This window comes from Marinilactibacillus psychrotolerans, from assembly GCF_900101525.1.
Lineage (GTDB): Bacteria > Bacillota > Bacilli > Lactobacillales > Carnobacteriaceae_A > Marinilactibacillus > Marinilactibacillus psychrotolerans.
Genome location: NZ_FMZD01000006.1, coordinates 1 through 57,671, shown reverse-complemented (window position 1 = coordinate 57,671; position 57,671 = coordinate 1). Strand labels below are relative to the sequence as shown.

Sequence of the window (57,671 nt, the reverse complement as noted above, 5' to 3'; positions counted from 1 at the left end):
CGTAAATCCTAAATTAATTTCAAAGGTAACCTCTGATGATTCGATTTATGGTTCCCCATGTTCTATTGAAAAGTATAATATGTTCTCCATAGAGCAGATTGTTAGTTTAAACAATAAGATGATTGATAATGACTATGTCCCAGATAAAGATGTTGATGTGTATATCTCTCAGCAAGAGAGAACTTTAAGGAATATTAGTTTATCGACTGCTAACAGATCGGAATTGATCCATTACTATATTAACCCGAAAATCAAAAAATTAATAACTACATTTACTAGTCGACATAAGATCGGTTTGAAACATCCTTATCGTTTAGTTCAAATCAATCTCTAAAAACAGCAAATTAAATCTGCCAGAACATATCGTGTGTGATATGTTCTGGCTTTTTTTATTTTTTTTATAAGCATTGTTATTTATATTTAAGATTATTTTCTTTTATTTTGGATGACTGTTTAATGTGGGTAAGTATTCCGTACCGTCTTTCCATACAAAGTGTCTCACATTAGCTAATGCTTGTATGTTATTAGTTTTTATATACTCAAGTTGAAGTTGAAGCTGATAACTTCATTCATTCTTTCAGGAGGCCTACTGGAGGAAATAAATTAATCGGAGGAGTAATGCATTATGTACGAATATGACGACGACTACCCAATGTACAAAAATATACAGTTTGAAGGAAGAATCATTGCGTTAATAGATGAAGATGCGTGCTTAACGGCAGTCATAAAAGTTTTAGATATCGAAGATAATACTGGCATAAAAAAGGGAGATATTCGATTGCTGAAGTTCAACACGTGGCTCTACGATAACGACGACTCTGCTCTGCCGCTATACGATGTACACTTCCTTTTTCAAATGACAGAGGAATATGGCTTTCAATGCCGTTACGACACCTTAATCGGCAAACGTTTTAAGTTCTATTATACGGGTAAGCACGTAGAACTGAAGCCTGGACTTTATCAGTATCGCTTCAAAAGCGCAATTCCTATTGATGACATTAGTTCTGAAAACACGGATCTAAATAATAATACGACTAATGATGACAGTAGCCATTCTAATACATTTCGGGATAATAAGGATCATGGAACTGCTGATGCAGACTCATCTCATAGTATTCATGTCGATCAGAATATGAAGTCATTGATTAATGCATTAGGTGTAAACAGCTTCGGTGATATTGATGGATAAAACAGTATTGCAAGCTGACAATTTCACGTTTGATATGGATGATGGCATCACTTATTTGACCGAAGACGGAGAGCAATACTGCTCTCTGTACGCACGCATCAAGCAGGTCTTTATCGACAGTAACACTCAGGTCCAATCCTTTGGACTCGAGTATATCAATAAAATCACTCACAAAATAGAAACACAGCATATTCCGTACAGTAAGATTCTACCGAACGGAATAATGTCACTGATGGAATACGGCTTAGATGTAACGAACAAAAATCGTGCCGATCTAAGCAATGCTTTAATAGCCAGCTTGAGATTAGCTGAAACGATCTATATCAACAGTAGTTACGGCTTTGATCAATTTAACGGCCAGCGGATATTTGTCAGCAATCGTATCCACAGTGCCCGACCTGTCAGCGAAACCATTAAAGTCTCGCATGATAGATACGATTTAAAACCTTCGGGAACTGTCGATGAATGGATCGACATGTTTGAGTCATGCGTCCGGGGAAATCCTGAATTAGAATTGGCCGTAATATTTAGTCTCAGTTCTCCCATTCTTGCATACCTAAAACAGGTAAATACAGATATCAATTCTCTCTTGATCCATCTGTCCGGAGACAGTACAACGGGGAAAACGACTGCATTGAGTTTGGCGATCTCCGTTGCTGGGAATCCAAATACTGGCGAAAAGTCACTTCTGCGATACTGGAATGGTACCTTGAACTCCGTTATGGCTAGCCTGGAAGGTATTCATGGTATTCCCATCGCATTTGATGAGCTTTCCACTAATGCTTACTCTAACTTAACCAGCTTAGTTTATTCTCTTACAGATGGGGTAGGTAGATCCAGAGCCAACATGGATGGCAGTCTTCGCGAAGTCGGTAATTGGTCCACAGTGATGCTCAGTTCGGGGGAACTGAGCATCTATAACCGATTAAGTCACAATATAGGCTTGAGGGTTCGCGTCTTTGATTTTGAAAATACGCAATGGACTACTTCAGCAGAACAAGCTGAAAAAATAAAAAATGTTACATCTAAAAACAACGGGCACATACTTCCTGCTTTCGTCGATTATTTATTCTCGATAGAATCCGATGACATCACGTCTCAGTACGAATCGCAAGTGAATAGACTGATTGGTCGGATGCCTGAGTCCAATACAAGACAACGTGTTGCAAGAAAGCTAGCAATTATATTGACGGCTGCCGAACTGGTTAATGAATCCGGGATACTACAAGTCGATACAGAAGCAATAACTGACATATTAGTCGCTTATGAGGTTGATCATATTGGTGATCGCAATTTAGGTGCACTTGCTCTCGACAAGTTAATGCAGTATTTATTAGTCAACAAGCGCTCCTTAACCCGTTACGGTCATAATACTATCGGTTACCTGGAAAACAATACTGTTTGTATCTATCGCGATCAGCTGAGTAACATTCTTAAAAAGATCGGTTTTGAAGACTCCCAGATAATTGTAAACAGATGGATTCAATCGAATGACATCATTACGACTGAACAGGATCGCAACACCACACGGAAAGTGATTGACGGCAGAAGATATATTAGCTACAAAAATAAAAATTCCCGAGCCTTATGTGAAAGAAGGCTTAAAGGAATTCGACGATAATAAGCCAATCAACTCCGATATCATTAATCAAAAACTGGCAGACTGTATTGATTAAACTGATGATCATTAGTAGTTATCACGAAAGGAAGAATACACCCATGGACGAGATCAACCAACAAATCGAAGCTTTTATCGATACACTCATTGAACTACTCTTAATTATTGAAAGGGAAGAAAAAGAACATGACGAATAAGGCCGTTCTCTATGCTAGACAATCAACAGATATACAGCAATCCATTTCAGCGCAGATTTCTGCGCTGGTGGATTGGAATAATCAGAACTTAGGTGCAATAGTTGTTGCTGATTTCAAGGATCAGTTCAGTGGAAAAAATACACACCGTCCAGGTTTTCAATCAATGAAAACATTTATTAAGGAAAGAGACATCGATGTACTGCTCGTGTGGCGTTATGATCGACTAGCAAGAAAGTTAAGCGATTTAGTTCAGTTCCTAGAGTATTGTTCCAACTTGAATGTAAAAGTTATAAGTATCACTGAAGCCTTATCAGGAGAGAAAAATTCTTTTGCAATGGACCAGTTTCAGATTTCCATGCTTGGTGCGTGGGCAGAATATCAAAGGAAAGTGATTAAAGAAAACCAACAACTAGGGTTCCAGCAAAAATATAATGAAGGACGCATCGTCTCTTCTCAAGTGCCCTATGGATATCGTTGGATAGAAGGTGAATTGCTTATTGATGAAGCTGAGGCTGAGATAGTAAGAAAAATATACCGTCTATATTATCAAGGCACGGGCTATTCTAAAATAGCCGAGCAGCTAAACAAAAAGGGGCTATTGAATCGTCACAATAAGAAATGGGTTGTCGCACGTATCCAAGCTATTCTTAAAAATGACTTCTATATCGGACAAGTCACCAGTAAGTATGGAAATAAAAATAGGCATGATGTCCCTATCATACCCATGAACCTGTTTTATGAAGTTCAGTCCTTAAGAAAATCCAAGCATATCCATAAAAAGTGGGTTGTCAGACGGTTCATTTTACGTAAAAAACTGATTTGTCCTTATTGTGGAAGTGTCTGTACACCCCAGCATACACTTAATAATGATAAAACTTACTACTATTATCGTTGCGCCAGAACGTCTTCTGATGGGACTAGTCACTGCAAAGGCGTAAATTTGAACGCTTTTGACATCGAAACACAAGTAATTCAATTGGTAAATGATTATATTCACTCCGACGTAACAGTAAAAAAGATAAAACAGCAAATTGAAAATAAAAACCTCTCTATAAAGGGTAAAAATCAGCAGAAAGAAAAACAAATACAAAAGCGTCAAATTAAAGTTCTATCTCGTTACGAAAAGGGTGAAATCACTGATAAACAACTTTCTGAATCTTTAAAAAATATCCAGAAAAGGAAACAAAAACTGAAGTTTGATCCTCTTATTCCCGAAACCATCGTATCCCTCCTAGGCACTCATTTAGACGTGGACAATAATCCCACGGTGGCACACTTTGTCCTCTATCAAGAAATAATAGAAAAAGTTCTGCTGAATGAAAAGAAAGAAATAACGGCCATTTATTTGGTTGGTATTCCATATAATATATTGAAGAAGGTGGATGAAAAAAATGTTTAAAAATAATAAATCACGAGCAGTTGGATATACTCGTGTTTCTACTAAAGAACAGGCTGTAGACGGGTATTCCTTAAATGCACAGAGAGAAAAAATAAAGCAGTATTGTGAAATGCAGAACCTGGAGTTAGTGAACGTCTATACTGATGAAGGGTTAAGTGGTAAGGATCTCGACAGTAGAGATGGTATACAGGATTTGATGAATGACGCAAAAGAAAACCATTTCGATGTCGTTGTCATCTGGAAGCTCTCACGTATCAGCCGGAGATTGATCGATACACTATCAATCATCGAAGATCTGAACAAGCAGAACGTCTCTCTACAGTCAATATCAGAAAAATTAGACTTAAGTACCAGCACCGGGACGTTTATGTTCCAGCTAATGGTATCAATCAATGAATTAGAACGCAATACTATACGGGAAAACGTTGTTTTAGGACATAAAGCTAAAGCGAATGATGGTGAGTGGAACGGAGGAAAAGTCATTGGTTATGATAATGTAAAAGGAAAGAATGGAAAAAGTAGGCTGGTAATCAATGAAAAAGAAGCTGCAGTCATACACTATATCTATGAAACATATTTAAATGGTCATGGATACCGATATATAGCCAATAGCCTAAACCACGCAGGTCACAAAACTAAACGTGGAAATCCGTTTAGTACAATAGCAGTTAAAGATATTCTTTTGAATCCTTTATACAAAGGTGAGATTCGTTACGGTAAGAAGGCTGCTAGTATCAGACACTTAAAAGAATCTCCCGTAGTAACAAAAGGCATTCACGAGCCTATAATTGATCCAAAGATCTGGGATAAGGTACACGAGCGATGGGCTATGCGTTCAAAACAACCTTCACATAACCGACTAGGATCCAATGTATTAACTGGATTAATTAGGTGCGAAGAATGCAAAAGTCATATGGTGGTCTCAAATTCTTCCTATCGCTTGGTTGACGGTACTAAAGTTAAAAAGAATTATTATGTATGTGGCGCCTTCAAAAACAAAGGGGCGACTGCTTGTCATGCCCATGGAATAGAGGTAAATAAAGCAGAGCAAAAAGTGGCCGATCGATTCAAAGAACTAATTGACTCAGATAAACTGTTAGAACACTTAGTCGCCCAAATGCAGTCTCGTACAGTTGAAGATAAAACCCAGCTTGAGGATCACAAAAAGTTTTTAACAGATAAAATAGTGAGATGCGCTGACCGTATTCATGATTATAGGGAAAAAATAAATGATGAGCCGAACTTAGCTGATGTTTGGGAGCTAGCTATAGCACGTTTAGAAACTGAAAAAGAAGATTATACTTCAGAGTTATTAGTAACACAGGGGAGAATTAAAACAGAAAGCAGTTCCATAGACACAGAGCTCGTTTCCAAACTTATCAATAAATTAATCGGAAAAATGAGATCCACTAAAACAAATCGCGAATTAAAAGAACTTTACCTCGCTTTCATACAGGAAATAAAAATGAATAAGGACAAAATGGCTCTCGATATCCAGTTGCTTTTCAATGAAACAAACATTTCAGAGTATCTGATCGATAGGCCAGATCCCGATAACTCACTGGGCTTACCCCTATTAGAAAATAAAGACGCAACATCAAAGAACCTTCCAAGCGGAAGGTTCTTTTTACGTCATCCGATTGTGATCTGGGTTTAGTTTATTCCCCGATTCCCCGTCATATTAAGGCAATGAACAGCATGCTTAAAAATAAGTATGCCGTTCAATTTTTTAATAAAACAAAGTTTGTTAAGAACTTTCTACCGTTACCGTATCGATTATTTTTTTCGTTTTTACAGTACCAATCTGGCTATAACCTTTGTTAGTGCTTGGGGAGTCATAGGAATTCCTTCTTCACGTAACACACTTTTTATTTTCTCTTTAGTCGTAGGATCTTTAGTATATTGTAAATATTGATGGCCCGCTGTTGTTAGATGCTCGATTGTATAAAGAGTTCCCTCCTTGGTTCTCACAATCTTTCCTTTTATAAGATTCTCTTCAATTAAATTCTCTAAAGTTTCAAAAGTAAACTGCACTAAAAGGTCCGAGCCTACTCCTTCATTTAACGCTTCTAAAATGACATTTTTTTGGTTCATTTCCTTAATTAATGATTGTCCGTCTCGCGGTCTTTCTTCCCGTATAACTATCAATACTTGCTTATATAAATCAAAATAATCCACCAATATCAACCTCCTCTAAAGTTTAAAATGCCACAGTTATAATAGCTTTCCCCGATTCCCCGACATATTAAGACAACGAACAGCATACTTAAGTAATATAAGTATGCTGTTCCTTTAATTTATAAAATCTATGAATCTGATTTTCATTTGCTCAGTACCTTTGTATCTAGTAACTTCTAATTTCACCTTACCAGAAGATTTGCTTTTAAGTTTTTCTGAAGGAATTTCAAACCTTTCGTTCAGAATGTAAGTATATTCTTCATCCTCTACTCCACATACAGTAGGATTTGTAGCTGTATCGCCTTCTCCGTTAATAAATTCTTTTTCTTCGAAAGAAACAACCGTCTCATAATTGTCTGTCACATCATCACTTGTTCGAGTACTAAAAAAGTCTGCCATTAGTTTATCGTCCTCTCATTATTTTATACAATGTATCAAATAAAACAATGAAAGTCGACGTATATCGTACTAGAAAAGACAAATAAACGGATCTCCCTAGGAGAACACCGGCTTTCAGCTCTCACCGAATTCTAATATTTATACTATAAAAATACAGTTTCATCTATTCCATAAAAAAATTAAACGTTGTGCTTCAATTTAATGATAAGTGGTTATTGCCATTTACACTTAATAACCTTTAGATAAACACAAAAAGTAATAATACACATGGACCGAACCATACACACTGCAAATTCTTATCATCATTTATGATACGGTTCTCCACGCATAATCCGAAAGGCACGATAAATTTGTTCCGTAAGGATCAACCTCATTAGCTGGTGTGGATAAGTCATTTTACCGAAGGAGATGGTTCCATCACTTCGATTCAGCACTTCTTCGCTCAATCCAAGTGATCCTCCAATGACAAAGATAATACTGCTGTTTCCATGGATCATCAATTGCTGTATTTCATTAGCAAAGCTTTCCGATGTACGTTCTTTAGACTTGATTGCTAGTGAGTAAACATATGCCTGATCTGGAATTTTAGCTAAGATTCGTTGTCCTTCTTTCTCTTTAATCTGTATCATTTCAGCTTCACTCAGGTTTTCCGGTGCTTTTTCATCTGCTACCTCAACGATTTTAAACTTCGTATAGGCTCCTAGTCTTTTGGCATACTCTTGAATTCCACTAATTAAGTATTTCTCTTTCAATTTCCCTACTGAAACAATTGTTATATCCATTTTCTTCCACCTTATTTGTCAAAATTATCCATCATCTTAGCTAATATTTTTTTCAATTGTAAGAATTCTTCTTCCTCAAGGTTTAGATGCTTAATAAAATTAACTGGAATACTTTCTGCTTTGTCCTCTGCCTGTATTCCTTTTTTCGTTAAGCTGATTTCCACCACACGTTCATCACTTGTAGATCTTACTCTAGTAATCAATCCATTTTCTTCCATTCGTTTAAGCATAGGGGTTAATGTGCCTGAATCAAGAAATAATCTTTCCCCTAAAGATTTCACTGAAATTGTTTGTACCTCCCAAAGTACAAGCAAAGTTAAATATTGGGGATAAGTTATATTCAGTTCTTTTAATAATGGACGATATATTTTAGTCATTTGTCTTGTTGATGCATATAATGAAAAGCACAATTGATTTTCTAGTTTTAATAGTTCATTTGCCATCTTCATCTCTCCTCTATAACAGTATAACAATTTGAAAAGAAGTTTTATATAGTTTGACTTATACAATTAAGTTGTGTACAATTTAATTGTAGCAAATATAAAATATAAGGATAGGTGATTCAAGTGTCTAACGCATTATACACAGCAACCTCTACAGCAACTGGTGGACGTCAAGGACATGTTAAATCTTCAGATGGTATTTTAGATTTAGAATTAACAGTGCCCAAAGGTCTAGGCGGACTCGAGGAAGCAGGAAAAACAAATCCTGAACAATTATTTTCAGCTGGATACTCAGCATGTTTTGATAGCGCACTCCAATTAGTTGCTGGACAATCTAAGAAAAAAATTAATTCAACTGTAACTGCTGATGTTAGCATTGCAAAAGCTGGCGAAGGTTTTGGATTAGCCGTAGAATTAAAAGTAGAGATTGAAGGTGTAACACAAGAAGAAGCGGAAGATCTAGTTGAAAAAGCTCACCAAGTTTGCCCTTATTCACGAGCAATCGAAGGAAACGTAGAAGTTAAGAAAACGGCAATTGCAAAATAAAATTTCCTCTATATACTGAAGACACCACTTTTTCAAAAAAGTGGTGTCTTCTTTTCCACTATTGTGCACAGTTATCCCCAACACTTATACACATATCCACAGCTTTGTTCCCCTGATTTTCGTATTTTTTTCTATCATACTTCTATCTGTTCGCCTAATATTTCTTAAAAAACTTCAAGTTATCCCCATGCTTATTTATTTTTCTTCCGATTTCAAAATGACTTTAAAACCTTATAAATCAACCTATTATTGTATAAAAATAATTAAATATCAATCTTATACACAATGCATATAATTTTTGTGGATAACTTTATTTCAAAAATATATTGTCTTTCCAGTCTTTTTTTAAAATTTATCCACAATTCAAAATTGAAGTACACACACTTATACACAGAACATAAAAAAGTGTCCCTCCTTTAAAAAGAGGAACACTTTTTTTATTTGCTTACAGTGCCTGATCAGATGCTCTCATATTGATTGTGGTTTTCTCTAGAGACCCATTACGATAGTATTCAATTTCTACGTTATCTCCTACTTTAGTATCGTAAATTTGTTGTCTTAATTCTACTCCATTTGTAACATCTACTCCATTGAATTTAACTATAATATCATTTTTTGCTAATCCTGCTTCTTCTGATGCACTTCCACCAGTTACTTCAGCAATCACAACTCCGCCTTTAAGATCTTCTGGCACCTTAAGTACGTTTTGTTGTTGTTGTTGCGAAATCATTGCTAAATCAACCATTCCAATTCCTAAAACAGGTCTAGTAATTTTTCCGGATTTTTCTAATTGATTAATGATATCCACTGCATCGTTACTTGGTATTGCAAAGCCCATTCCTTCAACTGTTGAAGTTGAAATCTTCATTGAGTTTATCCCAATAACTTGTCCAGCTATGTTGACTAATGGTCCTCCAGAATTACCAGGATTAATGGCTGCATCTGTTTGAATCGCGGTCATTTCCCAATCATATTCTCCATCTCCATCTGTATCTACTGGTACAGCACGTCCAATAGCTGATACAATTCCAGAGGTTACAGAGGAAGCAAAATCTGTACCCAGAGGAGATCCTATTGCAATAGCCGGCTCTCCTACCGTAAGATTTTCAGAATCACCAAATTCTGCTACTGTATTTATGTCTTTAGCGTCTACAGTTAATACGGCCAAGTCAGTCCATACATCCGCTCCTACTACCTTTGCCTGTACTCTTGTTCCATCTTTTAGTAATACGTCTACTGCATCTGAACCTTCTATAACATGGTTATTTGTAAAAATATACGCTGTATCTCCATCTACTTTATATACAGCTCCACTTCCTGTTCCTACCTGCTGCAGACTGTCTTTCTCATCTGCATCTCCTTGTCCTTGCGTATTTCCTCCATACCAGCCATATGGATTTTCCGCTGCTTGTTGCATATTGATTACTGAAACAACGGCATCATCAATGGTACTTACTGCATCGGTAACACCTGATGAAGCATCCACTTTTACTTCTGAGACAGCTACATCTCCTTCTTTATTCACATTCCCTGTTTTACTTTCACTATTTTCTTGATTTTGGTCAATCGCTTCACAACCAGCCAATAAACTAGCTGTCATTCCTACGATCATTAATTTTTTAAAATTTATATTAGGCATAATTATAAGTCCCTTCTCAATATATTATCTTGCTTCCGATATGATTGTACAATTTTATTTTGAATTTTTATTGAATGAATATTGAATAAATCGCTCTACGTCAAACGTATTTTAACATAATCTATGAAGAATCTATATTTTTTTGATTTTATTCTTCTAAAAAGCTTCTTTTCTATAAAAAAAGACTATAATCCTCACTTGATTAAGCAGAATCATAGTCTATTTAGAATATTCTTTATTTCATTTATACTAGACCTTGTGATAGCATTGCTTGAATCACTCGATCAAAGCCAGCAATATTTGCTCCTACCATAAGGTTGTCTTTTTCGACATACTTAGTTGCTGTCTCACTACATACTGTATAGATATTTTTCATAATAGTCTTCAACTCACTATCCACTTGTTCAAATGTCCATGGTAAACGAGCAGAATTTTGGGCCATTTCTAGGGCAGACACTGCTACTCCACCAGCATTAGCTGCTTTCCCTGGACAATATAATAGACCATGTTGATTATAGCAATCAATCGCTTCTTTACTAGAAGGCATATTAGCACCTTCAGCAACTATTTTAGTTCCTGCATTTACAATAGCATGCGCTAATTCTAAATCAATTTCATTCTGCGTAGCACATGGCAAAGCAATATCATATGGTTTTTTCAAGGCCCAGACAGGTTGTCCTTCTACATAAGTCGCATTCGTATGAGTATCTAAATAGTCTTTGATGCGTCCACGATGTACTTCTTTTATTTCTTTTACAAGATCTAAGTCAATACCCTCAGCATCATAAATGTATCCAGAGGAGTCTGAGCAAGTCAGTACAGTAGCACCTAATTCTTGTGCTTTTTCAATTGCATAGATTGAAACATTTCCACTACCTGATACGACAACTTTCTTATCTTTTAGTGAATCTTGTCTATCTGCTAGAGCATTCTGAACAAAGTAGACTAATCCATAGCCTGTAGCTTCTGTTCGTGCTAAACTTCCCCATGAATTGAGTGGTTTCCCAGTTAAAACACCCGCTGCATATCCATTCAATCGTTTATATTGTCCAAATAAGAATCCGATTTCTCTTCCTCCAACACCAATATCTCCAGCTGGTACATCAATATCAGGGCCGATATGTTTCTGGAATTCCGTCATAAAACTTTGACAGAAACGCATGACTTCAGCATCCGATTTTCCTTTGGGATCAAAGTCACTTCCTCCTTTTCCTCCACCAATCGGTAGTCCTGTTAAACTATTTTTGAAGATCTGTTCAAATCCTAGAAATCTTACAATACTTTCATTAGTTGTCGGGTGGAATCTAAGCCCCCCTTTATATGGTCCAATAGCTGAATTATATTGAACACGATAAGCACGGTTAACTTGCCATTTTCCTTCATCATCCTGCCAAGGTACCCTGAATTGAATTAAGCGTTCAGGTTCAACAATCAGAGATAATAGATTTTTTTCTATTACTTCTGTATGCTCATCAAGATAAGGTTCTAACGTAGGTAGAAATTCTTCTACTGCTTGAATAAATTCTTCTTTCTCAGGATGCTTTTCTTTTAGTTTGCTTAGAACTTGATTAATATATGATATAGAGGTCAATCGATTTACAGCTCCTTCTTAAATAATTGCTTCTAACCATTTTATCATAAATATTTATTTTTAAGAAGTTTTTCATTATGCAATTATAATTATCTGAAAAAAAGAGAATTAAAAAAGAAGCAAGCCCTAAGCGAGCTTACTTCAAATAAAATAGCTGTTTTAATTATAACCTGAATAATGGTGCCGCTGTTTCAGGATCCGTATCAAATAACGTATAATCATGACCTATACCGGTACCTTTTTGTTTCAAAATATCTTCTACCGTAGAATGTGCGATTTCTTTAAGGTTGTTTTCCTTACTTAAATGACCTAAATATACTCTCTTCGTTCTATCTCCTACGATTTCAGCTAGCGCTAACGCCCCATCTTCATTAGATAGATGACCTTTGTCGCCAATAATACGCTGTTTAAGAGACCATGGATATCTTCCCATTCGCAGCATACTTAAATCATGATTACTTTCAAATAAATAGGCATCTGCATTTTTTACATAATCACGCATGTTATCACTAACGTATCCAGTATCTGTCAACATAACAAATCTCTTATTGTTTTTTTGAAAAGTATAAAATTGTGGATCAACTGCATCGTGAGATACACCAAAACTTGATACATCAATATCACCGATGGTCATAGTCTTATTCATATCAAAGTGATGTTTTTGTTCCAGATTCAGTTTCCCTAATTTAGGTTCCATTGCCTTCCATGTATTTTGATTTGCATAGATGTCTAAATTATATTTACGTGCCAAAATCCCAACGCCTTTGATATGGTCACTATGTTCATGGGTAACCAAGATAGCATTTAAGTCTTCTGGACGGCGATCAATCTGTTTTAGTAATTCAATGGCTTTCTTACCACTGAACCCACAATCTACTAATATCTTTATCTGATCTGATTCAATATAAGTAATATTCCCAGTACTTCCGCTGGCTAAAATACTTATTTTTAATCCAGATTGTTCTACTTCTAGCATTTAGAATTTCCTCTCTGGTCAATTGTCACTGTTTATCTTACAATAAACCGATCTAATAAATCAAGAAGCCGTTTAATTGAATGCTAAACGGCTTCTTGGTTTATTTAAATTTCCAAATTATTTAAAGAAAAATCATTCTTCCGCTTCCGTTGGCTCTTGCATGTCTGATGTATCTTCTAATTCATCAATTTCTTCCAGATCAGGTTTATTTGTTGGATCAGACAGTATTCTTCCATTTGTATCTATTGCATCCACCCTAAACACTTCACTGTCATTACTATTTGTAACGGGTATTAACCATATCGGTCCATACATACTCAAATTCTCTAAATTTAATGTTCTCTGATAAGCCAGAATAGGCGTTTCAACTTTTGATCCTGATTCTAATTCATTATTCTGAAATAATATTTCTATGGCCCTTTCAGCCGTAATCAGTTCATCAGAAGAGCCTTGTTCTTTCATCGGCCCTGCATAGGTCTGCTGATAAGAAATAATATCTCCATCACTACCATAAATAAAGGAAATCTCAGAAGTTCCATCTCCAACAGGGATACCATTTACCATTTGACTGTAGATAAAACGAGACCCCTCTCTATCATATCTGAGGTACTTATACTGATCTCCAAACAAGACGGATGAACTATTGACAAATTCATCTAACAACGTTCGATCTGCTTCTGTAAAACCATCTTCAGGATTACCTTCCAATTCAATCGGATCAGTTAAAATACTAGTATAGAGCGTTCCTTCTGAATCAACAGATCCTGCTTGGTTCTTTAATGATTCTGCATTTTCTTCTAAAAGTATATTGGCATCTGCTTGCATGTAATAAACTTCCGATTCAACTTCTGGCAATGTTTGTGGATATTCAATTCCTCTATCACGCATGTCAGAAGTAAAATCTTGTGTAGGATTCGTTGTAGCATATTGAAGATCTGTACGACTAATGAAACTCACTAAAAGATAGATATTCAATAGTACAAAAGCTAACAGAAAAATATTTTCAATTTTCTTAAAGTCCATTGAGCGATTCCCCCTGTAACTCAATCAATTGATCGACTGTATACCAGTTACTGTCATTTTTTACATTAACATACCAGTCAGGCTCAAAGTGAATCACTCGTTCATCTTCTTCACTTTCTTCCCATGTTAATCCAACTTTTAACCCCGTAACGGTAGAGAGGTCTACTCCCGCAGCTTCTAATTTATCAGCGATTTCCTGACCACCGGGCAGCTCTTTTTTATCATATCCATCCAATGAGATCGGTGTCTGAGCAATCCTCAATGGTAAGCGCAAATTTTTCATTCCGCTTCCATCTATTCTCAACGCTACTTCTGAATCAAGCTGTTGCGCGCTAAATACGGGCATCCCATTAAGATAGCGCTGAAAAACTACTTCCCCCGTAGAAGAATTATATGCTTTATACCTTGACCTGTCTTTCCAGTTTTCTACTTTTGCTAATTCCTGAAAACTATTAGCCAGACGTTCAGTCAAAGAAAGTTCTTCCCGATTTGTTCTCTGATGTAAATAAGAAAGAGTGTAATTTTCATCATTGATAACTACTTCTGTAGTCAAGCTAGTATATTGTTGACCGTTTGATGTGGATCTTACATTCACTTTCGAAGTTTCTTCAAAAAACTGACCGATAAACAGTCTATCTGGCAAACGTTCAACGATATAATTCTCATAGCTTAAATTCATTTTAGAACTAGGGACATAGGTAACATGATTTAACTCAAGGCCCGTTGCTTCTGTATAGCGAATAGATTCAGTATCTCGGAAACGCGCTAATAAATCTTCAGGAATTCTAACTTCTTCAAATTCATAGGTCTGCTCTTCCTGATCATTATAAAACAATACTCTACTTTGATTGTTTAAATTAAATAAAACTCGATTAAATGTACGGTTTTCATAGTCTGAGGGAATATCTTCAAACCCTTCACTAAACAATCCAAAAGGAATTTTTTCGTCAAAAATAAATTCTACCCAAGAATCTTCATGAACCATTTGCTGATATTCTGAACGAGTCAGTGTCTTGGGTGGTTGAACATCTTTGAATCTCATTCTTTTATAGCTTTGTTTAACTAAATCTTGTGTATCCGATAATGAAGCAATCTGATGATTATCATACGCTTCGTGCAAAATGATTTGACTAGGAGAGAATACTTCAGACATTGAACGATCGACTAAAGCGGGTGTCGTTGATCCCCCACTTGAAGAAGTTTGTTCATTAGACTGACTCCCCGTAGTCAAAAGACTGAAACTTAAGAATAAACTTAACACAATGAGTGCGCCGAGTAATATATGTTTTATATGTGTCCATGTCACGACCACTCATCCTCCTCAAATGGGACATATGGAAGAGAAAGATTGAATGTTGTTCCTTTTCCTTCCACACTTTCTGCCCATATACGTCCCCCGTGTTGTTCAACAACTTCTTTGGAGATAGCTAATCCTAGTCCACTTCCACCCATAGCTCGTGAACGCGCTCTATCTACACGGTAGAATCTGGAAAAGATTTTCACTAAATCATTTTTAGGAATCCCCATTCCTTCATCCTTGATACTGATAATAACTGCTTTTTCCGTCTGACGCATTCGACCCGTTATTGTTCCACCATCGGGCGAATACTTCAATGCGTTGTTCATGATATTATCCAAAACCTGGATCATACGATCAGTATCTATCTCTACAAAAGCAGGTCTATCTAGTAAGTGTCTTTCTATATTATACTTTTTATCTTCATATTCAGTAGAATGAATCAGCATATCAAATCGATTGAGTACATGATCTAACAACTCAGTAATATCAACTAATTCTACGTCTAATTCACTCTTACCAGCATCGATTCTTGATAAATGCAATAGATCCTGGATCATGCGAATCATTCGATCGGTTTCATTTTGGGTAACTTCCAAAAAGCGAGGCGCTAATTCAGGATCTTCCCACGCTCCATCTGCTAATGCTTCAATATAGCTTCTCATACTCGTTAAAGGTGTTCTTAATTCATGAGAAACATTAGAAACAAATTGTTTCCGCTCTTCTTCTATTTTTTCTTGCTCTGTGACATCATGTAACACACAAACAATTCCGCTGATAAATCCTGTCTCTCTTTGAATTAGTGAAAAAGAAGCTCTTAAAATCGTTGGTACACCCATAGTTGATCCATTGATTAAAATATCTTCTTGTTCTTCTAAGATTTGTCTAAGTGTGAGTTCTTCTTCTATATCCAATACTTTTAATAAACTTCTTCCATTGGCTTCTTTGCCTGTCACATCTAACATTGTTTCAGCCATACTATTAACGATGACAATTTTCCCTCGTCGATCAGTTGCAATAACTCCATCTGTCATATGTGTTAGCACACTATCTAATCTACGTCTTTCAGAATCAATCGATTCTTGTGCTTCAGCAACTTCATCAGAAAGTTCATTGATCAGAAAGGCTAATTGTCCTAATTCATCTTCCCCATATACTTTTAGAGTACCTGAATAATCTCCTTCTGCAATTGCACGCGTCTGTGTCTGCATTTCTTTAATTGGTTTAGTCAATGCCCGAGAAACCATATTTGCCAGAATCAAAGAAAGGACAATAGCTACCGCTGAAGACTGCAGAAAGATCTGGGTAATTTGTGCGATTTGATTATAAACATCTTCAATATCACTTTCCATCAAGACAACGCCTAAGAATTCAGGTTCTTCAGCATCTGAAAAAATGGGTTCTACAATCTTCCATCTTCTACCAGAAGCGGCATCTTCGACTTGTCTAGTAACCGTATCTCCATTTAAATGGGCACTTCTCACGTCAGCATCTGTGGAAATCTGACCGAGCATGCCTTGTTGTGTACTGTCACTGATTCCCAGAACAACCATATTCGTATCAATAACTTGCAGTTCTGTAATGCCACTCCCCGAAAATTCCATAAGAAGATCATTAATTTGTTCTCTTGGATCTGTTTCAGCATCTTCATCACTTTCATAAGCTTCGAGTAAAGGGAGAATCGCACTTTCCAAAAAGGTTATCTGAGTTTGACGATCCCCTTCGAAGTTGTTAACTAATTGTCGTTCAATTTGGGTAATAAAATTCGCCCCAATGATCTGTAGGGCGAATACAAGTAATATAACAATAATAAATACAATTTTTGTATTAATAGATTGGTAAAAACGAATCTTTTTTTTCATATACGATTATTTCTCCTGTTGTTCAGGATTCCTTAAATAATACCCTACACCACGTCTAGTTACTAAAAAATTAGGATGGCTCGGATTATCTTCGATTTTCTCTCTCAATCGACGAACCGTTACATCAACAGTACGTACGTCTCCAAAGTAATCGTAACCCCAAACGGTCTCTAATAAATGTTCCCGCGTCATAACTTGTCCAATATGTCTTGCTAAATAATGTAACAATTCAAATTCTCTATGCGTTAATTCAATCGTACTGCCTCTTTTAGATATGATATAAGCATCTGGATGAACCGTTAAGTCTCCTACTTCTATATCGTTAGTTTCCGGTTTTTCGGGTTCTGCAGTTGGTACAGAGGATTGGCGTCTCAAATTAGCTTTGACTCGTGCAATTAATTCACGATTAGAAAAAGGTTTTGTTACATAATCGTCTGCTCCTAACTCTAGTCCCAGCACTTTATCAATTTCCTGGTCTTTAGCTGTTACCATAATAATGGGAATATCATGCTTTCTACGGACTTCTCGACAAACTTCCAATCCATCCATTTTAGGCAGCATTAAATCTAACACGATTAAATCCGGGGTGCTCTCTTCAACTTTTTCTACCGCCTCTTCCCCATCATAAGCAGTAACTACTTCGAATCCTTCTTTTTCAAGATTAAATTTTACTATATCTGAAATTGGCTTTTCATCATCTACCACTAATATTTTTTTCAAGTGATGCTCCTCCTCAGAAACATGTTTTTAATCATCAATTCATCTATCAACTAACTTACAATCAATTATACAGCACCTATGAACTCGGTTCAATTTTTCATCTCAATTGAATATTAGAACTCGATCCATTCAAAAAATATTAGTTTCTGTAATCTACTAAAAATTAATTTCCATTGCAATTGTTTCTCCCGCAATAACCCCTTTTGCAGGAAATACTTCTTGATTCATCTGCACATCCTCGTTATCTAAAACGATAACTGAAATAATGGGATTATATCCTTTTTTAATAATTAATTCTTCGTCAAAATCAACCAGTGTTTTTCCTTTTTCTACTTTATCGCCTTTTTCCAGTTTCGTAGAAAAACCTTCGCCATTCAATAACAAGGTATTGATTCCCACATGGATCAAAATTTTTACTCCTTCTTCTGTTTCGATATAGTAGGCATGTTTAGCATCTGCGACTTCAATCAGTTTTCCACTGACGGGAGCCACTACAGATTGAGAGGTAGGTTTTACCGCGAAACCGTCTCCAATCATTCTTTGAGCAAAGACTTTGTCTGGGACATTTTCAATGGATAAAACTTCTCCATTTGAGACTGCACACAGTTCTATCTTGTGCTGAGAATTCTTCATTTCCCCTATTTCAATTTCAGAATCCTTCATTTTCTCATCGCTCATTATTTTCTCCTTTTTATCACTACTTATATGATAGTTATCTAAGTACTTTATGTTGCTACTATTCTAACAATTAAAGCCGTTTCAAGCAATATCTTTTAACCCATAGCTTCTATTTGTTGCTACGATACTATTCGTGGTATTCTATCTATATAGATAGCAAAATTCATAATAGTATTGAAGTAAAGGAGGGACTACTATGTCATTAGGATACATCATTGCTTTAATTATTTTAGGAATAGCTTTAATTGCTCTTATAGCAATCGGGATTATTACCTTTAAAAAAGTTAAACCAACACTCAAAAACTTTAAAGAGACTCAAAATATAGTACAAGACCATATTGAACATTTTACTGGGGAAGCCGATGCTGTACAAACCAAAGTAAATAAAATTATGGAAAGAGTCGAAGATTTACAGAAAGTGTCAAACATCAAAATGCAACGGTTCAACGAATTATCTACCCATGCTTCTAGTTTAAATAATTCCTTAACTTATTTAAAAGAACACAGTGGAGACTATTCAAAAGGCATAGCACAAAATGCTGTAGATGAACTGAAAACAGAGGGTCCAATAATCGCTAAAACATTTAATTTAGCGTTCAAGCGCACGATCGAAAAACAAAAAGCTCGTTATAAAACTAATTAACCAAGTATTGAGAGGAGATTTACACTATGCCAAGAGTAAGCTTAACTAAGGCCATTTTAATGAGTGCTGCATCTGCATTTACAGCTCTATTATTTGCTCCAAAAACAGGCAATCAATTCCGTAAAGAATTAAAATCAGAAGCTACCAAATTAAAAGACTCAAGTGGTGATAAAGCACAAAAACTAATTGAAGATTTTAGAGAGTCTTATACTGAAGCAGACCAAGAGCTACAAGCTGAGCAAGCGGAAATGGATGCTAAACAAGCACAGCTAAATAAAACAATTGAAGAAATTGAAAGAGATCTAGCACAAAAAAGAACCGCTCAAAAGGACTCAGTTATTGATCCCGCTACTGCCTCTCACGCAATGTATGATGATGAGACATTAGGAGATGTTAACGGAACACCTCTTGAACCTAATCAAGATCAAGCCATTCCAAAAGATAAAGTCGATGAAGCTTTACATGATAACTATTTATCAAAAGATAAGGATTTTAAATTAAATAAAGAAAATTTATCTGATGAAAAAGAAGCTTCATTGAAAATTAACCCTAATGACTAATTAAAGAAAAAACTTTCATTTTTAAAAAAACCGATCAAGATTTGGAGTAAATATTCTCCTATAAATCTTGATCGGTTTTATTTTTCTATTTTTTAGGGATCCACACGGAAATCGATTCTGCATTAACTGGAAACACCGCTGTACCTTCTTTATTAATTTCAATTTCTTCTTCTCTGTTCCCGAGTTTATCTATATAGTGTTCACCGGCATGCAGGTCTCCCACATTCATTTCTTTATATCCTTCTTCTCCACTAGACAATACAACTGCACACCCTTCAGGATGCTCATCATCACCTGTACGTGTAAAGCCTAAGCATGTAGCATGATCAAGGTAATTATACTGTTCACCATAGGCATACTCTGTTCTAATATGCATTAATCTTTCAATGACATCAGGGCAACCGTCATAATCAACCTCACCGCTATACCCGTAGTAATCACTATAAAATAGGCAAGGATAGCCATAAGTACTCAATAGAACAATCCCATAAGCTAACGGTTTGAACCATGGCTCCACGTAAGACTCTAAAGACTGTCCCGGCTGAGAATCATGATTTTCTACAAATGTCACAGCTTGTTCCGCATTCTTTTTGTAGAGTGTTCCATCAAAGAGTCTTCTTAAATCAAAATTGGTTTTCTGCTGGGAAGCTTCATGCAAAGCATAATGAAATCTTACATCCATCATTGAAATATTGAAATCCTGGTCTTCTAAATACTCTTCTAAATATTTATATTTCTGATGCCAGTATTCTGCTACAAAGAAAAAGTCTTCACCATATTCTGCACGAACTTCTTCAATCAGTTCTTTCATAAACATGCGGTCAATATGCTTAACGGCATCTAAACGGATCCCATCGATACCTGTTTCTTCTATAAACCATTTGATCCATTTTTTTGTTTCTTCAATAACTTCTGGATGACTATAATCAATATCAGCAAACATTAGATAATCAAAATTACCAAATTCAGTCGATACATTTTCGTCTGGAGCCCAGCCCTTGCCTTCTCCTTCGATACGATAAATTCCCTGTTCTCCAGTAATTTCATCATCAGATACACCTGAAAAATGATACCAGTGCCATTCAAATTCAGAATATTTTCCCTGTCTTCCTGGGAAATTAAAATAAGTCCAAGATTCAATTTCTTTTGCTTCTTCAATTTCTTCATGTCTATCATTTTCATTAACTGCAACTGCCCAGAATTTTTCTGTTCCATCTGCTCCAGCTTTATGATTTAATACCACATCTGCATAAACTTGAATTCCTTCTTTATGCAATGTATCAATAGCATCTAATAATTCCTCTTTTGTCCCATACTTAGTTCGTCTCGTTCCTTTTTGATCAAATTCACCAAGATCATACAAATCGTATATACCGTAGCCTACATCTTTTTGATCCAATGATTTAAAGCAGGGTGGAATCCATACAGCTGTTACTCCTATTTCTCTCAAATGAGCGGCTTCACTTTTCAACTTTTTCCAGTGAGTGCCATCATTAGCTAAATCCCATTCAAAATACTGCATCATTGTTCCGTTATAAGCCATGTTCGTCTCCTCCTACAATCAGCGTTCAATATTAGACACTGTATCAGTACTATTTTATCGGTCAAAACAGAAAGAAACAACTATAACGGCTTACGACTCTATGCCTTTAAAACTCAAATTTAGAGCTAACTCAGAAACTGTCACTTTACAAGCAAGAATTGTCACGCCTTTTTCATCGTATATGCTTGTATTTTAGGTATTCAAGAGATACAATCTAGTTATTGATTTTTTATAGTATCAGAAAGGAAAAATTTTGTATGAGACGCTTGTTAGACCGCTTTTCATTTTTACCCATTCCATTTAAAATCGTTTTAAGTTTTGCTTTCGTTATTTTGATTGGTTCTTTCTTACTTGCTCTTCCGATAAGTCAACAAGCCAGTTCACAAGCTACCTACTTTGACCATCTGTTTACAGCTGTGTCTATGGTTTGTGTGACGGGGCTTTTTACTGAACCTCTAGCTTATACCTATACTATTTTCGGACAAATCATAGGGCTAATTCTAATCAAATTAGGTGGACTAGGATTGATTACGCTTGTAGCAACCATCGTCATGCAACTAGGACGACGTGTAAGTATGAAAGATGAAGTTACTTTACAGCAGGCTTTAAACAGGGGAGATATGATTGGCTTTCGTGAATTTCTGATTTCTGTTGTTAAATATACTTTTTTGATAGAAGGAACTGGGGCAGTTTTTCTGAGTTTTCACATGGTCCCTTTATTCGGATGGACTAAAGGAACATTTACCTCGATTTTCTTGTCTATCTCTGCATTTAATAATGCCGGTTTTGACAATTTAGGCACCACGAGTCTACAAGGCTTTGTAGACTCTCATATTGTTAATATTGTTATTCCTCTTCTGATTATTATTGGAGGAATTGGATTCTCAGTCTGGTTTGACGTTGCTCAAAATTTCAAAGCTTTTATTGCAGTTAGAAGCTGGATAGATTTTAAAGGAAGATACAGAAGGTTGAAATTACACACTCGCTTAGTTCTAAACTGGACGATCTTCCTTATTTTTGCAGCTATGGTTTTATTCATGCTATCTGAATGGAATAACAATGAAACTATTGGAGGATTAAATTTCATTGGTAAAATGCAGGCAACTTTCTTTCAAGCTGTAACACTGCGGACTGCTGGATTTGGTACTGTGGATTATACACATCTTCACTTGTTTACAATCATCTTTATGACTGTGTTCATGTTTATTGGAGGTTCTCCTGGTGGTACTGCCGGTGGTGCGAAAACTTCAACCGTTGCTTTAGTTGTAAAATTATTATGGGCCGAGATTACCGGTCAGCAACATGTACATTACCAAAAAAGAACATTAGATGATGAAATTGTTCAGAGAGCTTTGGTAATTGTTGTGATGTTTGTCATTTTAAATTTTCTTGGTCTATCTCTAATGTCTATATTTGATGAAACCGTCCCTATGCAGTATCTCTTTTTTGAAGCTGTTTCTGCACTTGGTACCGTGGGCTTATCAGCTGATCTTACTTCTGAGTTATCTCGCGGCAGTCAGACAGTCATTATGTTCTTAATGTTCATAGGTAGACTGGGTCCTATCACGATCTTTACAGCATTGGGACTTTTTGATAGAAAACAAAAACCGAAAGTTTATGCATCAGGAAATATCTTAATTGGATAGGAGAGAAAATATTGAATAAAGTTGTTGGGGTATTAGGTCTTGGAGTATTCGGATCAACCATTGCAAAAGAATTAGGTGAACATTATTTTGATGTCATCGCCATAGATAAAGACTTAGTTGATGTAAATCGTGTGGAAGAATATGTAGTACAAGGTGTCCAAGGGGATATTACAGATCTAGATTTATTGAAAAGTATCGGTTTTGAAAAATGTGATACCGTCGTAGTTGGTACAGGTTCAAACCTGGAATCTAGTGTTTTAGCCGTCTTAAATTGCAAAAAGCTAGGCATTAAACATATTATTGCTAAAGCAAAAAACAAAGTTCATAAAGAAATTCTATTAGAAGTTGGCGCGCACGAAATCATTCGCCCAGAAAAAGAAATGGGTGACAGAGTAGCACGCAATATCATGAGAAACAAAATTTTGGATGTTATTGAACTTGATGAAGATAATGCGATTATTGAATTCCTTACACCTAAAGAATGGGTGGGAAAATCATTAATTCAATTAGACTTACGAAACAAATATAAAATTAATGTTATTGGCATGAAAAATTCCGAAGGAGAAAAACTACAAGTTAATCTTTCTCCAGATGAAAAAATTTCTCCTAACAGTATGTTGGTCGCAATAGGAGAACCACATACATTTGAACATCTGGATTATACCAACCAACTAAAATAATCTTATAAAAAAGGCATCCTTTCTTTTACTTTCGTAATAAGAATTGAGGATGCCTTTTATATTTAATTCAGTTTTAGCAATCAAAAATATTAATACACTGGAGCCCAGACATTTTCTAGTACATTTGTCTGATCACGATCTGGTCCTACTGAGAATGTAGAAATATGAACGCCAGTCAATTCAGAAACGCGACGGATGTAATTACGTGCATTTTCCGGTAGTTCTTCTAGTGTTCTACATTTTGTAACATCTTCACTCCAACCTGGAAGTTCTTCATAGATTGGTTTACATTCAGCTAACTCTTTGAGACTAGCCGGATAATGTAAGATTTCTTCTCCATTACGCTCATACGCAGTACAGATTTTGACTATTTCTAATCCAGATAAAACATCAATAGAGTTTAAAGAAAGATTGGTAATGCCTGACACCCTTTTAGCATGGCGCATGACAACACTATCAAACCAGCCTATACGACGTGGACGTCCGGTTGTTGTTCCATATTCATTCCCAGCATCACGAATGAACTGACCTGTATCATTATTCAATTCAGTTGGGAAAGGGCCGTCTCCTACTCTTGATGTATAAGCTTTACATACTCCAACTACTTTATCGATTTTAGAAGGACCAACACCACTCCCAATCGTTACACCGCCAGCAACCGGGTTCGAAGAAGTGACAAAAGGATAGGTCCCTTGATCTATATCCAGCATGACACCTTGGGCACCCTCAAATAATACTCGTTTGCCAGCATCTAATGCATCATTCAATACCACAGATGTATCGCAAACATATTGTTTAAACTGTTGTCCAAATTCATAATACGGCTCAAAAATATCCTCAAATTTTAGCGGTTCTGAGTCATAAATTTGAGTGAAATATCGGTTTTTTTCTTCTAATACAGTTCTTAATCGTTCTTCAAAGATCTCTTTATCCAATAAATCAGCAATTCTGATACCAATACGAGAAGCTTTATCCATATAGGCAGGACCGATTCCTCGAATAGTAGTACCGATTTTCTTGTCACCTTTTGAATCTTCTTGAAGTTGATCCATTTTAATATGATACGGTAAGATCACATGAGCACGATCTGAGATCCGCAAATTATCTGTAGCAATGTTTCTTTCATGTAGATAAGCCAATTCATTTACTAAAGATTTAGGATTAATGACTACTCCATTACCAATCACACTAATCTTATCACTAGCAAAGATACCTGAAGGAATTAAATGCAATTTATAGGTTACACCATCAAATTTAATTGTATGCCCTGCATTGTCTCCTCCTTGATAACGAGCAATCACTTCTGCATTTTCACTTAAAAAATCAGTGATTTTCCCTTTACCTTCATCTCCCCATTGTGTTCCAACAACTACAACCGATGACATTTGTCCACCTCATCTAAAAATTTTTAACCATGTAAATATAAAAAGGAGCACAATCTCCATTCTTAAAACAAAAGTTTATTGATATAAAGGCAGAATATTTATTATTCTGCTGCTCTAAACAATTTGTTTTTAAATGGAGGCGCCCTCCTAATCTATTTTTTACATCAATTAGTTTAATTCTTTAACAACGTTTATTTTACCATAGATTTTTTTTAATTAAATCCCTAATTTTGTATTTATTCTACTTTTAAGAGATTTTGCTAATCTATTGATGATCAAATTGTAATATCGAAATCTAGATCGTTTTCATTTTGTGCCTTTTCATCTTCCTCTGTTCTTGGTTTCCTGACCAGTACTTGTAACCCTACTGAACAAGCCACTCCGATAGTAATAGCTAAAATAAAAATAAATAGGTTACTAGCCATTGGTAAGCCAAATACTCCCGATACGCCTGCTGTAGAAACACCAAAAGCCATCATTATTGCTCCTCCAATCGCAGCACCTAACATATTAGGTCCAATTACACGAAGAGGATCTTGAAATGCATATGGAAGTGCAGCTTCAGTGATGCCAACTAGTCCAGATAAGATAGAACCAGGAGCCATCTTCACCTCTGCTTCACTAAATTTAGACTTAGCAATCAGCGATGCAATTCCAACAGACAAAGCGGGTACCATAATTCCTGGAAATACGGCTGCATTAACTCTAAATCCTATGCCGCTTGGTTCGTTCCATAGCGCAAATACAAATGTGATTGCGATTTTATTCAAAGGTCCTCCCATATCAAATGCACACATCGCACTCAAAATAGCTCCTAATAAAAAAGCATATTGCGGAGCTTCTGAAAGACTAATCAAACTTGCAATAATAAAATCATTTAATGCACCAATAGAAATTGCTACAGGATATGCCATAATAAAATATAAGAACCATCCTGTTAACACAGGAATAAATAGGGTTTTCTTAATTGATTCCATAAATTCTGGAACAGGAATTTTTCTAAAGTAAAGAACAGCATATCCTGCAAGAAATCCAGCAAGTATTGCTCCTAAAAATCCACTTGAAGAAGTATTCTCAATTGTAGGATGAGCGGCAATATATCCGCCTATAAATCCAGGCGCAATAGCTGCTTTATCTCCAATTGCATAAGCTACATATGCTGCAAAAATGGCAGGAATCATATCTATCATAACCCAAGCGAAACCATTTAATGTAGTCATACTGACTGTATCTGCTTGTATGTATTGACTATACATTTCAGTCACTGCAATAGTCATCCCAGCAAATACTATAAATGGCAGCATATATGAAACACCCGTCATCAGAGCTTGTTGAACCTTTCTCATTTTCTTTTCCTTCTTTCTTTACGTCTGTAATTTTTCTTTTATTTTTTCAAGTAATCCATCTGCATTTCTGATAGCCGTACTAATGGGTATTTCGACTTTTTTAACTTTTTCGAAACGCTCCCTTTTTGCTATTCCTACTTCAACTGCTAGAATCACGATATCAGCCTGATCAACTTCACTTTGTGTTAATTCATTTTCTATACCTGTAGCGCCCTGAGTTTCTACTTTAATCTGATACCCTTGTTTTGCTGCAGCATTTTCTAAAGCACGTTTAGCCATGAATGTATGGGCTACTCCTGTCGCACAAGCTGTAACAGCTACTATATTCATAATACTACCTCCCTATCTGCCTTTTTTAAAAATCATCTCTATAAATCTCTTCATCGCTTCATTCTCTGTAATTTCATTTATTTTTCTTTGAACCTCTTCATCCATTAAATGATATGAAAGAGTAGATAACAGTGTTAAATGTGTATCTTGTGCTTCGTCTACAGGCACTAAAATTACAAATAGTTGGGTAATCGCTTCGTCATCTAGCGAATCCCACTCTACTTCATTTTCAAGTTTAAATATAGCTAAGATTGGTGACTCAAGTCCTGCTACTTTTCCATGAGGAATTGCAAAGCCATTTCCAAATCCAGTCGTACTTAAAACTTCTCTTTCTTTTATACCCTTTGCAATAGCCTGTGCATCACTTTCATTATCTAACCAGTTTGAAATAACTCCAGCAATTTCTTCTATCAGTTTCATCTTATCAGTATTAGAATTCGAAAAAGATACTTCTACGTATTTTCTTAATGCTTTTGTCTCATCCTTTTCCACGCTACTTTTCCTCTCTTTTTCCTTATCCGTTTTTTTACGTTGCTTGTCTTTCAGTATACCAGTATAAGAAAAATTATTGAAAAGGTTTGCTCTAACAAAAAAGAATCAAGCAACCAAATTATTAGGCATCATTCCTAACAATCATATGGCTCTTGATTCTCTTGTTTTTTAAGCTCTTGGAATTTGATCTTCCGGGTAATAGGTCAGTGAAGAAAACTTGTTATACTCTTTAATAAAGAGCAATTTGGCAGTACCTCTAGCTCCTGATCGGTTTTTTTCTAGAATAACTTCAACAACGTTATCCTCTACCGGTTCTGGTTCATCTTCATCCCCATCACTACGGTAATAATCATCACGATATAAAAAAGCTACAATATCAGCATCTTGCTCAATTGATCCAGATTCTCTTAAATCACTTAAAATTGGACGCTTATCTTGTCTTTGTTCGACTCCACGAGACAATTGAGACAGAGCTACTACTGGAACAGATAGCTCTTTAGCTAATTTTTTTAACTGACGAGAGATCTCTGAAACTTCTTGCTGTCGACTTTCTCTACCTGTTCCTTCGATTAATTGTAAGTAGTCAATAACCACTAGACCTAAACTACCTCGTTCTTGTTTCAATCTCCGACATTTTGCTCGAATCTCTGCTGTACGTATACCAGGCGTATCATCTATATATATGTTGGCTTTCGATAAACTGCCCATTGCTACAAATAGTTTTGTGAATTCTTCTTCTGTTAATTTACCGGTTCTTAGATTCGAAGCATTGATCGTACCTTCTGCACAAAGCATACGATTCACTAATTGCTCAGCACCCATCTCTAAACTGAAAATAGCCACAGTCTCGTCAGTTTTCGTTCCGATATTCTGAGCTACATTCAAGGCGAATGCGGTCTTTCCTACTCCGGGTCTAGCTGCTAATATAATCAGCTCATCTTCATGCAGTCCTGCAGTCATTTGATCTAACGCCTTATATCCAGTTGATATTCCTGTAATTTCTTCATCGTTCTGGAATAATTCATCAATATTATTAATCGTTTCTCTCAGCACAGTTTCGATATTAACAAAACCGCTACGACTCCTCTTTTCAGATACTTCAAGGATCTTTCTTTCTGCTTCGTCTAAAAGATTTGGCAGGTTACTTGCTTCTTCATATCCTCTTGAAGCAATTTCAGTAGCTGTCTGAATCAGACGACGGAGTATAGAGCGTTCTTCCACGATTTTGGAATAATACTCCACATTTGCAGCAGTAGGGACTGTAGTGGCTATATCAGCCAAATATGGGGTTCCACCAATATCTTCTAGCTGATTTTTAGATTCTAGCTTGTCTGCTATTGTAATAACGTCTATTGCTTCATTTCTTTCACTTAAATCAACCATTGTCTGAAAAATCAGTTGATGAGCACGACGATAAAAATCATCTGCTTCAATATATTCCATTGCTGAAATAAGTGCTTCTGGATTAAGCAAAATAGATCCAAGTACAGACTGCTCAGCTTCAATATTTTGTGGAGGTAAACGATCTCCTAATGGTTCCATTGCCAATATGTTCTCTTCCTTTCACACCCTAAGGTTGTAAATTCATTACTAATTGTACAGGATAAGTACTCAAAAGTATACAAGGGAACTAACGTTTTTTTGTTTCACGTGGAACATTTCTATTAAAATAAAAAGAGAAGCTTCTGACAGCTTCTCTTTAAAGATTATTTAGCTAATTCTAGAACGCGAACAGTTAATTCTGCAGTTACTTCTTTATGCAACTTGACTTCTACTTTTTGTGCACCCAATGCTCGCATTGGGATTTCTTGATTTATTTTTCGTTTATCAACTTTTATCCCTAATTGTTTTTCTATTTCCTTGGCAATTTGCTTAGTAGTAACAGATCCAAATAATCTACCATCTTCAGCAGCTTTCTCATAAATCTCAATTGGATTCTCTTCAATTTTTTTCTTGTCTTGCTTAGCAGATTCTAATATTTCACTTTCTTCACGCTTCACAGCTTTTTTCTTAGCATTTAGCTCTTTCCTTGCCGATTCAGTTGCTTCTTTTGCTAGGCCTTTTTTTAAAAGAAAATTATTTGCGTATCCATCTGACACATTTTTAATTTCCCCTTTTTTTCCTGTACCTTTAACATCTTTTAATAAAATAACTTCCATATTAAAAATTCTCCTTATCTTAGTATTAGTCAAGTGCTTCATTAATTTTTTCAATTAACTCTTCTCTTACTTCTTGAATTGTCTTATCATCTATCTGAGTCGCAGCATTAGATAAGTGACCGCCTCCACCCATCTTTTCCATTATAATTTGAACATTGATTTTTCCTAAGCTACGCGCACTTATTCCAATCATGTCATCCGAGCGTTTGGTAATAACGAAAGCTGCCTCAATGCCAGACATACTAAGCATTGTATCAGCTGTCTGAGCTGCAGTAACTGGAGGGTAAATTACGTTATCTTTTCCATAAGCGATTGCTACCCCCTCATGAACAAATTGAATTGTTTCAATCAGTTTGCTTCTCTTCAAATAAACTTCAGGATCTTCTTTTAGAAGTCTTTGAATCATTGTGGAATTAGCTCCGACAGATTGTAAGTAGCTCGCTGCGTCAAAGGTTCTTGATCCTGTACGTAAACTAAAGTTATTTGTATCTACTATGATTCCACCTAGCATAGCAGTTGCTTCAATCCGATTGATTGGTTCGCCATCTGAAGATACATATTCGAATAGTTCGGTAATCAATTCTGCAGTTGAAGAGGCGTATGGTTCTATATAGACGAGTAATGGATTCTCAGTAAATTCTTCCCCACGTCTATGATGATCGATCACTATATTTCTCTTAGTTTTCTTAAGCAATTCTGGTGCCATAGATAATAAAGGCTTATGATGATCTACCAAGATAACTAAGTCATTCTCGGTTATTTTACTTTCTGCTTCTCTAGGAGATATGATATTTTGATTAACTTGATTATGATTTTCTATTTCTTTCATAAGTTTTTCTACATCACTACTCAAATCATCTTGATCAATAACCACCCAACATTTCTTTTTAAGCATCATAGAAATACGGGCAATGCCTAATGAAGAACCTATCGCATCCATATCAGGATTCTTATGCCCAGTAACGAACACTTGATCGCTTCCTTTGATTAGTTCTTGCATAGCTTGGCTAATCATTCTAGAGCGAACTCTTGTACGTTTTTCCATTGGGTTTGTTTTACCACCATAATATCTCGGCTCTTGATCTACTTCTTTTACGATAGCCTGATCTCCACCACGGCCTAGTGCTAAGTCCAAATTACTTTGAGCAACCTCAGCTAATCTATCAAAGTCATCATCTCCGTAAGCAATCCCTATACTAATAGTCAATGGGAGATTACGTTTAGAAGTTCGATCACGTATACTATCAATAATATTGAACTTCTCATTTTCAATTCTTTTTAGTTCACTTCTATTTAATAATAAAAAGTATTTATCATCAGATGTTTTTTTATAGAAAATACTATGTTGTTTCCCCCAATTAGAAAGATACGTTGTAATCAAACTATTAAATCCAGACACACCACGATCATCAAGGCCTTGAACTACCTCATCATAGTTATCTAAGAATAACCAACCTACTACAGGCCTTGCTTCTTCGTATTTTTCTTTCACTTCTGCGTATTCTGTAATATCCATAAGATAGATCGCATGAATATCTTCTTGAAGAATAATTTGAAATATTTTGTTATTCCAGTTTAATAAATTCGAATCAGTATTATTAAATTCTTGAATCAGTTTATAAAGGTCTTCGTTTACCTCACTAACATGTTTCCCTAATACACTTTCTTCATTTGAGAGTTGAGTTTGCATATACGGATTAATCCAATCAATTTCTTCATTTTGATTGATTAGAATAATACCTATAGGCATTTTAATCAAAGCTTCCTGTTCTCCGCGCTTAATTCTATAGGAAAGATTCAATATATATGAATTCAGCTCTTCCACATATTCTTTACCAAATCTCCAGGCAACGACTATTGTAGTAACAATCAAGAGTAACATGAGCAGCCCTATCCATATATTTGCAATAAAACTTAGTATGGTAAGAACTACTAAAGCTGCTATAGTAAATATAATCATCATTCGCATTAAAGGTTGCTCTAAAAACTTCGGAATAGATTCTTCCTCATTGACTCTTTTCATAATGTCTCCTTTGTTTCAATATTTACACTACTATATTTTAACACTTTTTAATGTTTTATTCTAGACTGTTAAGAAAGGTCAAGACCTTTAATGTTTCACGTGAAACATTAAAAATAAAAAATCGCAACAGATATAGAAATCTGCTACGATTTTGTAAAGTTATAATTAATCTTCTGTTACGAAGGGAAGTAATCCCATAATACGAGCGCGTTTAATTGCTTTAGTTAATTTACGTTGGTTTTTTGCATAAGTTCCCGTTACTCGGCGTGGTAAAATTTTACCACGTTCAGAAATGAAACGTTTTAACAAATCGATATCTTTATAATCGATATATTCAATATGATTTGCTGCAAAGAAGTCAACTTTACGGCGCTTTTTGCCGCCTCTGCGTCCTGCCATTTTATAAATCCTCCTTCTTTAGTTATGAATCAAAACGGTAAATCGTCATCTGAAATATCGATTGGATCATCATTTTTTTCAAATGGATCTTCATCGAAATTCGCATAATTATTTGCATTTTGATTGCTTCCAGGAGCCTGGTTATTTCGTTGTGTATTATTACTGTTGTTTTGATTTGAGTAATTTGAATTATTAGAATATCCAGATCCAGAAGATTCATTGTCATTTTGACCACGTTTTTCTGTAACAGATTTTGGTTCTAACATTTGGAAATTTTCACAAACTACTTCAGTAATGTACACTTTACGACCTTCATTGTTCGTATAGTTACGTGTTTGAATTCGTCCAGTTACACCGACTAGAGAACCTTTCCGCGTGAAATTAGAAATAATTTCCGCAGTTTTTCTCCAGGCTACACAGTTAATAAAGTCTGTTTCTCTTTCTCCTTGAGCGTTTGTAAATGTTCGTTCAACCGCTATAGAAAAAGAAGCAACAGCAGTACCACTACCTGTATAACGTAATTCAGCATCACGGGTCATTCTTCCCACCAATACTACATTATTAATCAATGGTTGTGCTCCTTTCTACATAATCATTTTGCAATTCATCTATGTTTCACGTGAAACATATTAGTCTTCCAAACGTACGATCATGTGACGAAGAATATCTTCGTTAATACGTGCTAGACGTTCGAATTCGTTGATTGCTGCTGCATCATTAGAAACAATGTTTACCAAGCGGTATGTGCCTTCTCGGTATCCTTTGATTTCATAAGCAAAACGACGTTTCGCCCAGTCTTTTGATTCAGTAACTTCAGCTCCGTTATCTTTTAGGATACCTTCGAAACGCTCAACTAGCGCTTTTTTTGTATCTTCCTCGATATTTGGACGGATTATATATAAAATTTCATATTTAGCTGCTTGACTCATCTTTGACTGTCACCTCCTTATGGACTTTGGCCCTTTCATTTGAAAGAGCAAGGAAAGTATTCTTAAAAGAGTACTCACTTCGAACAAGTATAACATAATATAGGTTAAATGGCAACCATTACTATGACAAATAATTGATAAAAGATAGGCACTTTTTAATCTATTCTATCCTAAAAGAGCCTGTTAACTCGATAGATATTTCTTCGAGTTAACAGGCTCTTTTTTATTCATTATTCTTCTGTGTTATTTTCTGAATCTTCTTGTATTATTTCTTCAGCTTCTATTGGTGTCTCTATTGAATGATCTACTACTTCTGAGTCAGCAGTTTCACCTTCTATTTCTTCTTGAGGTTCTACTTTGGCAAGTGTAGAAACTTTTCCGCCTTCTTCTAGACGCATTAATCTAACACCTTGCGTTGCACGACCAGTTTGGGAAATATTTTTAGAATGGAATCGGATGATTACGCCACTGTTAGTAATTAACATAATATCTTCATGTCCATCTACTGTTTTCAGACCAATAAGTGGTCCGTTCTTTTCGGTAACATTAGCGGTTTTGACCCCTTTACCACCACGACCACGAATTGCATACTCTTTTGCTGGAGTTCGTTTACCATAGCCATTCTCAGTAATCATCAAGACTTCTGAGTCTTCTTCTAGTAAGTCCATACCAACTACATTGTCCCCATCTCTAAGATTGATTCCTCGTACGCCTGCTGCTGCTCTACCCATACTTCTTACTTTACTTTCATGGAAACTGACAGCATATCCATCTCGTGTACCAATAATGATATTTTGATCACCATTTGTTAAAGAGACATCAATCAGTTCGTCTTCATCTCTTAAGACAATTGCTCTTAACCCACTAGTACGAATATTAGTGAATTCACTTAAGGAAGTGCGCTTAACGGTACCTTTACGTGTTGTAAAGAAAAGGTGCTCATTTTCCGCTGCTTCTCCTCGCCTATTGATAATCGCTTGTATTTTTTCAGTATTTTCGATACCTAAAAAGTTTATTGCTGGGATTCCTTTAGCGGTACGCCCATATTCCGGAATCTCATAGCCTTTAGCCTTGTAAACTTTCCCAGTATTCGTAAAGAAAAGCAGTAAATCATGCGTAGAACAAGTCAACAATGTTTCTACAAAGTCATCTGTGTTCGTACCCATTCCTTTAACGCCTCTACCACCACGATTTTGTGCTTTAAATTCAGAAATTGGCATACGTTTCATGTAGCCATTATGAGATAATGTGATGGTAATTTCTTCTTCTTCAATCAAATCCTCATCTTCTAAGCTTAATGATTCTCCAACCAATAGTTCCGTGCGACGGTCATCACCATGTTTATCAGAGATTTCTTCTAGTTCACTTTCAATAATTTCGTTGATTCGCTCGGGACGAGCAAGAATATCTTTTAAATCATTGATTGTTGAAATCAGCTCTTGATACTCTCCCTCAATTTTTTCCCGTTCTAAACCAGTTAAACGTACCATCCGCATATCCAGGATAGCCTGTGACTGACGCTCAGAAAGACTGAATTTTTCAATCAGTGTTTCTTTAGCAATCTGTCCTGTCTGTGAACCTCGAATAATTGAAATAATTTCATCAATATGATCTAACGCAATACGTAAACCTTCTAGAATATGAGCCCGCGCTTCGGCTTTTTTCTTATCATATTCTGTTCTTCTTCTAATCACAATTCGTTGATGTTTCAAATATTCTACCAAAATCTCTTTAAGGCCTAACGTTTTAGGGATACCATTTACGATTGCCAGCATATTAAATCCAAAAGAAGTTTGCATAGGCGTCATTTTATACAGATTATTTAAAATTACACTAGCTGAAACGTCTCTTCTGACATCAATAACAACGCGCATACCATCTCTATCCGACTCATCATTCAAGTCTGTAATTCCTTCAATACGTTTATCTCTTGCTAATTCAGCAATACGCTCGACTAACTTAGCTTTATTTACTAAATATGGAAGTTCATCAACAATAATACGTTCACGACCATTTTTTTGAATCTGGATATGTGCTTTTGCACGAACTTTGATTGACCCTCGGCCAGTCTCATAAGCTTTTCTGATTCCGGATTTACCCAAAACCATTGCCCCGGTAGGGAAATCAGGCCCCGGTAAAGCTTCCATAAGATCAGCAACAGTTGCTTCACTGTTGTTCATAAGTATGCGACAAGCTGCAATGACTTCTCTAAGGTTATGCGGCGGTATATTTGTTGCCATTCCTACTGCGATTCCAGAAGCACCATTTACGAGCAGATTAGGAAATCTTGCTGGTAATACGTCTGGTTCTCTTTCAGAACCATCATAGTTGTCATGATAATTAATGGTATCTTTATTGATATCACGCAACATCTCTAATGCAATTTTGCTCATTTTGGCTTCTGTATAACGCATAGCTGCTGCACTATCCCCATCTACAGACCCAAAGTTTCCATGACCATCTATCAATGGATTTCTATAGCTAAAATCTTGTGCCATCCGTACCATAGATTCATAGATAGCAGAATCCCCATGTGGATGATACTTACCCATTACATCTCCGACAATACGGGCAGATTTCTTATAAGCTTTATCAGGTGTCATTCCTAGTTCATTCATTCCATACAATATACGACGGTGGACAGGTTTTAATCCATCTCGTACGTCTGGTAAGGCACGGGAAACAATAACACTCATTGCATAATCCAGAAATGAATTTCTCATTTCACTGGATAGATTAATTTGTTCCATACGTGCTTCTTTATTTTCAGCCAAGTATTTTGTCCTCCTTTATTTTTCAAATCTACGACATTCTAAATACCGTGCATCTATGCTATTGACTCATACACAGCACACGGTACAGAAGACTGTTACTTTTTTTCAAGCTCATCTGAGTTCTAATTAAATATCTATATTCTGAACGTATTGGGCATTGTCTTCGATAAATACTCGACGAGGTTCAACTTTTTCACCCATTAACATATCAAACACGACGTCTGCTTCGATTGCATCTTCAACCGTTACTTGAAGTAAGCGACGATTTTCAGGATTCATAGTCGTTTCCCAAAGTTGTTCAGCATCCATCTCTCCAAGACCTTTATAACGTTGAATATCTGGTTTAGGAGTTGGTGGAATTTCTTTAAGATATTCATCTAATTGTTTTTCTGTATCAAGATATACTTCTTTTTTCCCTTGTTTAACTTGATATAAAGGTGGCTGTGCGATATAAACAAACCCAGCCTCTATTACTGGTCTCATATAACGGAAAATCAATGTTAGTAATAATGTACGAATATGCGCGCCATCTACATCAGCATCCGTCATAATGATTAATTTATGATAGCGGGCCTTATCAATTTCAAATTCTTCTCCAAATCCAGTTCCCATCGCTGTAAATAATGAACGAATTTCTTCATTCGCTAATATACGGTCGATTGAAGCTTTTTCTACATTTAGAATCTTCCCTCTGATCGGTAAGATTGCCTGGAACAGTCTTGAACGTCCTTGCTTAGCAGAACCGCCCGCAGAGTCTCCCTCTACAATAAAGATTTCTGATTTTTCAGGATCTTTAGAAGAACAATCCGCTAATTTTCCTGGAAGGTTACTGATTTCTAGTCCGTTTTTCTTTCGGGTAACTTCTCTAGCACGTTTAGCTGCTAAGCGTGCACGAGCTGCAAGTAGTGCTTTTTCAACAATCTGTCTACCCATAGTTGGATTTTCCATTAAGAAACGATCAAAATGCTCACTGAATAGACGATCAGTAATTGTACGAACTTCTGAATTGCCTAGTTTTGTTTTTGTTTGTCCTTCAAATTGAGGATCCGGGTGTTTAATACTTAATACAACTGTTAATCCTTCACGTACATCTTCACCCGTTAAATTATCATCATTTTCTTTTATAATCTTATTACGACGAGCATAATCATTAATAATTCTAGTTAATGCGGTTTTAAACCCAAACTCATGTGATCCACCTTCATAAGTATGAATATTATTTGCGAAACTCATAATATTCGTATGGAAACCATCTGTATGCTGCATAGCAACTTCTACGACGATACCTTCTTGTTCACCTTCAAGAAAAATAGGTTCTTCGTATAATGTTGTTTTTGTTTGATTTAAATAGCTAACATAACTTTTAATACCACCTTCATAGTGATAATCTAAACGAACGGGTTCTTCTTCTCTACGATCTTCAATAGAAATTTTTAATCCTTTATTCAAAAAGGCTAATTCTCTAACGCGAGTAGCTAATTTATTAAAATCATACTCCGTTGTTTCTTTAAAAATCTCAGCATCCGCTTTGAACCGAACTTCCGTTCCGCGTTTATCAGTTGTAACGGTTTCTTTTAAGTCATACATAACCGCTCCACGTTCATAACGCTGATTGTAGACTTTACCATTTTTGTGGACATCTACTTCAAGATATTCTGAAAGAGCATTTACAACTGAAGATCCTACACCGTGTAATCCTCCAGAAACTTTATATCCGCCACCACCGAATTTACCACCGGCATGCAAAATAGTAAAAACAGTCTCCACAGCGGGACGTCCTGTTTTCTGCTGAATATCAATTGGGATTCCACGACCATCATCTGTAACTGTTACAATATTTTCAGGTTCAATCGTTATTGTAATATGTTCTGCATATCCTGCCATCGCCTCATCGATAGAGTTATCTACAATCTCCCATACAAGGTGGTGCAAGCCTGCTTCACCTGTTGAACCAATGTACATACCCGGACGTTTTCTAACAGCTTCTAGGCCCTCTAATACTTGAATCTGACTAGCATCATATTCTTCACGTAATTCTACGACTTCTTTTGGAGTCAGTTGCTCATCTGCCAAATTTATTCACTCTCCCTAACAATCTTCCCATTTGATACTTTAAAAATACGGGGGTCATTCAATAACTCTTTTTTAACGCCATCCAGACTTGTGGTCGTTAAGAATGTTTGGACTTTATCTTGAATTGATTTAAGTAAATGAGTTTGACGGTCATCATCTAATTCACTTAGTACATCGTCCAATAATAAAACGGGGTATTCCCCCGTCATTTCATACATTAATTCAATTTCTGCCAGTTTTACACTTAAAGCAGTTGTTCTTTGTTGCCCTTGAGATCCGTAGGTTTGAACATTCTTTTCGTTGATGTAAAAGCGGAGGTCATCTCTATGGGGGCCAATAACTGTAGTGCCTTGGTCTATTTCTCTTTGCTGATTTTTTTCGAATTGCTCTAACAAATCCAGCATTAATTGATTTTTATCCTTTTCAGATTGTACTGAAAAGGAGGAAGCATATTCTATGCGTAGTTCTTCTTTCGCTTGAGAGATATCTCTATGGATCGGTCGAGCCCACTCTTCCAAGCGTTTAGTAAATTTAAAACGTTCACTTAGTACTTCTGCACCTTCAGCTGCCAACTGGTCATTCAATACTTCTAAATAGGTCTGATCTAATTTATTTTTAAACCTAGCTTGTTTTAGATATTGATTCCGCTGTTTAAGGATTTTCTGATATTCAACTAGATGATGAAGATAGATCGGACTCATCTGCCCCATTTCCATATCCAGAAATTTTCTTCGTACAGAAGGTGCACCTTTCACTAAAGATAGATCTTCAGGTGCAAACAAAATAACATTTAAATGTCCGATATATCCGCTCAGCTTTTTTTGCTCAAGACGATTTAATTTTGCTTTCTTTCCTTTTTTAGAAAGAACAATCTCCAATGGAAATTTACTTTGATTTTTCTCAATTAATCCAGTAACTTTTGCAAAGTCCTGATCCCATCCAATTAACTCTTTATCGTTAGCAGTCCGATGACTTCTAGCCATTGCCAGTACATAGATACTTTCCATCATATTTGTTTTCCCTTGAGCATTTTCACCAAGAAAAACATTTATGTTTTTAGAGAACTCAACTTCCGCTTTATCATAATTCCGGTATCCTGTTAGTCGAAGATCTTTCAGAAACATTAGGCATCCTCTGGTTTTAAAGACTCTACTACAAAGCTGCCAACTTCTGGAATATCTACTATAGAACCATTATAAAGCTTTTTGCCTCGTCTATTTTCAAGTTCTCCATTTACGTATACTTCAAACTGTTCTAAAAATGGTTTTGCCATTCCGCCACTTGAGATTACATTTGCGTGTTTTAGAAACTGTCCTAAAGTAATATACGCTTGTTCAATTTGTATTGGGGTGTTCACCACTATCGGCTCCTTAAAATTAAGAAATCTATGTTCTATCTATTCGTTATTTTTCCACAGTATTCTTATATTATTATAACCCAAAAATCAGTCCAATACAAATTTAAGTGGAAAATAATGGCCTCTGATAGATTTTTGATATAAAAAAAGAAATATCATTTTTTTTATTAAACACGCTCAGAATTCAAAAATAAGCAAAATTTATAGTGCACCCTATTTATTTTCCATAAGAACAAAAAAATCCTAGATAAGAAGGTAGTGTAACTTTGCTTTCTTCTTATCTAGGATTATTCAATTTGATTAATCAAGCTTATGAAGTACGAATCGGTGTAATTAGTTGAATAAATTCTCTGTTATCATCACTTGGCACCAATACAAACGGTCTTAAAGTTGAAATTAATTTTAAGGTAATTTCCACAGGACCAAAAGTATTCAATGCTGCTTTTAAATAATCTGGATTAAATGAAATTTCCATTTCTTCTCCATCGATATTTGTAAACGAAACATTTTCGTTTACTCGACCAACTTCTGGAGAATTTCCTGTGATCTCAAGTTCATTTTTACTCACAGATAGTTTGACAACATTATTCTTACCTTCATGAGATAAAAGGGAAGCACGTTCTACAGCTCCAAGCAATACTTGGGCATCAAGCGTAATTTGAGTTGAAGAATTCTCTGGAATCAAACGATCTGTATCGGGATAATTTCCTTCTAATAAGCGAGAGTAGAAATGTGTATCTTCTGTCTTAAATAAAATCTGATTTTCAGCAATTGCTACAGTAATCTCTTCTAATGAATCATCTAGTAATCTAGACAATTCTTGAAGACTTTTTCCTGGTATAACAATATTATAAGAAAAGTCTCCAGCTGATTCTAACGGTATCACTCGCTGACTTAGACGATGACTATCCGTTGCAACAGCTTTTAATTTTCCTTCTTTAAGAGACAGATTTACTCCAGTTAGAATAGGACGACTTTCATGTGAAGAAACAGCTATAACTGTTTGTTTTACAATAGTTTTCAGTAATTGAACAGGTAGTGTAAAAGCTTGATCAGTATCAATTTCTGGTAAATGTGGATAGTTTGCAGCATCCAATCCATTAATCAGAAAAGATGAAGAAGATGACTTAATTGCTGTCTGAACCCGATCCATTACTTCTACAGAAAATGTTTCATCTGGTAATTTGTTGACGATATCGCTAAAGAAACGAGCAGGTTGTAAGACAATACTACCTTCTTCTTCAATTCTCAATGTAGCTTTTTCATCCTGTACAGAAATAAGTGTTTCAATAGAAATATCGGAGTTGCTACCCGTTAGTTTAATTCCTTCTGAATCCGCAACAAGTTTTATCCCCGTTAATATTGGTATCGTTGTTCTTGAAGAAACAGCGAGCTGAACATCTTTAAGTTTTTTTAGAAAAGCTATTCTATTGACTGTAAATTTCATAAAATCCCTCCGTGCAATTTATTAGTATAAGTATAGCATAATGATCTTGCTGTTTAGATTTAAAGGCTCGTATATTTTATAGATAATGCTATATATATTTATATAAATAATATAGTAATAGTAGTAGGGCCTGTGTATACTGTGGAAAAGTAAAAAAAGCCTTAGAAATAAGAGTTTTCCACCTGTGGATAATCTGTGGGTAACTTTGTGCAGAACCCCTATAGTTATACACAAGCTGAAAAATAAACTTTCCTTAACTATTGTAGACTTTTTTTGATTTGTTCAAGTTCATGTTTTAAGTCATCATCTTTAGTTAACGCTTTTTCTATCTTTTCATAAGCATGTATGACAGTAGTATGATCTTTTCCACCAAATTCTTTCCCAATTTTGGGTAAAGAGTTATTGGTCATTTCTCGAGAAAGGTACATTGCGATCTGTCTAGGCAATACAATCTGTCGGACTCTTTTTTTCCCTTTCAAGTCAGCTAAAGTTATTTGATAATATTTACTAACTACTTGTTGGATTGTGGCAATTGAAATATCGAGATTTTTATCTTTTTTGACCATACTTTTTAAAGCATCAGCTGCTAGGCTTGTGGTAATATCGTTTCTTTGAATAGCTGAATAAGCTTGGACTCTTACTAATGCCCCTTCTAACTCACGAATATTTGAATCGATTTGCCCAGCTATATAGCTTAATGTGTCATTTGGTATTTCAAGACCTTCAGCATTGGCTTTTTTTCGTAAAATTGCAATTCTTGTTTCTAAATCTGGAGGCGTAATATCTACAGAGAGTCCCCATGCAAATCTTGAAACTAATCTTTCTTGAAGTTTAGGAATTTCATTTGGTAAACGATCACTGGTTAAAACAATTTGTTTGCGATCATCATACAATGCATTAAAAGTATGGAAAAATTCTTCTTGTGTTCCTTCTTTATCTGCAAAAAATTGAATATCATCCACCAACAATAGATCTACATTTCTGTATTGCTGTCTGAACTTTTCTTGTGTTCTATTTTGGATAGAGTTAATAAAATCATTTGCAAAATTTTCGCTTGATACATATTTAATTTTTGCATTTGGGTTAATCTGCAAATATTGATGTCCAATCGCGTGCATTAAATGTGTTTTTCCGAGTCCAACTCCACCATAGAAAAACAAGGGATTATAGATTGTACCAGGCTCTTCAGCAACCACTAAAGCTGCCGCGTGAGCCATTTGGTTTCCTTTACCAATAACAAAAGTGTCAAAAGAGTATTTACTATTTAAAGTGCTAGATACCATACTAATGTGATCAAAAGATTCGCTCTTTTGAGGCTCTTTGTTTTCTTCATGGTTAGCTTGTTCTTCTGATGTGACAAATAGCGGTGAAATTTCACGACCAAAATACTCATATAAGTACTCTACCATTCTAGTAGTGAGGTTATTTTGCCAATATTCCTTATGCAAAGTTGATGGCACTTCTACAGTAACAGAGTTGTCGGTAACTCGGACGAGGTTAGCGCTTTGGATCCATGTATCGTAACTAACTTTTGAAAGAGACTGTTTAAATTTATCTTGTAAATATATCCATAATGGTTGTGGGTTGTTCATCATGTTCCTCCTCGTCTCAGTAAGTGTTTTTTTATTTTATCACGTATGAGACAAGTTTTCCACAGTTGAATAAAAATGTTAATAAACTATCCAAAGGGTGTTCAGATAGTTATCCACAAGCAAGTGGATAAGAAAATAATCAAGGAAGAAAAGAAAAACTTAAACAAGGAATGTGGATAACTTTAATATAAAACAGGCTTACATCACAGGGTTAATCACGGTTATGCACATTGTTTTCCAGCTTGTGGACAACTTTGTTAACAAGGTGTGGGTTTGTGGGGAATCAAAGAATAAGGCTGTTGATAGAAAAAAGTTGTTATAAAGTTATACGCAGTATTGTGGATAACATGTAAAGAAAAAAAGACCAAGAAAAAGCAAGAACGTTATCTATATAAAATTATCTTTGCCAAATTTATAAAGGAAGACTTGACAAATCCCTTTACTTTACTTAATATAATATAGTCTGTCTATGTTATGATGCAAAATTTAGATAGCATTTTGTAACCTTTAAATAGTAAACAGAGATATTGGAATGATTCAGGAGGTGTATGATCAATGTCACAACAAGGATTAACATATCAACCTAAAAAACGTAAGCGTCAAAAAGTACACGGATTCCGTAAGCGTATGAGTACTAAAAACGGACGTAGAGTATTGAAAGCAAGACGTCGTAAAGGAAGAAAAAGAATTTCAGCATAAGAAATAATAGGCGACGATAGCTTCTTATTACAATATAAGAGCTTGTCGCCTTTTTTTGTTTTCATTAATCTTATTATTATTAAATCAAGCAGGAAATAGAATGAGCAAAGGAAGGTGAAGACTATAATGAAAAAAGCTTATCGAGTTAAAAAAGAAGCAGAATTTCAAAAAGTCTTCCATCAAGGTAAGTCCGTTGCGAATCGACAATTTGTGGTTTATGTTTTAGATAAACCCGATCAAAGTCATTTTAGAGTAGGTATTTCTGTTGGGAAGAAAACTGGAAATGCACCTGTTCGGAATGCAATCAAAAGGAAAATTAGACACGCATTGATAGAATTTGACCAAAAAAGTGAATTGAAGCAAGAGAAAGATTTTTTAATTATCGCAAGAAAACCCACAGCTGATATGTCATTTTTTGAAATAAAAAAGAGTTTGAATCATGTACTGAGATTAGCTAAAATGATGTAAAATATTTGAATAGATATTAGCTATAATTTAAAAAATAAGGATGTTTAATTGACTTATTTTGATTTATAATAGATTTAGCGCACAAGAATTTGGAAAAGAGGTAAAAGAATTGTCTAACTTATTTAAAAAACGTAAGCGATTGCTGTTGATGCTCAGTATGCTTGGCTTAGTACTGTTTTTGGCTGCCTGTGGTACAAGTGATATAACAGCTGATAGTGAAGGTTTTTGGGATGGTATTATCATTTATAATTTTGCCCGTTTTATTATATGGGTCTCCAGTATATTCGGAAATAATTATGGAATCGGGATTATCATTGTAACAATCATCATTAGAGCACTATTGATACCAATCACCCATTTCCAGCAAAAAAATATGCAGCAAATGAATGAAATTAATCCTCAATTGACAGAGTTAAGAGAAACTTATTCTTCAAAAGATGTTGAAACACAAGAAAAATTAAGAGCAGAACAACAACGACTTTATAAAGAAGCGGGCGTTAATCCGTTTTTAGGGTTTTTACCTTTAATTGTTCAGATGCCAGTCTTTATTGCTTTATATCAATCTGTTAATAGAACACCAATTTTGGCAACTGGAGATTTCTTGTGGGTTAATTTAGGAGCTCCCGATCCACTATATATCTTACCGATTCTGGCAGGACTATTCACTCTTGCTAACTCTCACTTAATGAGTATGGGAAGAGCGCAAGCTGGTGGGAAATTTATAACTTATGTTATGCCACTATTTATTGTGTTGATTACGTTTAGATTATCCAGTGCATTGGCATTATATTTTGTAGCCTCTAATGGATTTGCCGTATTACAAACTTTATTATTACAAAATCCTTTTAAAATTCGGAAAGAACGAGAGTTAAAAGAACAGCAACAACGAGAAGCAGAAGTTGAGCGCCGAAGAGCACTGAGAAAAGCTCAAAAATTAGGTCGAAATATACGGAAGTAGTTCAAGGTTATTGTTTTGATATCGTTTAGAATAGAATAAAATTACCTAGCGTTGAACGGAGGGCATTATTCGTGATAGATAAATATACAGCACAAGCCTCAACAAAAGAAGCAGCAATTGAAAAAGGGCTAAAAGCTTTAGGATTAAAAAGAGAAGAAGCAGAGATAATCGTTACAGAGCCTGGTAAGAAAGGTTTCTTAGGGATTGGTCAAAAAGATGCAGTTGTAGTTGTTAAAAGAACAGTTGCAACAAATATTATGGATGAAGTATTTGTAACCCCGGCTCCTAGAGAAACATCTGTTAAAACAGAAAAAGAGTCTTCGGATCTTCGTTCAGAACAGCTTACTAGTGAATTTGAACAAAAAGATGTTACGAGATCTGATGAAAAAGAGCAGCTTGAAACTGAGCCGCAAAAGGTTGAAGAATCAGAGGTATCGAGTTCCGACGAAAATACGAAGGTAGTCGACGATGTTGCAGATATTGATGATACGGAAGCAGCAGAACCGATTATTTCTGATGAAGAAATGAAAGTTAAAGAAGAAAAAGATACAAATGGAATTCAAGTAGTGGCAGATTATCTAACAGATATAACCAGTAAAATGGGGATAACGGACGTTTCTGTTAATGTATCTAGAGAAGGTAAAAAAGTTCAGTACAATATTGAAACAGAAGATGCTGGTTTAGTGATTGGCCGTCATGGAAAAGTGTTAAATAGTTTGCAGACGCTAGCACAGATCCAATTACATCAAGTTGCTGAAACAAAATTTTTTGCAAAAGTAGATGCAGAAGCTTATAGAGATCGTCGTCAAAAAACTGTAGAGCATTTAGCTAAAAGAACAGCTGACAAAGTAAAACGAACAAAAAGGCCTGTTATATTAGAACCAATGCCAGCCCACGAAAGAAAATTGATTCATAGATATTTAAATCATCATCAAGGGATTCAGACCCATTCAGAAGGTAAAGAACCACACCGTTACTTAGTCGTGGAACCAACAGAATGATATAGTAAAAGGAACTTTCGAAAGTCTATACCATCAAATAAACTAGATCGTTGTTTGCTGGTATAGACTCGGAGTTCCTTTTTTGATTTCGACAATAAGGTACATAGATTGTATAATAAAAGAAAATTCAGAAATGTAGGATAATTCCATGAATATTGCAGAAGTTATTAGGTTAGTAAATACGAACCGAGGAAATGGTAAAAAAGAAAATTTGAACCGAATGTATTTGTTGATGGAGAAACTAGGAAACCCTCAAAAACGGTTGAAATTTATTCATATTGCCGGAACCAATGGTAAAGGAACAACTGCTGCTTTTATCGCATCTATTTTAGGAGAGACCGCTTTAAAAACAGGCCTATTTACTTCACCTCATTTAGAGGTAATCAACGAAAGAATTAAAATTGATCAAAAAAACATTTCAGACGAAGCCTTTATACTGTTTACAGAACGAGTAGTATCATCGGTTGAAGAAGTAGAATTAGAACTTTCAGAAAAACTATATTCATTTGAAATCCTTACAGCTATAGCACTGCTTTATTTTGCAGAACAACAATGTGATATGGTTATTCTGGAAACAGGAATCGGCGGAAGATTGGACTCTACAAATATTATCCAATCTCCTGAAGTAGCAGCTATTACATCAATAGGTTTAGATCATATGGGAATGCTTGGAAATACAGCAGAAGAGATTGCAAAAGAAAAAGCTGGAATCATCAAGTCAAATAGTATGGTTATTACCTGTTTCTTGGAAGGCTCTCTTAGAGAAATTTTTGAACGTAAGGCAACACAAGAAGGTGCGTCTTTATTAATGATTAATCCGAAAGATATTGAAGTTGTCTCAGCTTCTATGAAAGGGCAAATATTCAGATATAAGGATTTTAAGAAATTAAAGATTCGCATGATCGGAGAACATCAGTTATCGAATGCTTCGATAGCTATTGAAGTAGCAAAAGCATTAAAAAATAAAGGTTATAATGTGACGGAGCAGTCAATAAAAGTAGGCTTAGAAAAAGCTTTCTGGGCGGGAAGAATGGAAAAATTACTGGAGGAGCCGACTGTCATAACTGATGGAGCACATAATGAGCAAGGCGTTGAACTGCTGAGTAAAAATCTCCGTACACTGTTTCCAGATCAAAAATTTACTTTTGTTGTAGGCATGATGAGAGACAAGGGTTATATGGATATGATTGAAAAAGTTGGAGATTTAGCCAGTTTATTTTTAACGGTTTCTCCTGATCCAGGGAGAGGCTTCGATGCAGAAACCGTAGCTTCTGACTTAAGAGACAAAGGATATCTAGCTCAATCAAAGAAACAAACTTCCGAGGTTATTCATTATATTAAAAATAAAGCGAGAAAAAATGAAATTATTGTAGTGTTCGGTTCTTTATACTTAGTAGGGGATTTGAGAAAACAATTGATCCAATAAAGAACTTTTTGATATGAATAGTTAATAGCTTTGTTTTAAAATGTAAGCCTAAAAATATACCGTTTACTAGCTGGTTTGAGTTCAGTATTATCCTGAACTTATGCCAGCTTTTTGGGTTCCATAATTCTTGAATTTTTTCTTTACTTTAGTTGTTATCTCAAGTCTTCATGACACAGGATGAGGCAGTGATTCTGAGTGTCCTTAGTAGGAAGCAATCTAATGTGTAGGTTGATATAAGAAAAGAGAGAAGCGTTTTTGTTCATTTAGAAACGGTAGTAATGATAAAATAAAATCCAAGATAAAACGTTTGCAATTTTGTCTGATTTACAGTATTATGTTTTTAGAAGTTGACTTGTATATACAAGTTGTCGAAACTAAAATTTAGGAGGAAAAAAAATGGCAGATTTTAAAAAAGATGCAAAAGAGTTGCTGGATGCCATTGGCGGAAAAGAAAATGTCAATGCGGTCACCCATTGTGCTACTCGTATGCGTTTTGTTCTAGATGACCCCTCTGATGCAGATGTCAAAAGAATAGAAAATATTCCATCTGTAAAAGGAACTTTTACTCAAGCCGGACAGTTTCAAGTTATTATTGGTAATAGAGTAGCGGATTTTTATAATGAATTTTCAGATGTTTCCGGACTTGAAGGCGTTTCTAAAGATGATGTAAAAAGTGCTGGAGCAAAACATATGAACTGGCTGCAAAGGTTGATGGCTGCATTAGCTGAAATCTTTACTCCGCTAATTCCCGCAATTATTATTGGTGGTTTGATCTTAGGATTCCGTAATGTATTAGAAGGAATACAGTTTGAGTCATTAGGACAGTTAGTTGTGGATGGACAATTACAATTTACTAATGCTGGAGCGCCAATTTATAATAGTATTGTTAATGTATCCCAATTCTGGGCTGGGGTGAATGACTTCTTGTGGCTTCCAGGCGAAGCGATTTTTCATTTCTTACCTGTAGGGATTACCTGGAGTGTAACCAGAAAAATGGGAACGACTCAGATTCTAGGAATTGTTCTAGGGATTACCTTAGTTTCTCCGCAATTATTGAATGCATATGGTGTTCAAGAAATTCTAGCTGGAGATGTACAAACTTGGGACTTCGGATTTTTCCAATTAGATAAAATTGGTTATCAAGCTCAAGTCATTCCCGCAATGATGGCTGGTTTCTTGCTTGCTTATCTTGAAAAATGGTTGCGTAAAGTTATTCCAGAAGCGATTTCAATGATTTTTGTTCCATTATTTGCATTAGTTCCAACGATTTTTATTGCTCATGCAGTAATTGGACCAATTGGCTGGACTTTAGGAACAGGGTTATCACAAGTAGTAAACTGGGGATTATCTGGAACCTTTAACTGGCTATTCGGATTTGTATTTGGGGGATTATATGCACCACTTGTTATTACAGGGTTACATCACATGTCTAATGCGATTGATTTACAATTAGTTGCCGATTATGGCGGTACAAACCTGTGGCCAATGATTGCATTATCTAATATTGCCCAAGGTTCAGCTGTTTTAGGTATGATAATCATGCACTGGGGTGATAAAAAAGAAGAGCAAGTATCTATTCCAGCTGCTATTTCAGCATATCTTGGAGTAACTGAACCAGCTTTATTCGGAATTAATATCAAGTTTGTTTATCCTTTTGTGGCTGGAATGATTGGATCTGCATTTGCAGGCATGATCTCAGTTGCTCTAGGCGTAACGGCTAACTCAATTGGAGTCGGAGGTTTACCTGGATTCTTGAGTATTCAAACAGATTCAATGATTGGATTCTTTATTGCGATGGCTGTAGCCTTCTTTGTTCCAATTATATTGACTATTTTCTTCGAGAAAAAAGGAATCTTAACTAAATGGGAAAACAATCACTTACCAATTCCTAAATTAGGACAATAAGCGATGATTTAAGCTTTTGTAGTGATTTTCAATTGATGATAAGATACCATAGTATTGAAAGAACTTGAGAAAGGACTGGTTCTACAAGGCCGGCAAACGTCTATCTTAATATAGACCGATAAGCGGTACCTTGTGACCCGGTCCTTTTTATAATCTAGAAAGGACAGAAAATATGACAACTTTTCACGACAAGGTCATTTATCAGGTTTATCCAAAATCGTTCAAAGATACAGATGGAAACGGAATAGGAGACTTAAGAGGCATTATCGAAAAACTCCCTTATCTAGAAGATTTAGGTGTAGATATGCTCTGGTTAAATCCTTTCTACAAATCTCCTCAGAATGACAATGGATATGACGTAGCAGATTATACTTCGATCGATCCTTTATTTGGTTCATGGGCCGATTTTGATACATTAGTACAAGAAGCCGAAAAGCGAGGAATAACTTTGATGCTGGACATGGTATTGAATCATACCTCTACTGAGCACGAATGGTTTCAGAAAGCTTTATCAGGAGATAAAAAGTATCAGGATTATTATATATTAAGAGAAGCACAGTCAGATGGAAGCCTCCCAACAAATTGGGAATCTAAATTTGGTGGTCCAGCATGGTCAAAATTTGCGGATACTAATCTATACTATTTACATTTATACGATAAAACTCAAGCTGATCTTAACTGGCGGAATCCAGAAATGCGAAAAGAATTATATGAAGCCGTCAATTTCTGGCTTGAAAAAGGAGTTAAAGGATTAAGATTCGACGTAATTAACGTGATCGGTAAGGCAGAAAAGCTAGAAGATGCAGCGGATGGCGTCGGAAAATCTCACTATACAGATACACCGATTGTACACGATTATATAAAAGAATTAAGCCAGAAAACTTTTGGGAAATATGAGAATATCATTACAGTAGGAGAAATGAGTTCGACAACTGTTAATAATGGAATCAAATATTCTACTCCTGAAAGTAATGAATTGTCTATGATTTTCAGTTTTCATCACTTGAAAGTTGATTATAAAGATGGAGAAAAATGGACGAAGATGCCATTTGATTTCTTAGAATTGAAAAAATTATTGGATGAATGGCAAAGAGGAATGGATGAAGGGGATGGTTGGAATGCAGTCTTTTGGAACAATCATGACCAACCGCGTGCGAATAGCCGATTTGGAGACGTTAAAAATTATCCAATTGAAACAGCAACAATGCTTGCACAAACCATCCATTTGCTTAGAGGAACACCATATATCTATCAAGGCGAAGAGATTGGAATGACAAATCCAAATTATGATCAGATAGAAGACTATGTCGATATTGAAACCCATAATGCGTATAAAGAGTTAAAAGATAAAGGACTTGCAGAAAATGAAATCATGGAAATTATCCAAGAAAAATCTAGAGATAATTCTCGTACCCCAATGCAATGGAATACTGATGAAAATGCAGGATTTTCTAGTGGAGAACCATGGTTGAAAGTACCAAAAAATTATACAGAATTAAATACTGAAAATGAATTAATCAGTAAAAAAATTCGTGATTATTACAAGGAATTGATTCAACTACGAAAGGAATATCTGATTATCCAAGAAGGATCATATGAGCCGTTTGAACTTGGACATCAGAGTGTATTTGGTTATATAAGAGAGTACGAACAGCAGAAATTACTCGTTTTGAATCACTTTTATGCAGATGAAGCAATCGTTAAAATTCCAAAAGCATTACTAGATATGGAAGCAAGTTATTTAATTGGAAACAAAAAGGAACGTATACTTGAAGAAACATTTACGATGGAGCCCTATGAAACAGTTGCATTTTTATTAAATTAATTAATTGCTAAATATAAGAGTTTTTTGAACAGTAGATCTGATACTGTCAAAAAACTCTTTTTATTTATGTAAATTATATTAACTATAGCTATGGACTACGAACTTTAATGCTTTGCCAGTTGCTTTATTAGGAATGAAAGATGGGAGATGTGGTGAGTAAAGAACAAATTCCTATGGCTCTGATTATGATCGTGTTTCATATTGTCTTAATGTACTTCTGGGCATTTTAGAATGCATTGGTTACTTTCGTAAATTCATTTCTGATATAATAGTTTGAGAAAGGTAGAGATTAAAATGAAAATATTAGTTACTGGATTCGATCCGTTTGGTGGAGAAACCTTAAATCCGGCATGGGAAGCAGTTAAGAAGATTCCTGATACCATTAATGGAGCCGAAATAAAAAAAGTTATGATCCCCACAGTATTTTATAAAAGTGCTGAGGTTACAGCAAAAGCAATTGAGGAATTTCAACCTGATTATGTATTGAATATTGGACAAGCAGGTGGAAGATTTGAACTGACACCTGAGCGTGTTGCAATAAATGTAGATGATGCAAGAATTCCTGATAATGAAACCAATCAACCGATTGATGTGCCAATCAAAAAAGATGGAGCAGCGGCATATTTTACTCAGTTACCTGTAAAAGCAATGGTAACAGAAATGAAAAATGCAGGCGTTCCGGCAGCCGTATCAAATTCAGCTGGGACTTTTGTGTGTAACCATATCATGTATCAAGTCCAATATATGATTGATAAACAATATCCTAATATCAAAGCGGGTTTCATGCATGTACCGTTTATTCCAGCCCAAGTATTAGACAAACCTGGAAAACCAGCCATGAATCTTGAAGATATATCAAAAGGAATAACAAAAGCTATTGAAGCAATTGTCGAATTTGATGGGAAACCAGATTTGAAAATGATTGGTGGCACAACTCATTAAGTAAAAAAGGAATTTTATGTGTTAGTCACATAAAATTCCTTTTTTTTGATCAATAAGCTTGTGGTCCGCGTCGTCTGGCAAAGTCAACAAAACGAAACTTATCTAGGCGATGACGACTTTCAGTATATTGAAACAGTCTAGTATCTTCTAAATGTACATCACTTCGGGTAACGACCACATGATGATCACCGTGAAGAGACATTAGGCTACGGTCTTCCTCGGTAACTGGCTCTACAGTGAATTCTTTTCTTGCGTAGCCAATTTTCAAGCCAAGCTTGTGTTCGATATAATGATATAATGAGTTTTCAGCTTCTTCATCAGGAAGTTCTTCAATTACTGAAGTCAGTAAGTAGTCTTTATCGAGTATGACGACCTCATCATTAAGTTTTCTTGCTCGGATAACCGTGTGCACTTGTGTAGCTTCAGAAACTTTCAAAAACTCAGCAATATGTTTTGGAATCGAAGCGATTCTATTTTCAATCAGGATCGTTTGACTACCAATGCTTTGAGAGTCTTGTAATTCCTTGTAACTAGTTAATCCTGATATAGGAAAATTAAAACGTTTTACATCTAGTACAATAGATCCCTTCCCTTGCTTTTTCTGAATGTACCCATTCTCTAATAACAATGTTAGAGCTTTTCTAATTGTTTCGCGTGAAACATTATACTTTTTCGTTAATTCGTTTTCGCTAGGTAGCAATTCTCCAGATTTATAAGTCTGGTTTAAAATAGCGGATTCGATTTCTAAAAATATTTCGTGAAATTTGCTCACTTTATCCATTCCTTTGTTTCGTTCTTTATCAGATTTTACCATAGATCATACATTCTGCTCTATGTAAATTTTTTGATAGTCTATAAATAGGTTTTCGTCTATAATAGATAGTAATCCAATATCTTTGAAAGGTGCACATATGAAAAAATTCTTTTTTATCTTAATTATCTTAGTCAGTGCAGGAATAGGCGGTTGGACTGGCTATCATTCTTCTGAAGTGAACTCTGACCTAACGGAATTATGGTTTCAACTCGGATTTATTCTAATAGCAATAGGGTTATTTAGTATCGTTCATATTATTATCCATGAATTAGGGCATTTGATAGCAGCCAAACTTACTGGATATAGATTTTTATACTTTAGAGTGATGAGCTGGGCCCTTGTTAAAGAGCAAAGTAAATTTAGAATTGCTCGTTTTTCTATTGCAGGAACTGCTGGGCAATGTTTAATGATTCCACCAAGTAATGTAGAACCCATGCCCTATAAGCTTTATCTATGGGGTGGAGCACTGGCAAATTTTGTAGTGGGTCTTATAGGAATCATTTTAAATGGATTTGTTTTTGACTCTCTTTACCTTTATATATTTAGTATAACAAGTTTGATATTTGGTATTATTAATATTTATCCTTTCAGCTTTAATGATGGAAATACAGTGAAACATTTAAATAGAGATCCTGTCAAAAGACAGCAATTTTTCCAGCAATTAGAATTAGCTGGATCTTTTACCATAGGGAAAGAATTCGAAGCGGTAGACACCCAGTCTCTTATTGAAAATCCAAACGAACCAATTACAGAACAATATAATGCTTTTGTTACTCTTGCAAAAGTCTACCGTGAACTTGAAAGAGAAAATTTCGGTCATGCTTTAGAAATTCTTGAACCATTATGGCAGCAGCGAAATGATTTAGTTAAGCCTTACCAGATAGAAGTTATGAGAGAATATTTATTTTGTCATTTGACTCTAGGGTTACATGAGACTTCAATTCAAGATGAAATTTTACAAGATAAGCTGTTTAGAGAATACTTAAAAACAAAGCAGCTGGAAACTTATAGAATGCAGGCTGCTATTTCACTCTGGGTAGAGTATGATCTGAATCAAGCACAAGAATGGATTAGTAAAGCTAGAGATTCACTAAAACAGTCACCTACCTATGCAGATAAAGCCCTCAATACAAAGCTGTTGAATTTCATTAGTCTGAAAGTCAAACAAGAAAAAGCAGAAAAAATAACGATGAACGGTATTGAATAAAGTGTTTTGAAATTTTTATACAGTGTGAATAAAGAGAGGCAAACTGTTCACAAAATACTATTAAAAAATAAGTGAATGAGTTGACTTTTAATAGTATTCCTTATATCATTTACTATGTTGATTAAGACAGAATAATATATATTTAAATAATGGTAAAGTAGTGAAAGTGCTTTTCCACCTCAAACAGCCTATTTGGATAGGTTTCATTGGGGTGGACCAGGCACTTTTTTTGTGAAGAAAAATAGGAGGTTTTTTTAAAAATGGCAATTGAATTTGATACGATAGCAGCGATTTCTACTCCTCCAGGTGAAGGCGGGATCGGGATTGTTCGAATCAGCGGTGATGAAGCTTTAGACATTGCGGACCGTGTTTATCAACTAGGTAAAAAAACATTAAAAAATCAGAAAACACATACGATTCACTATGGGCATATTGTAAATCCAAAAACGGAAGAACAGATTGATGAAGTAATGGTTACCATCATGAAAGCACCAAAGACATACACTCGTGAAGATATCGTTGAAATTAACACGCACGGTGGTGTTTTAGCCGTTAATCAAGTACTGCAGACCGTTTTGCATAATGGTGCGCGCTTAGCAGAGCCGGGAGAATTTACAAAACGGGCTTTTCTAAATGGCCGTATTGATTTATCTCAGGCGGAAGCGGTTATGGATGTGATTCGCGCTAAAACAGACAAAGCTATGCATATGGCAGTTACTCAACTTGACGGGAACTTATCCCGCTTGATCAGAAATTTACGTCAGGAAATTTTGAATACTTTAGCGCAAGTTGAAGTGAATATTGACTATCCCGAATATGATGACGTAGAAGAGATGACCTCTCAGTTATTAGTTGAAAAAGCAAAACAAGTAAAAGAACAAGTGAAAGAATTACTAGAAACAGCCAGTCAAGGAAAAATTCTGCGAGAAGGATTAGCAACAGCGATCATTGGTCGTCCAAATGTTGGAAAATCTAGTTTATTAAATGTACTAATTAAAGAAGAAAAAGCGATCGTTACTGAAATTGCCGGAACAACTCGAGATGTTGTAGAAGAGTATGTTAGTGTCAAGGGCGTGCCACTTAGATTGATTGATACAGCAGGAATTCGTGAAACAGAAGATATCGTTGAACGAATCGGCGTAGAGCGTAGTCGTAAAGCTTTAGCAGAAGCAGATCTAATCTTACTAGTTTTCAATCAGAATGAACCGTTGACAGAAGAAGATAAATTGCTGATCCAGGCAACAGATGAACATCATAGAATCATTATTTTAAATAAGATGGATCTGGAAAATCATTTAGATTTAGAGGAACTAAAACAATTAGTAAATCCGGAAAGTATTGTTCCCACTTCTATCGTCACGCAAGACGGGTTAAACGATTTGGAAGCTAAAATTGCAGATCTGTTCTTCTCTGGTAAAACGGGCGAACGGGATGCCACTTATGTCTCAAACATTAGACACATTGCCTTATTAAATGAAGCAGTAGATGCATTTGATGATGTAATCGAAGGAATTGAAACGGGTATGCCGGTTGATTTAGTACAGATTGATATGACAAGAGCTTGGGATTTGCTGGGGGAAATCACAGGAGATAGCGTCCAAGATGAATTAATTACACAACTTTTCAGTCAATTCTGTTTAGGAAAATAACAATTGAAATTATAAACGGATTTTAAATTAGAAAGGAATAACTTGATGCAAACTTATGAGGCTGGAAGATATGATGTTATTGTAGTCGGTGCTGGTCATGCAGGATCAGAAGCAGCTCTAGCAGCAGCTAGAATGGGATCTGAAACGCTGCTTGTTACGATCAATCTGGATATGGTGGCACACATGCCGTGTAATCCGTCAATTGGTGGACCTGCTAAAGGAATCGTTGTACGTGAAATGGATGCCTTAGGCGGCGAAATGGGTCGGAATATCGATAAGACCTATATTCAAATGCGTATGCTGAACACAGCTAAAGGACCGGCTGTACGCGCTTTGCGTGCACAAGCGGATAAACACCTTTATTCGATTGAAATGAAACGTACGATTGAAAGTACAGAAAAGTTGGATATGAAACAAGGTATCGTAGATGAATTGATCGTAGAAGACAATGTTATCCAAGGGGTCATTACCAATACTGGTGCTATCTACCGTGCAAAAGCTGTTATTTTAACTGCTGGAACCTCTTCTCGTGGGGAAATCGTAATTGGGGAATTGAAATATTCTTCAGGTCCGAATAATACGCAACCATCTATTAAATTATCTGAGAATCTACTTGAATTAGGATTCGATTTGGATCGTTTCAAGACAGGAACGCCTCCGCGTATCCATAAAAATTCGATCAATTACGCTGTTACAGAAGAACAACCGGGAGATCTGGAACCCCATCATTTCAGTTTTGAAACATCAGATGAAAAGTATCGACAAGATCAAACCTCTTGCTGGTTGACTTATACAAGTCCAACTTCTCATGAGATTATTCGTGAAAATCTGCATCGTGCACCGATGTTTACAGGAATCGTCGAAGGGGTAGGCGCACGTTACTGCCCGTCAATCGAAGATAAGGTTGTCCGCTTTTCTGACAAGCCACGCCACCAGTTATTCCTAGAGCCAGAAGGAGAAACAACAGATGAAGTTTATGTACAAGGTCTCTCTTCCTCTCTTCCTGAAGATGTACAGCTAGCGGTTTTACATTCAGTAGACGGATTAGAAAATGCGAAAATGATGCGTACAGGATATGCAATCGAGTACGATGTTGTTAAACCCTATCAATTACGTCCTTCTCTAGAAACTAAACTAATTAGTGGATTATTCACTGCTGGTCAAATGAACGGAACATCCGGCTACGAAGAAGCGGGTGGACAAGGCTTGATGGCTGGAATCAACGCCGCTCGACTAGTTCAAGGCGAAGAGCCATTCGTGATGAAACGGAACGAAGGATATATAGGTGTTATGATCGATGATCTAGTAACAAAAGGAACAAATGAACCGTATCGTTTACTGACTTCACGTGCTGAATATCGTTTGTTATTACGTCATGACAATGCAAATTTCAGATTGAGCAAAATCGGTTACGATCTTGGATTGTTATCAGAAGAAAGATACCAAAACTTCCTAGAGATAAAAGAACAAGTCGAAAAAGAACTCGCTCGCTTGAAAACCATCCGTCTGAAACCGACAGATGTCGCAGACTATCTTGAAGAAAAAGGCGAACCACAATTGAAAGACGGTATCTTGGTCTATGACTTCATTCGCCGCCCTTATGTAAAATATGCTGATATCATTCAATTTGCGCCAACAGAAGTGACTTTATCAAAAGAAGTTACAGAACAAGTTGAAATCTATATCAAGTATGAAGGCTATATTGAAAAAGCTTTCCGTAAAGCAGATAAAGTCAAACGAATGGAAAACAAACGCATTCCAGAAGGTATTGACTATTCAGCGATCAATGGAATTGCAACAGAAGCTATTGAAAAACTCACTAAAATCCAACCTGAAACGATTGCTCAAGCAAGCCGAATCAGCGGTGTAAATCCATCTGATATCTCAATTTTGATGGTTTATGTTGAACAAGGTAGTGTAGCAAAAGTATAAATAAAGAACTACAAACTAAATTGGATCCTAAAGTATAGGCATTAATAATGCACCTACATATAGGATCCAGTTTTTTATTGTCTAGGTTCTCTGTCAAACAACGTTGGTAGAGAATAAAGTCAAACAGTAATAAATTTTGAAAGAGGATGTACAACGAGCTTACGCTGCTGTACGTTCTCTTTCTTTTTCTATCATTTTGATTTTATTTCTGATTGGTTTTAAATTGAAGTGCAGGATAATGCGATTTTTATAGCGAATAAAGTTCCCATAGCCATAGGCTACCCGGTTCAATACCTTGATTTTGTTATTGATTCCCTCTATCTTTCCATTGTTATAAGGATAATAGAAGGTATTTTGGATATAAAGAAAATGAGCGCGCAACGTCTTTAAACTAGTTTTCATGTATCCAGATAGTTCAGGAGAAGCTGGTTGATCTAAAACAGTTCTTAACTCTTTTGAGTCATTGTGTTCGACGGCTTTAAGAATAGCTTGATACATTGTATAAGTTGCTTTTAGTTCTGGATCGTACGCCAACATCTCAGAAACGATTGCTGATTCCAGACGCTGTCCGAACATGGGAAAGTATTGATAGCTAGTATAAGACAACTCGGACTCTTTCTTCAGTAGTTTCTTCCAGAAGCGTTTGAGTCGTCTGTACTTCTTTTGGTCTTCTCCATTGGACGTTCGAAGTCGATTCATGACTTTTACGCGTGTTTTGTTCATCGCTCGGTTCACGAGCTGAACGATATGAAATCGATCAATAATGATATCAGCGTTTGGAAACAGTTCAGGGATGAAGCTGACGTAACTGGCATTCATGTCTGTCGTAATCGTTTTGACCTGATTTCTCTGGTTTTGGCTGTATCGAGAACAGAAGTGATCTTTGATTGTACGAGTATCTTTGCTTTCTAAAATATCTAGTATCGTTCC

52 protein-coding genes and 1 pseudogene (1 of these 53 running past the window's edge) are annotated in these 57,671 nt (G+C 35.8%); 22 read left to right on the top strand and 31 right to left on the bottom strand.

All coding sequences use genetic code 11. From position 1 onward, the window contains the following. The 5 genes from BLT22_RS04545 to BLT22_RS04525 form a co-directional block, all read left to right on the top strand. Positions 1-334: the 3' end of a hypothetical protein gene (locus BLT22_RS04545; RefSeq protein WP_091761130.1), read on the top strand. Its footprint begins 950 nt before the window's first position; 334 of the gene's 1,284 nt are visible here — the last part of the coding sequence; the start codon falls outside the window, past its left edge; the stop codon is at positions 332-334. A 291-nt stretch (positions 335-625) separates the two neighbouring features. Beyond that, on the top strand, positions 626-1,189 hold the full coding sequence (locus BLT22_RS04540; RefSeq protein WP_091761126.1) for a hypothetical protein: 564 nt from the start codon (positions 626-628) through the stop codon (positions 1,187-1,189). Continuing rightward, a complete protein-coding gene (locus BLT22_RS04535; RefSeq protein WP_143020624.1) occupies positions 1,182-2,810 on the top strand; it encodes a DUF927 domain-containing protein in 1,629 nt (542 codons plus the stop codon). The genes BLT22_RS04540 and BLT22_RS04535 overlap by 8 nt, the downstream gene beginning before the upstream one ends. 183 nt (positions 2,811-2,993) lie before the next feature. Continuing rightward, on the top strand, positions 2,994-4,403 hold the full coding sequence (locus BLT22_RS04530) for a recombinase family protein (RefSeq protein WP_091761120.1): 1,410 nt from the start codon (positions 2,994-2,996) through the stop codon (positions 4,401-4,403). After that, positions 4,396-6,060: a recombinase family protein gene (locus BLT22_RS04525; RefSeq protein ID WP_176935329.1), complete on the top strand. Its 1,665-nt coding sequence runs from the start codon at positions 4,396-4,398 to the stop codon at positions 6,058-6,060. Before BLT22_RS04530 ends, BLT22_RS04525 begins: the two co-directional genes overlap by 8 nt. A gap of 134 nt (positions 6,061-6,194) precedes the next feature. On the opposite strand, the gene BLT22_RS04520 is transcribed toward BLT22_RS04525, so the two are convergent. The 4 genes from BLT22_RS04520 to BLT22_RS04505 form a co-directional block, all read right to left on the bottom strand. Then, positions 6,195-6,584 carry a DUF2513 domain-containing protein gene (locus BLT22_RS04520; RefSeq protein ID WP_091761116.1) on the bottom strand — a complete coding sequence of 130 codons (390 nt, stop codon included), beginning with the start codon at positions 6,582-6,584 and terminating at the stop codon, positions 6,195-6,197. Between the two features lie 111 nt (positions 6,585-6,695). Continuing rightward, a complete protein-coding gene (locus tag BLT22_RS04515; RefSeq protein WP_091761115.1) occupies positions 6,696-6,980 on the bottom strand; it encodes a hypothetical protein in 285 nt (94 codons plus the stop codon). A 302-nt stretch (positions 6,981-7,282) separates the two neighbouring features. Beyond that, on the bottom strand, positions 7,283-7,762 hold the full coding sequence (gene rlmH / locus BLT22_RS04510; RefSeq protein ID WP_091761113.1) for a 23S rRNA (pseudouridine(1915)-N(3))-methyltransferase RlmH: 480 nt from the start codon (positions 7,760-7,762) through the stop codon (positions 7,283-7,285). A gap of 11 nt (positions 7,763-7,773) precedes the next feature. Next, positions 7,774-8,205, bottom strand: coding sequence for a MarR family winged helix-turn-helix transcriptional regulator (locus BLT22_RS04505; protein WP_091761112.1), 432 nt, complete (start codon positions 8,203-8,205; stop codon positions 7,774-7,776). A 123-nt stretch (positions 8,206-8,328) separates the two neighbouring features. Here BLT22_RS04505 and BLT22_RS04500 point away from each other — a divergent pair, with 123 nt between their 5' ends. After that, positions 8,329-8,751, top strand: coding sequence for an organic hydroperoxide resistance protein (locus tag BLT22_RS04500; protein ID WP_091761110.1), 423 nt, complete (start codon positions 8,329-8,331; stop codon positions 8,749-8,751). Positions 8,752-9,196: 445 nt separating this feature from the next. On the opposite strand, the gene BLT22_RS04495 is transcribed toward BLT22_RS04500, so the two are convergent. From BLT22_RS04495 to BLT22_RS04460, 8 genes are all read right to left on the bottom strand, one after another. Further along, positions 9,197-10,390: a S1C family serine protease gene (locus tag BLT22_RS04495; protein ID WP_091761108.1), complete on the bottom strand. Its 1,194-nt coding sequence runs from the start codon at positions 10,388-10,390 to the stop codon at positions 9,197-9,199. Positions 10,391-10,634: 244 nt separating this feature from the next. Next, complete coding sequence (gdhA, locus tag BLT22_RS04490) at positions 10,635-11,981, bottom strand: NADP-specific glutamate dehydrogenase (RefSeq protein WP_091761106.1); 1,347 nt, start codon at positions 11,979-11,981, stop codon at positions 10,635-10,637. A gap of 163 nt (positions 11,982-12,144) precedes the next feature. Further along, positions 12,145-12,957, bottom strand: a complete 813-nt coding sequence (locus BLT22_RS04485) for an MBL fold metallo-hydrolase (RefSeq protein WP_091761105.1) — start codon at positions 12,955-12,957, stop codon at positions 12,145-12,147. Positions 12,958-13,089: 132 nt separating this feature from the next. Then, entirely contained in the window at positions 13,090-13,980 is an 891-nt protein-coding gene (locus BLT22_RS04480; RefSeq protein ID WP_087058249.1) for a two-component system regulatory protein YycI, read from the bottom strand. Next, positions 13,970-15,286, bottom strand: a complete 1,317-nt coding sequence (locus tag BLT22_RS04475) for a YycH family regulatory protein (RefSeq protein ID WP_176935327.1) — start codon at positions 15,284-15,286, stop codon at positions 13,970-13,972. Before BLT22_RS04475 ends, BLT22_RS04480 begins: the two co-directional genes overlap by 11 nt. Then, positions 15,283-17,139: a cell wall metabolism sensor histidine kinase WalK gene (gene walK, locus BLT22_RS04470; protein WP_091761100.1), complete on the bottom strand. Its 1,857-nt coding sequence runs from the start codon at positions 17,137-17,139 to the stop codon at positions 15,283-15,285. Before walK ends, BLT22_RS04475 begins: the two co-directional genes overlap by 4 nt. Positions 17,140-17,145: 6 nt before the next feature. Beyond that, positions 17,146-17,859 (bottom strand): response regulator YycF, encoded by a 714-nt coding sequence (gene yycF, locus BLT22_RS04465; protein WP_091761098.1) that lies wholly within the window; start codon positions 17,857-17,859, stop codon positions 17,146-17,148. Between the two features lie 156 nt (positions 17,860-18,015). Beyond that, positions 18,016-18,537 (bottom strand): PTS sugar transporter subunit IIA, encoded by a 522-nt coding sequence (locus BLT22_RS04460; protein WP_087058241.1) that lies wholly within the window; start codon positions 18,535-18,537, stop codon positions 18,016-18,018. Between the two features lie 196 nt (positions 18,538-18,733). Between BLT22_RS04460 and BLT22_RS04455 the strand changes: the two genes are divergently transcribed. Further along, positions 18,734-19,180, top strand: coding sequence for a DUF948 domain-containing protein (locus tag BLT22_RS04455; RefSeq protein ID WP_091761096.1), 447 nt, complete (start codon positions 18,734-18,736; stop codon positions 19,178-19,180). 26 nt (positions 19,181-19,206) lie between these two features. After that, positions 19,207-19,740 (top strand): YtxH domain-containing protein, encoded by a 534-nt coding sequence (locus BLT22_RS04450; protein WP_087058237.1) that lies wholly within the window; start codon positions 19,207-19,209, stop codon positions 19,738-19,740. 85 nt (positions 19,741-19,825) lie between these two features. On the opposite strand, the gene BLT22_RS04445 is transcribed toward BLT22_RS04450, so the two are convergent. Continuing rightward, the gene (locus BLT22_RS04445) at positions 19,826-21,283 is read right to left on the bottom strand and encodes an alpha-amylase (RefSeq protein WP_091761094.1); all 1,458 of its coding nucleotides are present in this window, start codon (positions 21,281-21,283) and stop codon (positions 19,826-19,828) included. Between the two features lie 257 nt (positions 21,284-21,540). Here BLT22_RS04445 and BLT22_RS04440 point away from each other — a divergent pair, with 257 nt between their 5' ends. Further along, positions 21,541-22,929 carry a TrkH family potassium uptake protein gene (locus BLT22_RS04440; protein ID WP_091761092.1) on the top strand — a complete coding sequence of 463 codons (1,389 nt, stop codon included), beginning with the start codon at positions 21,541-21,543 and terminating at the stop codon, positions 22,927-22,929. A gap of 11 nt (positions 22,930-22,940) precedes the next feature. Continuing rightward, entirely contained in the window at positions 22,941-23,609 is a 669-nt protein-coding gene (locus BLT22_RS04435) for a potassium channel family protein (protein ID WP_226910093.1), read from the top strand. Positions 23,610-23,698: 89 nt separating this feature from the next. Here the strand turns inward: BLT22_RS04435 and BLT22_RS04430 are convergent, their stop codons facing one another. The 16 genes from BLT22_RS04430 to dnaA all read right to left on the bottom strand — a co-directional run bounded on the left by BLT22_RS04430 (position 23,699) and on the right by dnaA (position 41,915). After that, a complete protein-coding gene (locus tag BLT22_RS04430) occupies positions 23,699-24,994 on the bottom strand; it encodes an adenylosuccinate synthase (RefSeq protein WP_087058229.1) in 1,296 nt (431 codons plus the stop codon). Positions 24,995-25,269: 275 nt separating this feature from the next. Beyond that, the gene (locus tag BLT22_RS04425) at positions 25,270-26,340 is read right to left on the bottom strand and encodes a PTS fructose transporter subunit IIC (protein ID WP_091761091.1); all 1,071 of its coding nucleotides are present in this window, start codon (positions 26,338-26,340) and stop codon (positions 25,270-25,272) included. 18 nt (positions 26,341-26,358) lie between these two features. Then, positions 26,359-26,670, bottom strand: a complete 312-nt coding sequence (locus BLT22_RS04420) for a PTS fructose transporter subunit IIB (protein ID WP_091761089.1) — start codon at positions 26,668-26,670, stop codon at positions 26,359-26,361. 12 nt (positions 26,671-26,682) lie between these two features. Next, a complete protein-coding gene (locus BLT22_RS04415) occupies positions 26,683-27,162 on the bottom strand; it encodes a PTS sugar transporter subunit IIA (RefSeq protein WP_091761087.1) in 480 nt (159 codons plus the stop codon). Positions 27,163-27,330: 168 nt separating this feature from the next. Continuing rightward, complete coding sequence (gene dnaB, locus BLT22_RS04410) at positions 27,331-28,704, bottom strand: replicative DNA helicase (protein ID WP_087058253.1); 1,374 nt, start codon at positions 28,702-28,704, stop codon at positions 27,331-27,333. A gap of 164 nt (positions 28,705-28,868) precedes the next feature. After that, a complete protein-coding gene (gene rplI, locus BLT22_RS04405) occupies positions 28,869-29,321 on the bottom strand; it encodes a 50S ribosomal protein L9 (protein ID WP_091761086.1) in 453 nt (150 codons plus the stop codon). Between the two features lie 25 nt (positions 29,322-29,346). After that, complete coding sequence (locus BLT22_RS04400; protein WP_091761084.1) at positions 29,347-31,344, bottom strand: DHH family phosphoesterase; 1,998 nt, start codon at positions 31,342-31,344, stop codon at positions 29,347-29,349. 165 nt (positions 31,345-31,509) lie between these two features. Next, the gene (gene rpsR, locus BLT22_RS04395; protein ID WP_087058217.1) at positions 31,510-31,743 is read right to left on the bottom strand and encodes a 30S ribosomal protein S18; all 234 of its coding nucleotides are present in this window, start codon (positions 31,741-31,743) and stop codon (positions 31,510-31,512) included. A 29-nt stretch (positions 31,744-31,772) separates the two neighbouring features. Beyond that, complete coding sequence (gene ssb, locus BLT22_RS04390; RefSeq protein ID WP_091761083.1) at positions 31,773-32,312, bottom strand: single-stranded DNA-binding protein; 540 nt, start codon at positions 32,310-32,312, stop codon at positions 31,773-31,775. 60 nt (positions 32,313-32,372) lie between these two features. Beyond that, the gene (gene rpsF / locus BLT22_RS04385; protein WP_087058213.1) at positions 32,373-32,672 is read right to left on the bottom strand and encodes a 30S ribosomal protein S6; all 300 of its coding nucleotides are present in this window, start codon (positions 32,670-32,672) and stop codon (positions 32,373-32,375) included. A gap of 230 nt (positions 32,673-32,902) precedes the next feature. Next, the gene (gyrA, locus tag BLT22_RS04380; RefSeq protein WP_176935335.1) at positions 32,903-35,422 is read right to left on the bottom strand and encodes a DNA gyrase subunit A; all 2,520 of its coding nucleotides are present in this window, start codon (positions 35,420-35,422) and stop codon (positions 32,903-32,905) included. 150 nt (positions 35,423-35,572) lie between these two features. Then, entirely contained in the window at positions 35,573-37,519 is a 1,947-nt protein-coding gene (gene gyrB / locus BLT22_RS04375) for a DNA topoisomerase (ATP-hydrolyzing) subunit B (RefSeq protein ID WP_091761080.1), read from the bottom strand. 2 nt (positions 37,520-37,521) lie between these two features. Continuing rightward, positions 37,522-38,643, bottom strand: coding sequence for a DNA replication/repair protein RecF (gene recF, locus BLT22_RS04370; protein WP_087058206.1), 1,122 nt, complete (start codon positions 38,641-38,643; stop codon positions 37,522-37,524). Continuing rightward, positions 38,643-38,876: a S4 domain-containing protein YaaA gene (gene yaaA / locus BLT22_RS04365; RefSeq protein WP_087058204.1), complete on the bottom strand. Its 234-nt coding sequence runs from the start codon at positions 38,874-38,876 to the stop codon at positions 38,643-38,645. The genes recF and yaaA overlap by 1 nt, the downstream gene beginning before the upstream one ends. Before the next feature lie 310 nt (positions 38,877-39,186). After that, positions 39,187-40,323, bottom strand: a complete 1,137-nt coding sequence (dnaN, locus tag BLT22_RS04360; RefSeq protein WP_087058202.1) for a DNA polymerase III subunit beta — start codon at positions 40,321-40,323, stop codon at positions 39,187-39,189. Between the two features lie 257 nt (positions 40,324-40,580). After that, positions 40,581-41,915, bottom strand: coding sequence for a chromosomal replication initiator protein DnaA (dnaA, locus tag BLT22_RS04355; RefSeq protein WP_091761078.1), 1,335 nt, complete (start codon positions 41,913-41,915; stop codon positions 40,581-40,583). 555 nt (positions 41,916-42,470) lie between these two features. Between dnaA and rpmH the strand changes: the two genes are divergently transcribed. The 9 genes and pseudogenes from rpmH to pcp all read left to right on the top strand — a co-directional run bounded on the left by rpmH (position 42,471) and on the right by pcp (position 51,139). Beyond that, positions 42,471-42,614, top strand: coding sequence for a 50S ribosomal protein L34 (rpmH, locus tag BLT22_RS04350; RefSeq protein ID WP_072693642.1), 144 nt, complete (start codon positions 42,471-42,473; stop codon positions 42,612-42,614). A 126-nt stretch (positions 42,615-42,740) separates the two neighbouring features. Continuing rightward, positions 42,741-43,082: a ribonuclease P protein component gene (gene rnpA, locus BLT22_RS04345; protein ID WP_091761077.1), complete on the top strand. Its 342-nt coding sequence runs from the start codon at positions 42,741-42,743 to the stop codon at positions 43,080-43,082. A gap of 148 nt (positions 43,083-43,230) precedes the next feature. After that, positions 43,231-44,040, top strand: coding sequence for a YidC/Oxa1 family membrane protein insertase (locus BLT22_RS04340; protein WP_091761254.1), 810 nt, complete (start codon positions 43,231-43,233; stop codon positions 44,038-44,040). 71 nt (positions 44,041-44,111) lie between these two features. After that, complete coding sequence (gene jag / locus BLT22_RS04335) at positions 44,112-45,041, top strand: RNA-binding cell elongation regulator Jag/EloR (protein WP_087058196.1); 930 nt, start codon at positions 44,112-44,114, stop codon at positions 45,039-45,041. Between the two features lie 148 nt (positions 45,042-45,189). Beyond that, a complete protein-coding gene (locus BLT22_RS04330; protein WP_091761075.1) occupies positions 45,190-46,467 on the top strand; it encodes a bifunctional folylpolyglutamate synthase/dihydrofolate synthase in 1,278 nt (425 codons plus the stop codon). 396 nt (positions 46,468-46,863) lie between these two features. Further along, positions 46,864-48,372: a PTS system trehalose-specific EIIBC component gene (gene treP / locus BLT22_RS04325; RefSeq protein WP_091761073.1), complete on the top strand. Its 1,509-nt coding sequence runs from the start codon at positions 46,864-46,866 to the stop codon at positions 48,370-48,372. Positions 48,373-48,544: 172 nt separating this feature from the next. Continuing rightward, entirely contained in the window at positions 48,545-50,197 is a 1,653-nt protein-coding gene (treC, locus tag BLT22_RS04320) for an alpha,alpha-phosphotrehalase (RefSeq protein ID WP_091761070.1), read from the top strand. Between the two features lie 100 nt (positions 50,198-50,297). After that, positions 50,298-50,427 (top strand): annotated as a pseudogene (locus BLT22_RS12480) (5-oxoproline transporter, DUF979 family subunit); the annotation flags it as partial. A 64-nt stretch (positions 50,428-50,491) separates the two neighbouring features. Further along, complete coding sequence (gene pcp, locus BLT22_RS04315) at positions 50,492-51,139, top strand: pyroglutamyl-peptidase I (RefSeq protein WP_091761067.1); 648 nt, start codon at positions 50,492-50,494, stop codon at positions 51,137-51,139. Positions 51,140-51,188: 49 nt separating this feature from the next. Here the strand turns inward: pcp and treR are convergent, their stop codons facing one another. Further along, positions 51,189-51,911 (bottom strand): trehalose operon repressor, encoded by a 723-nt coding sequence (treR, locus tag BLT22_RS04310; RefSeq protein WP_087057066.1) that lies wholly within the window; start codon positions 51,909-51,911, stop codon positions 51,189-51,191. Positions 51,912-52,050: 139 nt separating this feature from the next. Here treR and BLT22_RS04305 point away from each other — a divergent pair, with 139 nt between their 5' ends. The 3 genes from BLT22_RS04305 (at position 52,051) to mnmG (ending at position 56,741) form a co-directional block, all read left to right on the top strand. Further along, the gene (locus BLT22_RS04305; RefSeq protein ID WP_091761064.1) at positions 52,051-53,160 is read left to right on the top strand and encodes a zinc metalloprotease; all 1,110 of its coding nucleotides are present in this window, start codon (positions 52,051-52,053) and stop codon (positions 53,158-53,160) included. A 260-nt stretch (positions 53,161-53,420) separates the two neighbouring features. Next, positions 53,421-54,809, top strand: coding sequence for a tRNA uridine-5-carboxymethylaminomethyl(34) synthesis GTPase MnmE (gene mnmE / locus BLT22_RS04300; protein WP_087057063.1), 1,389 nt, complete (start codon positions 53,421-53,423; stop codon positions 54,807-54,809). A 45-nt stretch (positions 54,810-54,854) separates the two neighbouring features. Then, positions 54,855-56,741 (top strand): tRNA uridine-5-carboxymethylaminomethyl(34) synthesis enzyme MnmG, encoded by a 1,887-nt coding sequence (mnmG, locus tag BLT22_RS04295; RefSeq protein ID WP_091761061.1) that lies wholly within the window; start codon positions 54,855-54,857, stop codon positions 56,739-56,741. Between the two features lie 159 nt (positions 56,742-56,900). Here the strand turns inward: mnmG and BLT22_RS04290 are convergent. Next, positions 56,901-57,671, bottom strand: a 771-nt coding sequence (locus BLT22_RS04290; RefSeq protein ID WP_143020623.1) for an ISL3 family transposase, incomplete at its 5' end; no start/stop codon positions are given.

What these genes read in the sequence shown, in the direction of transcription:
- rnpA (WP_091761077.1), top strand. Translation starts at nt 42,741, where the DNA reads ATGAAAAAAGCTTATCGAGTTAAAAAAGAAGCAGAATTTCAAAAAGTC.
- pcp (WP_091761067.1), top strand. Translation starts at nt 50,492, where the DNA reads ATGAAAATATTAGTTACTGGATTCGATCCGTTTGGTGGAGAAACCTTA.
- BLT22_RS04530 (WP_091761120.1), top strand. Translation starts at nt 2,994, where the DNA reads ATGACGAATAAGGCCGTTCTCTATGCTAGACAATCAACAGATATACAG.
- BLT22_RS04540 (WP_091761126.1), top strand. Translation starts at nt 626, where the DNA reads ATGTACGAATATGACGACGACTACCCAATGTACAAAAATATACAGTTT.
- treP (WP_091761073.1), top strand. Translation starts at nt 46,864, where the DNA reads ATGGCAGATTTTAAAAAAGATGCAAAAGAGTTGCTGGATGCCATTGGC.
- BLT22_RS04400 (WP_091761084.1), bottom strand. Translation starts at nt 31,344, where the DNA reads ATGAAAAGAGTCAATGAGGAAGAATCTATTCCGAAGTTTTTAGAGCAA.
- treC (WP_091761070.1), top strand. Translation starts at nt 48,545, where the DNA reads ATGACAACTTTTCACGACAAGGTCATTTATCAGGTTTATCCAAAATCG.
- BLT22_RS04455 (WP_091761096.1), top strand. Translation starts at nt 18,734, where the DNA reads ATGTCATTAGGATACATCATTGCTTTAATTATTTTAGGAATAGCTTTA.
- BLT22_RS04525 (WP_176935329.1), top strand. Translation starts at nt 4,396, where the DNA reads ATGTTTAAAAATAATAAATCACGAGCAGTTGGATATACTCGTGTTTCT.
- gyrA (WP_176935335.1), bottom strand. Translation starts at nt 35,422, where the DNA reads ATGGAACAAATTAATCTATCCAGTGAAATGAGAAATTCATTTCTGGAT.
- recF (WP_087058206.1), bottom strand. Translation starts at nt 38,643, where the DNA reads ATGTTTCTGAAAGATCTTCGACTAACAGGATACCGGAATTATGATAAA.
- rplI (WP_091761086.1), bottom strand. Translation starts at nt 29,321, where the DNA reads ATGGAAGTTATTTTATTAAAAGATGTTAAAGGTACAGGAAAAAAAGGG.
- BLT22_RS04535 (WP_143020624.1), top strand. Translation starts at nt 1,182, where the DNA reads ATGGATAAAACAGTATTGCAAGCTGACAATTTCACGTTTGATATGGAT.
- BLT22_RS04425 (WP_091761091.1), bottom strand. Translation starts at nt 26,340, where the DNA reads ATGAGAAAGGTTCAACAAGCTCTGATGACGGGTGTTTCATATATGCTG.
- walK (WP_091761100.1), bottom strand. Translation starts at nt 17,139, where the DNA reads ATGAAAAAAAAGATTCGTTTTTACCAATCTATTAATACAAAAATTGTA.
- BLT22_RS04420 (WP_091761089.1), bottom strand. Translation starts at nt 26,670, where the DNA reads ATGAATATAGTAGCTGTTACAGCTTGTGCGACAGGAGTAGCCCATACA.
- rpsF (WP_087058213.1), bottom strand. Translation starts at nt 32,672, where the DNA reads ATGAGTCAAGCAGCTAAATATGAAATTTTATATATAATCCGTCCAAAT.
- rlmH (WP_091761113.1), bottom strand. Translation starts at nt 7,762, where the DNA reads ATGGATATAACAATTGTTTCAGTAGGGAAATTGAAAGAGAAATACTTA.
- BLT22_RS04460 (WP_087058241.1), bottom strand. Translation starts at nt 18,537, where the DNA reads ATGAGCGATGAGAAAATGAAGGATTCTGAAATTGAAATAGGGGAAATG.
- BLT22_RS04445 (WP_091761094.1), bottom strand. Translation starts at nt 21,283, where the DNA reads ATGGCTTATAACGGAACAATGATGCAGTATTTTGAATGGGATTTAGCT.
- dnaB (WP_087058253.1), bottom strand. Translation starts at nt 28,704, where the DNA reads ATGGAACCATTAGGAGATCGTTTACCTCCACAAAATATTGAAGCTGAG.
- dnaN (WP_087058202.1), bottom strand. Translation starts at nt 40,323, where the DNA reads ATGAAATTTACAGTCAATAGAATAGCTTTTCTAAAAAAACTTAAAGAT.
- BLT22_RS04340 (WP_091761254.1), top strand. Translation starts at nt 43,231, where the DNA reads ATGCTCAGTATGCTTGGCTTAGTACTGTTTTTGGCTGCCTGTGGTACA.
- BLT22_RS04480 (WP_087058249.1), bottom strand. Translation starts at nt 13,980, where the DNA reads ATGGACTTTAAGAAAATTGAAAATATTTTTCTGTTAGCTTTTGTACTA.
- BLT22_RS04450 (WP_087058237.1), top strand. Translation starts at nt 19,207, where the DNA reads ATGCCAAGAGTAAGCTTAACTAAGGCCATTTTAATGAGTGCTGCATCT.
- BLT22_RS04495 (WP_091761108.1), bottom strand. Translation starts at nt 10,390, where the DNA reads ATGCCTAATATAAATTTTAAAAAATTAATGATCGTAGGAATGACAGCT.
- mnmE (WP_087057063.1), top strand. Translation starts at nt 53,421, where the DNA reads ATGGCAATTGAATTTGATACGATAGCAGCGATTTCTACTCCTCCAGGT.
- rpsR (WP_087058217.1), bottom strand. Translation starts at nt 31,743, where the DNA reads ATGGCAGGACGCAGAGGCGGCAAAAAGCGCCGTAAAGTTGACTTCTTT.
- BLT22_RS04515 (WP_091761115.1), bottom strand. Translation starts at nt 6,980, where the DNA reads ATGGCAGACTTTTTTAGTACTCGAACAAGTGATGATGTGACAGACAAT.
- BLT22_RS04305 (WP_091761064.1), top strand. Translation starts at nt 52,051, where the DNA reads ATGAAAAAATTCTTTTTTATCTTAATTATCTTAGTCAGTGCAGGAATA.
- BLT22_RS04440 (WP_091761092.1), top strand. Translation starts at nt 21,541, where the DNA reads ATGAGACGCTTGTTAGACCGCTTTTCATTTTTACCCATTCCATTTAAA.
- dnaA (WP_091761078.1), bottom strand. Translation starts at nt 41,915, where the DNA reads ATGAACAACCCACAACCATTATGGATATATTTACAAGATAAATTTAAA.
- BLT22_RS04485 (WP_091761105.1), bottom strand. Translation starts at nt 12,957, where the DNA reads ATGCTAGAAGTAGAACAATCTGGATTAAAAATAAGTATTTTAGCCAGC.
- BLT22_RS04430 (WP_087058229.1), bottom strand. Translation starts at nt 24,994, where the DNA reads ATGTCATCGGTTGTAGTTGTTGGAACACAATGGGGAGATGAAGGTAAA.
- rpmH (WP_072693642.1), top strand. Translation starts at nt 42,471, where the DNA reads ATGTCACAACAAGGATTAACATATCAACCTAAAAAACGTAAGCGTCAA.
- mnmG (WP_091761061.1), top strand. Translation starts at nt 54,855, where the DNA reads ATGCAAACTTATGAGGCTGGAAGATATGATGTTATTGTAGTCGGTGCT.
- BLT22_RS04505 (WP_091761112.1), bottom strand. Translation starts at nt 8,205, where the DNA reads ATGGCAAATGAACTATTAAAACTAGAAAATCAATTGTGCTTTTCATTA.
- BLT22_RS04330 (WP_091761075.1), top strand. Translation starts at nt 45,190, where the DNA reads ATGAATATTGCAGAAGTTATTAGGTTAGTAAATACGAACCGAGGAAAT.